This is a genomic window from Streptosporangium sp. LJ11 (assembly GCF_051918945.1).
Classification (GTDB): Bacteria; Actinomycetota; Actinomycetes; order Streptosporangiales; family Streptosporangiaceae; genus Streptosporangium.
Map to the genome: position 1 here is coordinate 277,743 of NZ_JBPXMB010000008.1, position 45,169 is coordinate 322,911.

The 45,169-nt window shown below is 71.5% G+C and carries 42 protein-coding genes (1 of these 42 running past the window's edge); 29 read left to right on the forward strand and 13 right to left on the reverse strand.

All coding sequences use genetic code 11. From position 1 onward, the window contains the following. From ACTOQ3_RS14800 to ACTOQ3_RS14825, 6 genes are all read right to left on the reverse strand, one after another. Nucleotides 1-323 carry the 5' end (the start) of an RNA polymerase sigma factor gene (locus tag ACTOQ3_RS14800; protein WP_440083940.1) on the reverse strand. It extends 760 nt beyond the left edge of the window, so the window shows 323 of its 1,083 coding nt (coding positions 1-323); its start codon is at nucleotides 321-323; its stop codon lies beyond the left edge, outside the window. A 175-nt stretch (nucleotides 324-498) separates the two neighbouring features. Further along, nucleotides 499-1,485: an NAD(P)-dependent alcohol dehydrogenase gene (locus tag ACTOQ3_RS14805; protein WP_440083941.1), complete on the reverse strand. Its 987-nt coding sequence runs from the start codon at nucleotides 1,483-1,485 to the stop codon at nucleotides 499-501. A 256-nt stretch (nucleotides 1,486-1,741) separates the two neighbouring features. Further along, nucleotides 1,742-2,398 (reverse strand): response regulator, encoded by a 657-nt coding sequence (locus tag ACTOQ3_RS14810; protein WP_440083942.1) that lies wholly within the window; start codon nucleotides 2,396-2,398, stop codon nucleotides 1,742-1,744. Then, complete coding sequence (locus ACTOQ3_RS14815; protein WP_440083943.1) at nucleotides 2,395-3,531, reverse strand: sensor histidine kinase; 1,137 nt, start codon at nucleotides 3,529-3,531, stop codon at nucleotides 2,395-2,397. The genes ACTOQ3_RS14810 and ACTOQ3_RS14815 overlap by 4 nt, the downstream gene beginning before the upstream one ends. A gap of 320 nt (nucleotides 3,532-3,851) precedes the next feature. Then, nucleotides 3,852-5,246: an MFS transporter gene (locus ACTOQ3_RS14820; RefSeq protein ID WP_440083944.1), complete on the reverse strand. Its 1,395-nt coding sequence runs from the start codon at nucleotides 5,244-5,246 to the stop codon at nucleotides 3,852-3,854. A gap of 193 nt (nucleotides 5,247-5,439) precedes the next feature. Then, nucleotides 5,440-6,384, reverse strand: a complete 945-nt coding sequence (locus ACTOQ3_RS14825) for an SDR family NAD(P)-dependent oxidoreductase (protein ID WP_440083945.1) — start codon at nucleotides 6,382-6,384, stop codon at nucleotides 5,440-5,442. A gap of 197 nt (nucleotides 6,385-6,581) precedes the next feature. Between ACTOQ3_RS14825 and ACTOQ3_RS14830 the strand changes: the two genes are divergently transcribed. Continuing rightward, complete coding sequence (locus tag ACTOQ3_RS14830; protein WP_440083946.1) at nucleotides 6,582-7,163, forward strand: TetR/AcrR family transcriptional regulator; 582 nt, start codon at nucleotides 6,582-6,584, stop codon at nucleotides 7,161-7,163. A gap of 111 nt (nucleotides 7,164-7,274) precedes the next feature. Here the strand turns inward: ACTOQ3_RS14830 and ACTOQ3_RS14835 are convergent, their stop codons facing one another. Then, entirely contained in the window at nucleotides 7,275-9,830 is a 2,556-nt protein-coding gene (locus tag ACTOQ3_RS14835) for a discoidin domain-containing protein (RefSeq protein ID WP_440083947.1), read from the reverse strand. 245 nt (nucleotides 9,831-10,075) lie between these two features. Then, entirely contained in the window at nucleotides 10,076-10,639 is a 564-nt protein-coding gene (locus tag ACTOQ3_RS14840) for an ArsR/SmtB family transcription factor (RefSeq protein WP_440068031.1), read from the reverse strand. A 78-nt stretch (nucleotides 10,640-10,717) separates the two neighbouring features. Here ACTOQ3_RS14840 and ACTOQ3_RS14845 point away from each other — a divergent pair, with 78 nt between their 5' ends. Further along, nucleotides 10,718-12,235: an alpha/beta hydrolase family protein gene (locus ACTOQ3_RS14845; protein ID WP_440083948.1), complete on the forward strand. Its 1,518-nt coding sequence runs from the start codon at nucleotides 10,718-10,720 to the stop codon at nucleotides 12,233-12,235. A 233-nt stretch (nucleotides 12,236-12,468) separates the two neighbouring features. Continuing rightward, entirely contained in the window at nucleotides 12,469-13,428 is a 960-nt protein-coding gene (locus tag ACTOQ3_RS14850; protein ID WP_440083949.1) for a hypothetical protein, read from the forward strand. Nucleotides 13,429-13,689: 261 nt separating this feature from the next. On the opposite strand, the gene ACTOQ3_RS14855 is transcribed toward ACTOQ3_RS14850, so the two are convergent. Continuing rightward, nucleotides 13,690-14,007: a hypothetical protein gene (locus tag ACTOQ3_RS14855; protein WP_362690354.1), complete on the reverse strand. Its 318-nt coding sequence runs from the start codon at nucleotides 14,005-14,007 to the stop codon at nucleotides 13,690-13,692. A 228-nt stretch (nucleotides 14,008-14,235) separates the two neighbouring features. Between ACTOQ3_RS14855 and ACTOQ3_RS14860 the strand changes: the two genes are divergently transcribed. From ACTOQ3_RS14860 to ACTOQ3_RS14870, 3 genes are all read left to right on the forward strand, one after another. Further along, entirely contained in the window at nucleotides 14,236-14,658 is a 423-nt protein-coding gene (locus ACTOQ3_RS14860) for an STAS domain-containing protein (protein WP_440083950.1), read from the forward strand. Between the two features lie 213 nt (nucleotides 14,659-14,871). Next, nucleotides 14,872-15,525 (forward strand): NUDIX domain-containing protein, encoded by a 654-nt coding sequence (locus tag ACTOQ3_RS14865; protein ID WP_440083951.1) that lies wholly within the window; start codon nucleotides 14,872-14,874, stop codon nucleotides 15,523-15,525. A gap of 55 nt (nucleotides 15,526-15,580) precedes the next feature. Continuing rightward, entirely contained in the window at nucleotides 15,581-16,072 is a 492-nt protein-coding gene (locus ACTOQ3_RS14870; RefSeq protein WP_440083952.1) for a GNAT family N-acetyltransferase, read from the forward strand. Nucleotides 16,073-16,083: 11 nt separating this feature from the next. On the opposite strand, the gene ACTOQ3_RS14875 is transcribed toward ACTOQ3_RS14870, so the two are convergent. Together ACTOQ3_RS14875 and ACTOQ3_RS14880 are read right to left on the reverse strand one after the other, a co-directional pair. Next, nucleotides 16,084-16,461: a DUF742 domain-containing protein gene (locus ACTOQ3_RS14875; RefSeq protein ID WP_440083953.1), complete on the reverse strand. Its 378-nt coding sequence runs from the start codon at nucleotides 16,459-16,461 to the stop codon at nucleotides 16,084-16,086. Beyond that, nucleotides 16,458-18,458, reverse strand: a complete 2,001-nt coding sequence (locus ACTOQ3_RS14880) for a sensor histidine kinase (RefSeq protein WP_440083954.1) — start codon at nucleotides 18,456-18,458, stop codon at nucleotides 16,458-16,460. The genes ACTOQ3_RS14875 and ACTOQ3_RS14880 overlap by 4 nt, the downstream gene beginning before the upstream one ends. A 241-nt stretch (nucleotides 18,459-18,699) precedes the next feature. Between ACTOQ3_RS14880 and ACTOQ3_RS14885 the strand changes: the two genes are divergently transcribed. Continuing rightward, nucleotides 18,700-19,041 carry an SWIM zinc finger family protein gene (locus ACTOQ3_RS14885; protein ID WP_440083955.1) on the forward strand — a complete coding sequence of 114 codons (342 nt, stop codon included), beginning with the start codon at nucleotides 18,700-18,702 and terminating at the stop codon, nucleotides 19,039-19,041. On the opposite strand, the gene ACTOQ3_RS14890 is transcribed toward ACTOQ3_RS14885, so the two are convergent. Further along, nucleotides 18,951-19,319, reverse strand: coding sequence for a barstar family protein (locus ACTOQ3_RS14890; RefSeq protein ID WP_440083956.1), 369 nt, complete (start codon nucleotides 19,317-19,319; stop codon nucleotides 18,951-18,953). The genes ACTOQ3_RS14885 and ACTOQ3_RS14890 overlap by 91 nt on opposite strands. 256 nt (nucleotides 19,320-19,575) lie before the next feature. On the opposite strand from ACTOQ3_RS14890, the gene ACTOQ3_RS14895 reads away from it, so the two are divergent. The 19 genes from ACTOQ3_RS14895 to ACTOQ3_RS14985 all read left to right on the forward strand — a co-directional run bounded on the left by ACTOQ3_RS14895 (nucleotide 19,576) and on the right by ACTOQ3_RS14985 (nucleotide 39,609). After that, on the forward strand, nucleotides 19,576-20,565 hold the full coding sequence (locus ACTOQ3_RS14895; protein ID WP_440083957.1) for a DMT family transporter: 990 nt from the start codon (nucleotides 19,576-19,578) through the stop codon (nucleotides 20,563-20,565). After that, a complete protein-coding gene (locus tag ACTOQ3_RS14900) occupies nucleotides 20,562-21,185 on the forward strand; it encodes a GntR family transcriptional regulator (protein WP_440083958.1) in 624 nt (207 codons plus the stop codon). The genes ACTOQ3_RS14895 and ACTOQ3_RS14900 overlap by 4 nt, the downstream gene beginning before the upstream one ends. A 58-nt stretch (nucleotides 21,186-21,243) precedes the next feature. After that, entirely contained in the window at nucleotides 21,244-21,594 is a 351-nt protein-coding gene (locus ACTOQ3_RS14905) for a hypothetical protein (protein ID WP_440083959.1), read from the forward strand. Between the two features lie 244 nt (nucleotides 21,595-21,838). Continuing rightward, nucleotides 21,839-23,293, forward strand: coding sequence for a sugar transferase (locus tag ACTOQ3_RS14910; protein WP_440083960.1), 1,455 nt, complete (start codon nucleotides 21,839-21,841; stop codon nucleotides 23,291-23,293). Then, nucleotides 23,293-24,360 (forward strand): glucose-1-phosphate thymidylyltransferase, encoded by a 1,068-nt coding sequence (locus tag ACTOQ3_RS14915; protein WP_440083961.1) that lies wholly within the window; start codon nucleotides 23,293-23,295, stop codon nucleotides 24,358-24,360. Before ACTOQ3_RS14910 ends, ACTOQ3_RS14915 begins: the two co-directional genes overlap by 1 nt. Next, nucleotides 24,357-25,442, forward strand: coding sequence for a dTDP-glucose 4,6-dehydratase (rfbB, locus tag ACTOQ3_RS14920; RefSeq protein ID WP_440083962.1), 1,086 nt, complete (start codon nucleotides 24,357-24,359; stop codon nucleotides 25,440-25,442). Before ACTOQ3_RS14915 ends, rfbB begins: the two co-directional genes overlap by 4 nt. Continuing rightward, entirely contained in the window at nucleotides 25,439-26,296 is an 858-nt protein-coding gene (rfbD, locus tag ACTOQ3_RS14925) for a dTDP-4-dehydrorhamnose reductase (RefSeq protein ID WP_440083963.1), read from the forward strand. The genes rfbB and rfbD overlap by 4 nt, the downstream gene beginning before the upstream one ends. A gap of 63 nt (nucleotides 26,297-26,359) precedes the next feature. After that, nucleotides 26,360-27,604 carry a class I SAM-dependent methyltransferase gene (locus ACTOQ3_RS14930; RefSeq protein WP_440083964.1) on the forward strand — a complete coding sequence of 415 codons (1,245 nt, stop codon included), beginning with the start codon at nucleotides 26,360-26,362 and terminating at the stop codon, nucleotides 27,602-27,604. After that, complete coding sequence (locus ACTOQ3_RS14935) at nucleotides 27,601-28,488, forward strand: sugar phosphate nucleotidyltransferase (protein ID WP_440083965.1); 888 nt, start codon at nucleotides 27,601-27,603, stop codon at nucleotides 28,486-28,488. Before ACTOQ3_RS14930 ends, ACTOQ3_RS14935 begins: the two co-directional genes overlap by 4 nt. Further along, nucleotides 28,485-29,135 carry a PIG-L deacetylase family protein gene (locus ACTOQ3_RS14940; RefSeq protein ID WP_440083966.1) on the forward strand — a complete coding sequence of 217 codons (651 nt, stop codon included), beginning with the start codon at nucleotides 28,485-28,487 and terminating at the stop codon, nucleotides 29,133-29,135. Before ACTOQ3_RS14935 ends, ACTOQ3_RS14940 begins: the two co-directional genes overlap by 4 nt. 5 nt (nucleotides 29,136-29,140) lie before the next feature. Continuing rightward, complete coding sequence (locus ACTOQ3_RS14945; RefSeq protein WP_440083967.1) at nucleotides 29,141-30,181, forward strand: NAD-dependent epimerase/dehydratase family protein; 1,041 nt, start codon at nucleotides 29,141-29,143, stop codon at nucleotides 30,179-30,181. Continuing rightward, nucleotides 30,171-31,574, forward strand: coding sequence for a DUF4910 domain-containing protein (locus ACTOQ3_RS14950; RefSeq protein ID WP_440083968.1), 1,404 nt, complete (start codon nucleotides 30,171-30,173; stop codon nucleotides 31,572-31,574). Before ACTOQ3_RS14945 ends, ACTOQ3_RS14950 begins: the two co-directional genes overlap by 11 nt. Continuing rightward, nucleotides 31,571-32,614, forward strand: a complete 1,044-nt coding sequence (locus ACTOQ3_RS14955) for a hypothetical protein (protein WP_440083969.1) — start codon at nucleotides 31,571-31,573, stop codon at nucleotides 32,612-32,614. Before ACTOQ3_RS14950 ends, ACTOQ3_RS14955 begins: the two co-directional genes overlap by 4 nt. Continuing rightward, a complete protein-coding gene (locus ACTOQ3_RS14960) occupies nucleotides 32,611-34,185 on the forward strand; it encodes a lipopolysaccharide biosynthesis protein (protein WP_440083970.1) in 1,575 nt (524 codons plus the stop codon). The genes ACTOQ3_RS14955 and ACTOQ3_RS14960 overlap by 4 nt, the downstream gene beginning before the upstream one ends. Before the next feature lie 95 nt (nucleotides 34,186-34,280). After that, nucleotides 34,281-35,225, forward strand: coding sequence for a glycosyltransferase family 2 protein (locus ACTOQ3_RS14965; RefSeq protein WP_440083971.1), 945 nt, complete (start codon nucleotides 34,281-34,283; stop codon nucleotides 35,223-35,225). Beyond that, complete coding sequence (locus ACTOQ3_RS14970) at nucleotides 35,222-36,118, forward strand: hypothetical protein (protein ID WP_440083972.1); 897 nt, start codon at nucleotides 35,222-35,224, stop codon at nucleotides 36,116-36,118. Before ACTOQ3_RS14965 ends, ACTOQ3_RS14970 begins: the two co-directional genes overlap by 4 nt. 171 nt (nucleotides 36,119-36,289) lie before the next feature. Then, the gene (locus ACTOQ3_RS14975) at nucleotides 36,290-37,297 is read left to right on the forward strand and encodes a hypothetical protein (protein WP_440083973.1); all 1,008 of its coding nucleotides are present in this window, start codon (nucleotides 36,290-36,292) and stop codon (nucleotides 37,295-37,297) included. Nucleotides 37,298-37,369: 72 nt separating this feature from the next. After that, nucleotides 37,370-38,053, forward strand: a complete 684-nt coding sequence (locus ACTOQ3_RS14980; RefSeq protein WP_440083974.1) for a hypothetical protein — start codon at nucleotides 37,370-37,372, stop codon at nucleotides 38,051-38,053. Next, a complete protein-coding gene (locus ACTOQ3_RS14985; protein WP_440083975.1) occupies nucleotides 38,050-39,609 on the forward strand; it encodes an O-antigen ligase family protein in 1,560 nt (519 codons plus the stop codon). The genes ACTOQ3_RS14980 and ACTOQ3_RS14985 overlap by 4 nt, the downstream gene beginning before the upstream one ends. Here the strand turns inward: ACTOQ3_RS14985 and ACTOQ3_RS14990 are convergent. Beyond that, nucleotides 39,548-40,096, reverse strand: a complete 549-nt coding sequence (locus ACTOQ3_RS14990) for a dTDP-4-dehydrorhamnose 3,5-epimerase family protein (protein ID WP_440083976.1) — start codon at nucleotides 40,094-40,096, stop codon at nucleotides 39,548-39,550. The two genes, ACTOQ3_RS14985 and ACTOQ3_RS14990, sit on opposite strands and share 62 nt — an antisense overlap. A 168-nt stretch (nucleotides 40,097-40,264) precedes the next feature. Here ACTOQ3_RS14990 and ACTOQ3_RS14995 point away from each other — a divergent pair, with 168 nt between their 5' ends. The 3 genes from ACTOQ3_RS14995 to ACTOQ3_RS15005 are packed head-to-tail and all read left to right on the forward strand — an operon-like array spanning nucleotide 40,265 to nucleotide 44,818. After that, nucleotides 40,265-41,062 (forward strand): WecB/TagA/CpsF family glycosyltransferase, encoded by a 798-nt coding sequence (locus ACTOQ3_RS14995; RefSeq protein WP_440083977.1) that lies wholly within the window; start codon nucleotides 40,265-40,267, stop codon nucleotides 41,060-41,062. After that, nucleotides 41,059-43,419, forward strand: coding sequence for a glycosyltransferase (locus ACTOQ3_RS15000; RefSeq protein ID WP_440083978.1), 2,361 nt, complete (start codon nucleotides 41,059-41,061; stop codon nucleotides 43,417-43,419). Before ACTOQ3_RS14995 ends, ACTOQ3_RS15000 begins: the two co-directional genes overlap by 4 nt. A gap of 13 nt (nucleotides 43,420-43,432) precedes the next feature. Next, on the forward strand, nucleotides 43,433-44,818 hold the full coding sequence (locus ACTOQ3_RS15005; RefSeq protein WP_440083979.1) for a hypothetical protein: 1,386 nt from the start codon (nucleotides 43,433-43,435) through the stop codon (nucleotides 44,816-44,818). The last annotated feature ends 351 nt before the right edge of the window (nucleotides 44,819-45,169 follow it).

A 45,169-nucleotide genomic window follows, 5' to 3' on the forward strand; every position in this document is an offset into this window, starting at 1 on the left:
TCCCGGACGTCGCCGATCCGCCGGAGCGCGACCAGCGCCGCGTCCTGTACGGCGTCGTCCGCGTCCGGCCCGTGCCCCAGCAGGCTCAGCGCCACCGCGCGCATGCCCGCCCGGTGGCGCTCCAGCAGCAGCCCCAGCGCCGCGACGTCCCCGGACTGGGCGCCGAGGGTGAGTTCCGGGTCCGAGATCCCGCTGGCCGTCATGCCGGTCCACCTCTTGCTCCGGCCGTCTCCACGGTCCGGCCGATTCGCTCCGGCCGTCCTCATGGTCCGGCCGATGCCGCTCGCGACCGTGGTCCCGCAGGTGGTGACGGTCGCATCCATGATCGTTGATCGTCCGTGCTCGGTTCCGCACGGGCGCCCAGCATACTTCGGGGTGCCGGATGCGCCGGCGGCGGCGAGCTCCGCCGGGTGGGCCGCCACCCCGCGAACCGCGGAGGCGGGCCGCCTGCGGGCCGCGCCTCAAGGTGGTCGTCGTACGCGCGGCGGGTCCGTCGTCTCAGAGTTTGATGACGACCTTTCCCGGCACGTGCCCCTTCTCCTGGTATTCGACGGCCGTCCGGATCTCCTCGAACGGGTAGAGCCGATCGATGACCGGGGTGACCTTCCCGGCCTCGATGAGCTCGGTCAGCGTCACCAGGTTCCTCTTGTTCTCCGTGTAATGGACCACGTCCGTCCTGGCCGTCCGCTGGGACACGAACGGCGCGGTCGCGAGGGCCGAGAACATGTGACCGACGGGTCGCAGCCATCGGCCGCCCGGCCCGCCGACGATGACGTAGGCCCCTTTGGGAGTCAACGTCCGGCGGCAGGCCGACACCGGGCGGCCCCCCGCGACGTCCAGCAGGAGGTCGTAGCGCCGCTCGTCCCGGGTGAAGTCCTCCTTGGTGTAGTCGATGACCTTGTCGGCGCCGATCGACCGGACCATGCCCACGTTCCCCGTGCCGCAGACGCCGGTGACCTCCGCGCCGAACGCGCGGGCGATCTGCACGGCGAACGTCCCCACCCCTCCCGAGGCGCCGTTGACGAGGACCCGGTGCCCCGGCTGGATCCGTCCGTCGTCGCGCAGGCCCAGCAGGGCGGTGCACGCCGCCATCGGTACCGCCGCCGCCTGCTCGTACGACAGGTTCTTCGGTTTCGGCGCCAGCCTGTCCTCCCTGACGCACACGTACTCGGCGAAGCCGCCCTCCTCGAGCAGCGCGAACACCTCGTCGCCGGGGCGGAACGCCGTCACGTTCGCGCCGACCGCCTCGACCTGCCCGGCCACGTCGGCGCCCAGGATGGCGAGCTTCGGGGCGCGAAACCCCAGGGCGCCGGGCATCAGGCGCGCGACGTACGGCTCGCCTCTCATGTTGTGCCAGTCGTAGGGGTTGACGGAGGTGGCGCGCACCCGGACGAGCACCTCGCCGTCGCCGGGAACGGGCGTGTCGATCTCCGTCAGATCGAGGACGTCGGGGGAGCCGTACGAGCGCAGGACGAACGCTTTCAACGCATTCTCCTCATCCATCGCGGGTGGGTACGGGTCTGTCGGGGCGCCACGCCCACGGATCGGTGCCGGTGGATCGGTGGCGTCGCCGACCAGGTGGCGCCGAGGGTGTCTCGGGCCATGAGAATCACGGTAGAAGGCCCCCGCGAGGGACTCATCAGCCGAAAGTACGCCCGATCGATGGACGATCGGCGGGCTCCGGGCGGGCCGTTCCACCGGCGGGCCGCCACCGTCCGAGCCGTTCCCCTCGCCGCCCGGATCAGCTCCGAAGGCGCCTGGTCTCGTAGGCCCACATGGCGATCTCGACGCGGTTGCGGGCACCGAGCTTGGCCATCAGGCTCGCGATGTGGGACTTGACGGTGCTGAGGGAGATGTGGAACTCGTCGGCGATCTCGACGTTGGTCCGCCCCCGTGCCACGGTGACGAGGATCTGTTCCTCCCGGTCCGTGAGCGCCTCGACGGGGTGCAGCGAGGGTGAGGTGGGCCCGGCGTCGGCGAAGGCGCCGAGCAGCCGCGCGGTGACGCTCGGGGCGATGAGCGCGTCACCGCCGGCGGCGGCGTGGACGGCCTGGGAGAGCATGACGGTGCCGGCGTCCTTGAGCAGGAAACCCCTGGCACCGGCCCGCAGCGCGGCGTAGACGTATTCGTCGAGGTCGAACGTGGTGATGACGACGACGGCGAGGGGATCGTCGACGTCCGGCCCGGCGAGGAGGCGGGTGGCCTGGATGCCGTCGAGGCCGGGCATGCGGATGTCGAACAGGCACACGTCGGGGCGCAGGCGCCGCGCGAGCTCGACGGCTCGCCGCCCGTCGGCGGCCTCGCCGACGACCTCGATGTCCGGCTGGGCGTCGAGGATCATCGCGAGCCCGGTACGGACGATTTCCTGGTCGTCGGCGACGAGCACCCGGATGCTCACGCCGTCGCCCCTGCCCGGGGCAGTACGGCGGTGACGGTCCAGCCCCGCTCGGGGTTCGGGCCGGCCTCGCAGGTGCCGCCGAGCAGCTCGGCGCGTTCGATCATGCCGATGAGCCCGTATCCCGGCGCGGGCGGGCGTACGGAACCGGTGTCGCCGTCGTCGCTCACGCGCAGGCGCACCGACGTGTCGTCGGCGGTGACGCGGACCTCGACGCGAGTGGCGTGGCGGGCGTGCCGCCGGGCGTTGGTGACCGACTCCTGGGCGAGGCGGTAGATCGCGGCCTCGACCGACGGGGGGAGGTCGCCGAGGTCGTCCGGGATCTCCACGTCGACGGACGGACCGGAGCCGCCCCGGCCCGCGAACTGCCGGAGGTCGGTGACGCGCCGGCCGGGTGCCAGCTCCGCAGGTTGGGTCCGGCGCAGGACGCGGACCATGGCGCGCATCTCGGCGAGGGCGCGCGACGCCTCGGCCTCGATCACGTGGAGCGCCTCGGTCGCGGCGTTCGGTCGCGACGCCGAGGTGGCGATGCCGGCCTGGGCGCGGATCGCCATCGCCGAGACGTGGTGGGCGACGATGTCGTGCAGGTCGCGCGCCAGCTGCTCGCGTTCGAGCATCTTGACCTGGTCGAGCTCGCGCATCCTCGCCCGCGCCCGGTACCGGAGCGCTCCGCCCAGGGCGACGGCGGAGAACATGACGGCGAACGCGGCGACCACGTCGGCGGGGGCGAGGCGGTCGAAGACGATCGAGAGGTGAACCGCGACGAGCATGATCGTCAGCCCGATCACCGCCTCGCGTCCGGACCCCCACCGGAACAGCGAGTACACCACGAGCAGCAGATAGGCCATCGTGTACGTCTCCGCGGAGTCGCCGCCCGTCAGCAGCGGGACCAGGCTCGTGACGCCGAAGACGATCATGACCACCGGCAGCGGTCTGGTCCGGCGCCACAACAACGTGGGGACCAGCCCGACGGTGACCGCCACCGAGACGGCCCGCCACGGAAGGTCGGGCCGCAGCACCCCTTCGAGCAGCGCGATCGGCACGAGCACCCCTACGAGCACCCAGTCCCGCCACGCTCGCGGCGGCGGGTCGGGAGGGCGGGGCTCGTCCCACACGGAGCGAACAAGGGGGAGCACCTCCTCATGGTACGAGAGTACGCACCACTTCGGATCGGCCCAAAGTACGAGAGGCGCGTTCCACCGGCGGTTCGTGGCGGCCCCACCGCGTCACCGGTCGCCGGGTGACGCCAGGCGGGCGGTCTGGGTCTTGAGGACCGCGATGGTGTTGGTGACGTCGATCCTCGTCTCCGCCAAGAACCCGACGGTGATCGCCTTCACGTTCGCCTGGATGGCCGGGGTGGCCCGCCGGATGATCCTTTCCGGCGGGCCGAGAGAGGCCGCCGGTTCTCCCGCGGGCCCCGGCGCCGGCGGTTGACGGCGGGCGGACGTCCGGCCCGTCACCTCATGACGTCCTGGTGGGCCCGCCGCTGGGGCGGGATGGTGCCGAGCGCGTCGCCTTCCACCGGCGTCTCCCCGACCGGCGTCTCCCCGACGGCCGGCGCCCGCCGGTGGCGGGTGACGCGCGGGACCGCGGCGACGAACAGCGCGCCCAGCAGGGCGGGCAGGACGAACCCGTAGAAGTTCCATGCGAATCCGAGTCCGGAGCCCAGCAGCCAGCCGCCCAGGAGCGGGCCGGCGATCGCGCCGGCCCTGCCCACGCCGAGCGTCCAGCCGAGGGCGGAGCCCCTGCCGGAGGCCGGGTAGAAGATCGCCACGTAGCCGTTGACCAGGATCTGGGTTCCCACGCTGCCCAGCCCCGCGACGGCGACGCAGAGCATCAGCAGGCCGGTGCCCAGGTCGAGGCTCATCAGGTAGATGGACACGGTGGCGGCCAGGAAGGCGCAGACCGTGATGGCCTTGGCCCCGATCCTGTCGGCGAGGGCCGACATCACGATGGTGCCGGCGATCGCCCCGACGTTCAGGACGAGCAGGAACCGCAGCGAGGGCCCGAGGGGATAGCCGGCCTCGCGCATGATCTGCGGCAGCCAGGTGTTGAGTCCGTAGACCAGCAGCAGGCCGCAGAAACTGGCCGCTCCGAAGAGAAGGGTGGCGGCGAGGTAGCCCCGCCGGAACGGCAGCGTGAAACCCTTCCCCGCGCGCGGCCCGGCGGGCTCGTCGCGACCGTCGCCGAGGTCCAGCCCGTAGCGGGCGGCCACGGCCTCGGCCTCGGCCCGGCGTCCCCGCGCCAGCAGATGGCTCGCCGACTCGGGAAGCAGCCAGATCGCGAGCGGCAGGATCAGCACGATGGGCGCGGCTCCGACCAGGAACATCACCCGCCAGCCGTGCTCGGCGAGAAGCGCCATGGCCACCAGCGCGGTCAGGCAGCCGCCCACCGGATAACCGCAGAACATGAGCGCGTTGTAGAGGTTGCGCCGGTTCCTCGGGGCGTATTCGACGGTCAGTGCGATCGTCGTCGGTACGACACCTCCGAGGCCGAGACCCGCGACGAAGCGGAACAGGCCGAGGGTCTCGGGTGACGACGCCGTGGCGCACAGCACCATGGCCACGGAGAACCACGCGATGCTGACAAGGATGATCTTTCGTCGCCCGACGACATCGGTGATCATGCCCGCCACGACCGCGCCGATCAGCATCCCGATCAGGGCGTAGCTCCCGATGGCCCCCGCCTGCGCCGGGGTGAGACCCCACTCCTGGTCGTCGAGCAGGCTGGGAACCACCGACCCGTAGACGATCAGGTCGTAGCCGTCGAAGACGATCGTGAAGAAGCAGATGGCGACGACGGCGAGCCCGCTCCTGGGGCGCGCGGGCGACGAACGGTCGGTCGTGTGCATTGTTCACTCCGAAACGTGAGGCTCGGATATAAGCGTTGTGGCGAAATTACAACGCGTGCACGACGACGGTCCAATAAAACATCATGCTGAAAACGATAAGTGAATTCTAATGGCTGCTTTTCTTATTCCCCGGTACGGGAAACCGCGCCGGCTGCCATTGGTACATGGATATGTTGTGACGGTCAAGCGCGGATCACGGGGTGAGCGTCTCGACGGACACCTGCCAGAGACGGGCGGCCGCCTCGGGGTCGAGGGCGTACGCGGCGACCCCGGTGCGGGTGCCCGGCAGGTTCGGGCCGGCCTCGTTGCAGTCCTCGAAGTAGCGCCCGCCGACGCCTTCGAGCAGCGGCGACGTCGCGACCAGCACGGACGTGGCGGCACCCTGCTCGGGCGTCTTCCACGTGATGCCCGAGCCGGCGGCCGCCGCGATCGCCCGGTCGAGCTCCTCCTGGGAGACGTGCCGCTGCAGGTTGGTCCGGATGCCGCCGGGCATGAGCGCGTTGACGGTGATGCCGTCGCTCTCCCAGCGCCTCGTCGCCTCGACCCCGAACAGCACGTTGGCCGTCTTGGACTGCCCGTACGCGGACCACGGCTCGTACGCGCGCTCCCTGAAGTGGATGTCCTCGAAGACGACCGGCGAGCGCAGGTGCGCGCTCGAACTGACCGACACGACGCGGGCGCCGCCGGCCGCCGCGAGTGCCCGGTGCAGCCCGGTGGCGAGCGCGAAGTGGCCGAGGTGGTTGGTGGCGAACTGCAGCTCCCAGCCCTCCGGGGTGCGCGTCTCGGGCGACGCCATGACGCCGGCGTTGTTGACGAGGATGTGCAGCGGGCCGTCCCACGCGGCCGTGAACGCCGCCACGGACGCCTGGTCGGCGAGGTCCAGCGGTGCGACGAGGACCTGCTTGCCGCCGGTGGTCGCGATGATGTCGTTCGCGGTGCGCTCTCCGGCGTCGAGGTCGCGTACCGCCAGCGTCACCTCCGCGCCCGCCCCGGCGAGCGCCCGCGCCGTCTCGATGCCGATGCCGGACGCTCCGCCGGTCACGACGGCGCGGCGGCCGGTGAGGTCGATGCCGTCCACGACCTCGGCGGCGGTGGACGCGGCGGTGAACGGGGTGCTGATACGTGCGGTCTCAGTCATGATCGTGCCTGTCCTGTCGGCGATGTGCTCGGCGATGTGCTCGGTTGTGCGAAGGGGAGGCCCGGCCGGTACGATGTGAAAACGGAGGACCCTCCACTACGAACCACTGTAAGTGGAGTTTCCTCCGCTTAGCAAGTCGCCCCCCCGGCGTCCAGCGCGCCGGCTACCACGTCCGCAGGGACTGACGAGGAGAAACCGTGTCGGCCACCGGCCCCCGACCGTTGCGCGCCGACGCGCGGCGCAACCGCGAACGGCTGCTGGAGGTCGCCGTGCGCGCGTTCTCCCACGACGGGCCGGACGTGACGCTCGACGCGATCGCGAAGGCCGCGGGCGTCGGCATCGGCACGCTCTACCGCCATTTCCCCACCCGCGAGGCGCTCATCGAGGAGGCGTACCGCAGCGAGCTGAACAGGCTGTGCGACGTCGTGCCGGACCTGCTGGGGGCGATGCCGCCGGACGAGGCGACGCGCACCTGGATGGATCGCTTCGTCGACTACATGACGACCAAGCGCGGCATGGCCGACGCGTTGCACGCGGTCATCGCGTCCGGCGGGAATCCGTACGCGCAGAGTCGCGACCGGCTGGTCGAGGCGATGACGACGCTGCTCCGGGCGGGTGCCGCCGCCGGGACCGTGCGCTCGGACGTCGATCCGGTCGACGTGCTCACGGGCATGGGCGGTGTGTCCCTCGCCGCGGGAGAGCCCGCGCAGCGCGACCAGGCCCGCCGCCTGCTCGACCTGCTGATGGACGGCCTGCGCTACCGCGCCACCGCCCCCTGAGAACGGCGAGGCCGTGGGCCTCCGCGGCGGCGGAGACCCACGGCGTGGGGTGGAACGCCTGATCAGCGAGGAGAGCGCTATGACCACCGCTGATCAGGCGGGCTCAGGACCTCAGGGGTAGGAGACGAGCTTGGACGGGATCGTCGCGGTGCCGAAGGCGGGACCGCCCACACCGTTGATCACGTGGTTGATCCGGCCGTTGCCGCCGAGGGAGACGGTGAGCAGGCTGTGGAACTTCACGCCCGGCTTCACCGGAGTCTCGAACGCGTTCTCCACCTCGATCGTCGGGTCGACGTTGAAGTAGACGTAGCTGCCGAGTCCCCAGCCCTCGTGGGTGTTGACCGCGGGGCCGACCTTGTAGGCCGCCCACCCCTTGGTGGTGCCGTTCATGTAGGCCGCCTGGTTCGGCGGGTCGTACGCCTTCTCGTTCTGGAAGAAGATCGTCCGGCCGCGCTCGCCGTACCACTCGACGTCGTACTTGCGGTAGTGCTCGACGAACAGGCCGGTGGCCAGGACGTCGTCGCCGTTGACGATGAGGCCGGTCTCGGCGGTGTTGACGTTCCAGCCGATGCCCTCGCCGTGGTCACCGCGCCACAGCCACGTGTGGTCAATGATCACGTCGTCGCTGTTGACGACGACGCTGGTGGTGGCGTTGCCGGCGAAGGCGCCGCCGATGCGGACGAAGACGTCCTGCAGCGTGGTCGGGTTGGCGGCGTGGTCCGCGCTCGACCCCGGCGGGCCGACCTCGATGAGCACGTCGGACTTCTGCGGGCCCGCGTCGACGAGGAAGCCGGCGAGCTTCACGCCGTCCACGTCGGCCACCTTGACAGCGGTGGAGCCGCCGCCCGGGATGATCGTCGCGAGACCGAGGCCGAGGACGACGGTGTTCGCGCGGGTCACGTTGATCGGCTGGTCCAGGTTGTAGATGCCGGGGGTGAGCAGCAGGTGCAGGCCCTGGCCGAGCGCGGCGTTGATGGTCGCGGCCGAGTCGCCGGGCTTGGCGACGAAGAACTGGCCGAGCGGGAGCGAGGTGCCGGGGGTGGAACCGTTCGCCCAGCTCACGCCGCGCGCGTTGGTCCGCTTGGCCGGGACGAACACCCGGTAGGCACCGCCGCCGTCGACGTAGAGGTACGGCTTCTCGCGGCTGATCGGGGTGTTCTCCAGCGTGGTGTAGGACTGGTCGAGGAAGTTGGTCGCGGGGGCGCCCTGCACCCCGGAGAAGACCATGTTCCACACGCCGTTGACCCAGCCGCCGACGGAGCTGTCACGGGTGTACCACTGCTGCTGCGAGTACGGGCCGACGGCACCGTCGATCTTGCTGTCGGCGATGTAGCCGCCGCTGGCCCAGCCGTAGCCGGTGGGGGCCAGGTTCAGCGCGCCCTTGATGTGCATGCGGCGGAACGGCGCGGCCTGGGAGACGGCCCACTGGTTGGTGCCGCCGGGCGGCTGGACCGACAGGTTCTCCGTCGAGCGCCAGAAGTTCTGGGTCGCGTTGCCGTTGAACCAGCCCGCGTCGACGGTCACGCCGTTGAGGGTGACGTCGTCGGGGTTCTGGCCCAGACCGATGATCGAGGTGTAGAAGCCGACCTTGGCGTTCACGTTGTAGGTGCCCGGCTTGAACAGGAAGGCGTGGCGCCCGGTGCCGAACTGGGCCGACTCCTGCTGGGTGAAGACCGCGTCGAGCTGGCTCTGGATGGTGGCGCTGGACATCGACGGATCGAAGACGTGGACGTTCGGGCCCAGTTCCCCGCCGCCGGGGATCTCAGGACCGCTCGACGTGGTGTACACGGCGAACTCCCACAGTGAGTAGCCGTAGGCGGTGCCTCGCGCACTGCCCAGCATCCGGACGTACCGGACGGAGCCGGTCACGTCATGCGACTGAACGCCGCCGGTGGAGCCGGTGACGGTCTTCAGGTCGGTCCAGGTCGTGCCGTTGGTCGACCCCTGGAGCTTGAAGGCGCTCGCGTACGCGGCCTCCCACCTCAGGTCGATCTTGCAGAGGGTCTGCGCCGAGCCGAGGTCCACCTGGACCCACTGCGGGTCGCTGGCCGCGCTGGCCCAGCGGGTCCCGTTGTTGCCGTCGAAGGCGGCGCTCGCGGGGGTTCCGGCGTTCTCGGTCGAGGAGGCGCTGTAGGTCTTGCTCAGCGCGGCGTTGGTGGTCCCGCAGGGCCCGCCGGGGTCGGGGCCGCCGTCGGGGCCGAAGACCTGGAACTCCCAGAGGGAGTAGCCGTAGCCGGTGGCCCGGGTGACCCCCTGCATCCGGACGTACCGGCCGGTGCCGGTGACGTCCCAGGTGTCGATCCCGCCGTCACCGCCGGTGACGGTCTTCAGGTCCGTCCACGTGGTTCCGTTCGTGGAGAGCTGGATCTTGTATCCGCTGGCGTACGCGGCCTCCCAGTTCAGCACGACCTTGTTGACGCTGGTCGAGGCGCCGAGGTCCACCTGGAGCCATTGGGCGTCGGTGGCGGCACTGGACCAGCGGGTGCCGGCGTTGCCGTCGACCGCGGCGGCCGGGGCGGTGCCGGCGTTCTCGGACGACGAGGCCGTCGCGGTCTTGCCCTGCGACAGCAACGTGTCGGCGAAGGCGGGGGTCGACGGTACTGCGAGCAGAGCTGCCGCGACTGCCGTGGCAGTCCATAAGGCGGCAGGACGGAACAGACCTCTCATGCATGTCTCCACTGCGGATCCGGGGGGTGGAAGGGCTAACTGCAGGTGAAGGGCGACTTACGGGGAACGGTAAATCAACGCCTTATTTCTACACTTAATTTAACTTGTCAGAAACATGGCGTCAATGGGTCGAAAGTCATGGACGGCCGATTTGCGGGAGGGTCCGCGATCCCGCCGGCCGCGGGCCCGCGCGCGGGCCGGGGGCCGGCCCGGGACCCTGTGCGGCAGGGCCCGGGCGGACGCCGTCAGTCCTCGTCGGCGGGCATGGCGAAGAGCCGGATGTGCATGGGGCGCGCACCGGGGGACGCGTCCTCGGGCAGGGGGCTGTACTTCATCAGCAGCGCGACGTAGGCCTCGAAGAACTCCTTGAACTCGGCCTTGGTCATCCGGCCCAGGCCGCGCGATCCGGTGGCCCACTCGGGATCGCGCAGGTAGGCCTCGGGGAACCGCTCGATCAGCTCGCGGTCCTCTTCCATGCCGACCCGGTGGAACTCGGCGAGCGCGGGACGGTCTTCGGGGGCGAGCTGTTCGGGCCTGGGAAGCCGCAGGTCACGCGGCCCCCTGGCCTTGCGCCACCAGCGCTCCCTGCCGGTCGAGCGCTCAGGGACCTCCTCGATGAAGCCGTACTTCTCCAGCTGGCGCAGGTGGTAGCTCGTCGTGCCGGTCTTCGCGCCGAGCAGCTCACCGAGCGTGGTGGAGGTCGCGGGACCGTGCACGTTGAGATGGCGCAGCATGAGCCGCCGCATGGGGTGGGCGAGGGCCTTGAGCTTCCCGGGGTCGTCGAGCAGGAACGGCTCGTCATCCTTCATGAGGAGCAGCCTAGTCCTGCAGAACGATATCTGCAGACAAAGCTTTGCCGAGAAGTCTCTGCAGAGTAGGTTCGGTACATGAGAAGAATCCCCCCGGTCTCCTTGGGACTCCGGGCCGTGGTCGCCACCACCGCCCTCTGCCTGCTCGCGGTTCCGGCGGCCGCCGCCGCCACACCCGCGGCTCCCGCCACCGCCCCGGCCCTCGTCACCGCGGCCGCGGCTTTCGCCACCCCGGCCCCGACGAGCGCCGCACCCCCCGTCGTCCCGCCCGACCTCGCGGCGACGGAAGTGGGTTTCCGCGGTGGCGGGAACCTCCCCATGCGCGGCACGGTCGTCTCGCCCACCGGCGCGGGATCCGCGCGTCCCGGCATGGTCCTGGTGCACGGCGCGGGCACCGGCACGCCCCGCGAGAAGCTGATGGGCGAGGCCGTCGCGTTCGCCCGTCAGGGAATGTCCGTGCTGATCTACGACAAGCGGTCGGAGGGCTACTCGCTCTTCGAACGGTCCTACTCGTTGCTCGCCGACGACGCGCTCGCCGCCCTGGCCGTGCTCCGCTCCCAGCCGGGCGTCGACCCGGCGAAGGTCGGCATGTGGGGACTCAGCGAGGGCGGCTGGGTGGTCCCCATCGCGGCGGCGCGGTCGGGCGACATCGCCTTCGTCGTGCTCGTGGGCGCCAACGGGCTGCCGCCGCTGCGGCAGCAGACCTGGGCCGTGGCGGCCGGGCTGCGCAAGGCGGGGGTCTCGGGATCGCTGATCGACCGGGCCGAGTTCAACCTGTACCGGACGATCGCCGACGGCGGCATGTTCCCCGAGCCGTACTACGACCCCGAGCCGACGATCGCCGCGGTACGCCAGCCGGTGCTCGGCATCTGGGGCACCCACGACCTGCTGACCCCGCCCGAGGAGAGCCCGCCGATCTTCGCCAGGGCGCTGGAGAAGGGGGGCAACGAGCACTACACGTTCCGCTTCCTCCCCGGTGCGGACCATGCCGCCCACCAGAGTCCCGACGGCGGCGTCACCCGGTCGCCCGAACTCGCCCCCGGCTACGCGGACCTCGTCGGCTCCTGGGTCGGCGACGTCACGGCGGGCAGGCCGCCGGCGGCGGGAACGTCCGGGCCCGCTCCCGTGCAGGCCTCGCGGACCGTGCCGGTGGATCCTCCCGCCCCGTGGGAGTCGGCGCCGGTCCAGCTCGCGGTCCTGCTGCTGATCCTGGTCGCCTTCACCGCCTACCCGGTGATCGCGCTGGTGCGGCGCCTTCGCGGCCGGTCGCGACCTCCGGTGACCGGGGCCGCGCGGCTGCTCGGCGCCTCGGGGCTCGCGGCGGTCCTCGGATCGTTCCTCTACCTGTTCTACCTGGTGATGACCGGCGGCAAGCTGGCCGCTCCCGGGCCCGTGCTGGCGGGGCGCCCGGTGCTCTGGCTGGTGCTGCAGGCCTGCGCGGTGGTCTGCGTGGTCGCGGCGGTCCTCACCGGGCTGGCCTGGCGTCGCGCCCGAGCCTCGGTGCCGCGGGAGGAGGGGGTACGGCTCGGCCTCCTGCTCGCCGGTGGGGCGATGTTCGTTCCGTGGGCCCTCTACTGGGGGTTGTTGCTTCCTTGACGCGAGGCCCGTCGTGGCGTCCGGCAGGTCACACCCGCGAAGGTGACCGTACGCCGGGCGCCGTTCGCGGGTGTCCGGCCGGCGCCTTCCCACGATGAAAGGCGTGCCGTCGGGACGATCTCGTTCGCCTGAAATCAACGGAGGGAAGTGATATAAGTGCTGATAAATTATTTATCTGCAGTAATTCTGACATACGGGACATTTGTGGTGGTATGAGAGTTTTTATATTGTCCGTGGCGGCCGTTGGCACCCTGATCGCCGTCATCGGCTGGCTGGGGGCCATCGACGTCCGGGACACCTTCTCCGCCTCGGCCGTGAGCTCCGCCACAGGTCCCACCGCGAGTGCGGGCAGGGAGGCGATCAGAGGCTTCCTGGAGGCGGGCAAGGGGGCGAGCGGCGCTTCCACGTTGGTGAACGGCGGGGTGAACGCCGCTCCCGCGACGCCGGCCAAGCAGGTGGTCAGGACCTCCGTGACGAGGGCCGGCGGCAAGTCCTACCTCAGGGTGCAGGTGACGAACGGATACGGGACCGCCAAGCGGTTCTCCGTGAAACAACGTGTCTGCGTGAAGAAGAAGTGCCGGACGGTGATCACCGGCCTGTCGGTGAGTGCCGGGCGGACGGCCTGGCACGAAACGTATCTCGGTACCGGCATCTACAAGAAGAGCGGCAGCTCCTCCGTTTCCGTGACGACAGTGCCGGCGCGGACGACCCCCGCACCCCGGGTGACCGTCACCGTGCGGCCCACCACCCCGGCCGTGACCACCACGATCACGGTGACCGAGACCGTGACCACCACCGTGACCACCACCGCGACCGTGACGGCCACCGCGACGGCGACCGTCACCGCGACCGCCACAGTCACCGCCACGCCCACGCCCACGCCGACACTTACGCGGGTTCCCCCGTCGCCTCCCCCGCCGTCCCTTTCGCCGTCACCCTCCGTGATCCCGACCGGCCCGCTCTGCGACGCGCCTTCCAACGCCTACGGATTCACGTTCTGTCCCGCGGGGAGCAGGGTGTACCCGCCCGCGGACGGCGCCTGCCAGGTTTTCACCTGCATCGAGAACTTCCCCAACGGGAGGGGCCACCTGGTCATGTGCTTCGACGGCAAGGTGAGCATGTCGGGCGGGCTCCAGGGCGTCTGCTCCTCCCACGGCGGGTGGCTGCGGGACGTGAACCGGAACGCCGCGTAGCCAGGACGGCCGATCTTCGCGGCCCCGGCCCCGGTGCCGGTGGCCCACCCGGCACTTCGCCCCACCGTGCCTTCCCGCGAGCCTCTCCCCGGTCCTTCCCGCGAGCGTCTCCCGGACGTTCCCGCGAACGTCTCCCGGACGTTCCCCGCGACTGTTCCCACGCGGGCGGAAGGCGCGGTCACCCTCACCGTGACCGCGCCTCCCGCCGATACGGGGTGCGGGGGTACGCCCCGTCCCCGTTTCCCGATGTGCTCGCCGGGTTCAGTCGTGCTTGTTCCGTCTGGCGGGGGTTCGCTGGTCCGCCTCGTCGGCCAGCTGATCCTCGACGATGGCGCACCAGCGGTGCCATCGCGCCAGATCCAGATGCTCGTCCACATCGCCCACACCCGCCTCGGCCATGAGCTGGTGGCTGCTCGCCGCCGCCTCGTGGGCGTTGACCAGCGCGTGGTGGCCGTGATTGGCGAGTGATTCGCTGACCGCCAGATTCACGGCTATCTCTCCCATTGTCTTGGGCCGTCCCGAAAGTTCGTCTCCGAACCCCTTCACGGTGAAGTCGCGGCTCTCCGAATCGTCGCTCATAGCTGCTGAGTGCCCCGCAGGTTCTAGATCTATCTGTGACTTCCGATCCGATGTGGACGATTTCCCGACGTGAGAGCCTTCCCATCGGGGAGCCGCGAGCCGGATCCAGGGCGGTTCCCATGTCCAGGGCGCGATTCGCTTACGGGCGTGTTGCGGTTGGTCGGAGAGCGCCTTCTCACCAAGATCTTTAAAATAGCCTCGGTGCAACCGGCGTAAGGATTGTGGAGGATGACGACGCGGCTTGATCTCTCGGTCCGCAGGCACGAAGGCGTCTCGGTGATCGCGCTCGCCGGTGAGTTGGACAGGCTGTCCAGCCCTCGGCTGCGTGACGTCATGGTCACGCAGCTGGACGACGGGGCGCTTCACCTCGTCCTCGATGTCGCCCGCCTGAGATTCTGCGATTCCACCGGCCTGTGGACCATGCTGGAACTCCAGCGGCGCGCGGGCGCGGCGGGGGGCTGCCTGCGACTGGCCGGTGTCCACGGGGTCCTGGAACGGATCCTGACGATCACCGGCCTCGCGGGCGCGTTCTCCCTCGACCCCGATGTCCCCGCGTCGCTGCGGGCCGTGGCCGCCTCCGTTCCGGACGCGAAGCCTCCGGCGGTGTCTCCGTCCGCCCCGGACGCGTCGCCTCCCGCCGACCCGGGGTGAGGCGAGGCCTTTCCTCTCCGTCCGCCGTCGCGTCCGTCGCACCTCCCGCTCCACCTTCCGTACGCGTGACGGTTCGCGGTCCTTCTCACCCACTGGTGCAGACTTGTCCCTCGGGTGACCGCCGCCCTCCGGGGCGGCGGCCCGGCCGCGCGGGCCGTACCGGCGCGGTGTCGAGAGAAGGGTGGGGAGCCGGTGTCGGGTGGGGTGCCTGGGGTGGATGTCCCGGATGGGCGGGGTCGTACGGGACTGGACAGGGAGGGGCTGGATCTGACCGGCAACCCCCGGGTCCGGGTGCGGGAGGTGCGGCTGCTCTCGTCCAGCTGGTACGTGCTGCGCAAAACGACGTTCGACTACCGGCGCAGGGACGGCGGCTGGAGCACCGAGCAGCGGGAGACCTACGACCGCGGCAACGGCGCGACGGTGCTCCTCTACGACGCCGAGCGGGCGACCGTGCTGCTGACCAGGCAGTTCCGCTACCCGGTCTACGTGAACGGCCACCCCGACGGGCTCCTGCTGGAGACGGCGGCGGGTCTGCTCGACGACGACGACCCGGAGACCGCGATCCGCAGGGAGGCCGCGGAGGAGACCGGCTACGACATCGGGGAGGTGGAGCACGTCTTCGACGTCTACATGAGCCCCGGCTCGGTGACCGAGCGCGTCCACTTCTTCGCCGCCCCGTACAGCGCGGACCGGCGGACCTCCGACGGCGGGGGGCTGGCCGACGACGGTGAGGACATCGAGGTGGTGGAACTGCCCTTCGCGAAGGCCCTGGGCATGATCGCCTCGGGGGAGATCGCCGACGCGAAGACCATCATGCTGCTGCAGTGGGCGGCGCTGTCCGGTCCGTTCTCCGGCCGGGGAAGGTGAGCGGTCCGGCGTCGGCGCACTTCACGGGCCGGTCGCCGGGCGTTACCCTGCACGGATGACGGAAGTGGAGTTGCGCGGATGGCGGCCCGACGACACGTCGGTCGTGCTCGACGCGTTCAGCTCCCCGGACATGGCGGAGCAGGCGGCCCGGCCCATCGACACCGCCCAGGCGGCGCTGGAGTGGATGGGGGTCTGGGGGTTCCGCGACGACGCGCGGGCGTTCGCCGTGGTGTCCAACGGCGAGGTCGTGGGCAACGTCGCGGTGAGCAACATCGACGCGCACGGCACCGGCTGGGTCTCCTACTGGACGCTCCCGCGCGCCAGGGGACGGGGCGTGGCCGTGGCCGCCGTCAGGATGATGGCCGGGTGGGCGTTCGGGGAACGAGGGCTGTTCCGCCTGGAGCTGGGGCATCGGGTCGGCAACGAGGCCTCCTGCGCGGTGGCCACCAGGGCCGGATTCCTGTCCGAGGGAATCGAGCGGGCCAAGCTGAGCCACCAGGGCGTCCGCTACGACGTGGAGCGGCACGCCCGCCTGGCCACCGACTGAGCGGTAGGGGATCAGAGGGTTCTGAGCCCGGCGAGCAGGTCGCGGAGCAGGCTCTCGCGGGGAACCGCCGACGGGGGCGCGGGGGGCCGTACGGTGATCAGGCCGCTGCCGCGCAGGTCGCCGAGGAGCACCCGGAGCACCCCGACCGCCAGGCCGGTCCGCGCGGCCAGCTCGACGACCGGGATCGGCGCGCGGCAGGCGTCCAGGATCGACAGGTGCTCGGGCTGCAGCTCCCGGCGGGGGGCCCTGACCGCCACCACCACGGCCATCAGGTCGAAATGGTCTCCCGTGGGCCTGGTCCGGCCGCGGGTCACCGTGTAGGGGCGGACGATCGGGCCGGCCTCCTGATCGAACCGGTCGGACCGGTCGGGCGAACGCTCCGCTGTCACGGTCCACCCTCCTGCCCGGCGCGCCGCCGTCCGTCGCGGGGCGTCCTGGACGCGCCGCTCGGGACGGCGCCCTCGCGGGTCTCCCGGGTCCCCGCGCCCGGGACTCCGGCGGCGGTCCGCTCGGCGGGTACGGTCTGGCGCACCCGCTTGGGCAGGTCGCCGTCCGGGGGCAACCGTTCGACCTCGACCGAGTAGGTGAACCGGGGATCGACCGGTTCGACCACCAGTTCGCCCGGGAGCATCACGATCGCCGTGGTGCCGCCGAAGGGGGAGGGCCGCAGGGAGACGCGGATGCCGTGCCGGGCGGCGAGCTGCGCGACGACGAACAGGCCGAGCCGGTCGCTGTCGGCCAGGTCGAACTCCGGCGGGTCGGCCAGCAGCGCGTTGAGCCGCGCCGTCTCCTCGGCGGGGATGCCGAGCCCCCTGTCCTCGACCTCGATGGCGTAGCCCTTGGCGACCAGGTCGCCGTGGACGCGTACGGAGGTGTGGGGGGGAGAGAACATGGCGGCGTTCTCGACCAGTTCGGCGACCAGGTGGATCACGTCGGTGGCGACCGCGCCGATCACGGACGGGCCGTGCGGGACGCCGATCGTCACGCGCGGGTAGTCCTCGACCTCCTCGACCGCGGCGCGGACCACGTCGTAGATCGTGACCGGGTTCCGCCACCCCCGGCCGGGAGCGGCGCCGGACAGGATGATCAGGCCCTCGGAGTGCCGGCGCATCCGGGTGGTCAGGTGGTCCAGGCCGAAGAGGTCCTCAAGGGTCGCCGGGTCGCTGGCCCGCCTCTGCATGGCCTCCAGCATGGCCAGTTGCCGGTACAGCAGGGACTGGCTGCGCCTGGCCAGGTTCACGAAGACCTTGTTGACGCCCTTGCGCATCCGGGCCTGGCCGACGGCCGCCTCGACCGCGGTCCGCTGCACGGAGGAGAACGCCTCGGCGACCCCGGCGACCTCGACGGTGCTGCCGACCTTGATCTCGGGGGCCTCCGAGCAGACGTCCTCGCCCCGGCGGAGCCGCCGGACCACGTCCGGCAGCCGCCTGCCCGCGAGGTCGAGGGCCGCCTGCTGGAGGCCGACCAGCTCGCCGGCGAGCCTGCGGCCGAACCGTACCGAGACGAAGACGGACAGCCCGATCGCGACCAGGCCGAGCCCCGCGGCCAGGCCGATCCGGACCATGATGTCGCCGGCGAGGGACATGGACCGCTCGCTGATGCGCCTGCTGACGTCCCCGGCGCGTCTGTCGAAGTCGTCGGAGAGCCGCGTGGCGATCCCGGCCCAGGAGGGCTCGGGCACGGCCGAGGCGGAGACGGCGTCCTCGATCCTCTCGAACGAGGAGTAGCCGGAGGAGTCGCGCAGGGGGGTGTAAAGGGACTGGAACTCGGTGTCGAGCTGGTCGAAGCCCAGGGAGTACAGGAGCCTGCGGCCGGTGACCAGCTGGCCGAACCTCGCGCGCTCCGCGGGGCTCATCGCCCCCTCGACGACGGCTCCGGATATCAGCGCGGCCTGCTGGCTGAGCATCTCGCGGCTCCGCCCGACCATGACGACGGCTCGCGTCTGATCGCTCAGCTCGACGTCGGCGGATATCCGGATCTTCTCGTAGGCGTCGAAGGCGGCCGCGATGATCCCGCTGTAGGCGTCGAGGGTCCGCAGCCGGGTCTCGGTACGGGTGTCGACCCCGCTGCGGATCTCGGTGAGCCGGTCCAGCGAGGCGAGGAGCCGGCTCAGGCGTCCCCAGGTGGCGGGGGCGATGTCGGGGCGGGCCTCGGTGGCCAGCCGTTCCAGCTCGGCTCTGGCGCCGTTCGTCCGCAGGCGCTGGGCGTCCAGCTCCCTCCGTGAGACGCCGACGTCTCCCAGGACGGACAGCGACAGCATCCGCTCGTGCTGGAGCGCCGTGGTCACCTTTCTGGCGGGCACGACCACCTGCTCGTAACCGCCACGGATCTTGAGTAGCTCCTGCCCATCTTGGACCGTGATGTTGGCCGCAAATACCCAAATCACTACAAGGGATATAATAGGTACCAGGAGTAAGGTAAAAATCTTTACCCTGATTGAGTATTTTCGGCTGGCCATAATACCTCGCACACCTTGAGATGCGTGGTTAACAATGGCCAAACATAGCAATGTGGGTCACGTGGGACCAGACGTGCACGTGATACACATTGAGACTATTTATCGCGATCTGTCCGTTCGGAACCGTCGGCTCCTCGCGTGCGTCTCTTAGAGAGAAGGGGGGTCGACGATGCAGAAGATCGCGGACCTGATCGGAACCGAGGCTGAGCGCGCCGACCAGGCGGCGCTGGTTCGCGGTGGCGAACTGGCGAGGGCGGGGGCGGTGCAGCTGGTCCGGTTCGGCCCGCCGCGGGTGACCGCCGAGGTCGACGACGGCGCCGCGTGTGTCGAGTTCCGGCTCGTCGACGGGACCCTCCACTGGCACTGCAGCTGCCCCGAGGGCAGGAACGGCGTCTTCTGCGCCCACTGCGTGGCGACGGCTCAGTCGGTCAGGATCAGGACGGACAAAAAGGACCCTCCGGTCGCGCCGTCGGCGACCGCCTCGGCGAGAACGGTCCGGATCGCGTCGTAGGCCGGCCGGTCCCCGGCCCGGAGCGCCGACGGCTCCGACCAGATCAGCAGGTGCTCGCCCGGCGGCAACCACGACAGGTCGGTCAGCACGTCGTAGAGCGCGTCGAGGTTGTGCCCGAAACGGTCGGGCAGGTCGAGGGCCTCGGCGATCGCGTCCATCGCCTCGGCCGAAGTGGTGATCTTCACACCGTCCAGCCGGTGCGGCGTGGCGGACCCGATCATGGACTCGACCTCGCGGGCCGCCTCCTCGCGGAACGTTCCCCTGGAGACCGTGGTCATCCTCGCCTCCGGCCGCCGCCGGTGGGCACGCCGCGGGCGCCCGTGCGGTCGTTCTCGCGGGCGACATCCTGGATCACCATCGGCCGTGCCCCCTGAACTGCTGGTTCGCGCTGCCACTCGGACATCTCACCTCGCCGAACTACCCGCGCGCCAACCCGTGAAAACGGGGTGCCGGGCGTGTCTTCGTCGCTCTCCCCTGGCCGGACACTCCTTACCTAATTGTCTAGTTGTCATACAATCCGCCTACAATCGACCCATGAAAATCGCTGTGATCGGAGCCGCCGTGCTCTGGGGGACCGCGGGAACCGCGGGCCTGCTCGTCAGCGGGGTCGATCCCGTATCCCTGGCCTCCGCCCGCCTGGTGATCGGCGGACTGGTCCTCGCGGCCGTCACCGCTCCCGCGGCGCGGCTCCTGCTCCTGCCCGGAGGCTCCCTCACGGGCTCCCCCGGGAGCTCTTCCGCAGGCTCCCCCGAGGGCTCTCTCGCGGGCTCTCCCGGAGGGCGGGAACGGGAACGGGGGCGCGGTCTCGGGACGCGTCTGGGCCCGCTCGCGGCGGCGGCGATGGCCGTGGCCGCGTACCAGCTGTGCTACTTCGCCGCGGTCGGCAGGACCGGGGTGGCCGTCGGCACCGTGGTCGCCATCGGCAGCGGTCCCGTCTTCACCGGGCTGCTGTCCTGGCTGCTCGACCGCGCGTGGCCCGGCCGCCGCTGGGCGGGGGCGACCGCGGTGGCGATCGCCGGCTGTGCCGTGCTCACCGGCGGGGGAGGCGAGGTGCGGGCCGACGGTGTCCTGCTCGCGCTGCTCGGCGGCCTGCTGTACGCGTTCTACGCGGTCACCGCGGCGCGGGCGATCGGCGCGGGAGCGCCCTCCGACGCGGTGATGGGGCTGATGTTCGGCGGGGCCGCCGTCGTCATGGCGCCCGTCCTGCTGTGGACGGGCACCGGCTGGCTGGCCGAGCCGCGCGGCCTGCTCACCGCCCTCTACCTGGGCTGTGCCACCACCGCGCTGGCCTACTTCCTGTACGGCAGGGGGCTGCGCACGACCCCGGTCGCGACCGCCGCCACCCTCGCCCTGGCCGAGCCCGCGGTGGCGGCCCTGCTCGGCGTCGTCGTGCTCGGCGAGCGGCTCGCGCCCGCCTCGGTCGCCGGGCTCGTCCTGCTCGGTGCCAGCCTGGTCGCGGTCTCCCTGCCCGAGCGCGTCCATCGGGGAGGCCGGGACCGGAGGGCAATAGGGTCGTCGGCGTGACCCTCCCGCTTCATCCCGTCTCCGCCGTCGGCGCGCTCGCCGACGCCCTGCGCCGGCGGGTGTTGTCCGGCGAGATCCCGCCGGGCACCACGCTGCCGGAGCAGGAGCTCTCGGCCCTGTACGGGGTGGCCCGCCCGACCGTCCGCGAGGCGCTCGCCGTGCTCGTGCACGAGGGCCTGCTCAGGCGCGAGCGCCACCGCAGCGCCCAGGTGGCCGAGGTGAGCGTGGCCGACCTGGACGACCTGATGTTCGTCCGGCGCCCGCTGGAGGAACTGACGGCCACCTCGCTGGCGGGGCGGCGGGTCGGGGAGGCCGACGCGGCGCTGGCGCGGATGGCCGCGCTGCCCGCCGACGCCCCCTGGTCGGAGATGGTGGCCGAGCACATGGCCCTGCACCAGGCGCTGGTCGTCGCGGTGGGCAGCCCCCGCCTGGAGCGGCTCTACGGCATGCTGGCCGCCGAGACCAGGCTCGGCCTGGTCAGGCTGCGCGCGGTCTACTCCGACCGGCACGTGCTGGTCGCCGAGCACCGGGACCTGCTCGACGCGATCGGCCGGGGTCCCGGGGAGGCCGCCAGGGAGGCGGTCGCCGCGCACCTCGATCACAGCTGGGGCGATCATTAGGCACCGACTTGCATGGCTCTATTGCACGCGGAGCCCTGAAGTCGTCACAATCGCGCCCATGCACGGCAACTCAGTGCCGGACTCCTACGTATATGTCACCGAAGAAGGCGTGACCCGTCACTACGCGGACGGCAGCGTTGACGCCCTCGCGTGGGAGGACGTCGTCGAGGTGCGGGTAGTGGGCGACACGGACTCGGACATCCTGTACATCCTTCTCGATCGGCAGGGCCAGGGGTGCGTGGTGCCCCACTCGGCGACCGACGCGACCTTCCTCGCCCGTCTCCGGTATCTCCCGGATTTCGATCTCGACCGGCTCGGTGCGGCGGTGGAGTCCGCGCGCGACGATTACGTCGTCGTGTGGCGCAGCCCCGAACCGCCGTCGGCCCTGCCGGATTTCGAATACGACTAATTTCTAATTATTTCCAAATGCAGCGGTCAAACTTACACGTTTGGATCGTTCCGTCAAGATGCCGTCTCTGCCGTACTTCGGCCAATAGTGGACAGTAACCGGTATTCCCCTACTCATTGGTGATCACTAGGATTTCCCTGGGTATCCACGCTCCTGATGCATAAGGGAATTCTGTCAACCATTGAATGAGACGCGCGGCCCCTTAGCCGGTCGCGTTCGGGCATCTTGGGTGGGACGGGGTGGTATGAGAGTGGAAACCGAGGAGCTCGTCCTCGGGCTTCTCAAAGGTCCTGCACGCACTGCTCCAAGCATTTGGACGCGCTCTTATGTCCGTATTCTGCTTGCCGGAGACGTCGCGTGTTCCGTGGTCGCCTGCGAGACCGTTCTGGGGATCCGGCTGTGGTTCGGCGCTTTCATCCCCACGACGGAGGCCCTGCTCGGGCTGGGCCTCGCCCTGATCTGGCCGCTGGCCCTGGCGTCGGGTGGTGCCTATCGCAAGCGCACGCACGGTGAGGGAACGGATGAATTCAGAGCGGTTTTCAATGGCGCCGCCGGCCTGACGGCGGCGGTCGCGATCGGTGCGTACATCACGCAAACTCCGATCGCCCGCAGCTTTGTCATGGCGATGTTCCCGCTCGCTTTCGCCCTCACCCTCTTCTTCCGTTACCGGATGCGCAAGCGGCTGCACCGCAGGCGCTCGCGCGGCGACTACATGCGCCACATGGTCGCCGTCGGCCACCGGGAGTCGGTGCTCGACCTGGTGATGCAGCTGCGCAGGCAGCCGCACCACGGCATGACCGTCGTCGCCGCGTGCCTGCCCGCGGGCCCCGACCTGGTGGAGGTCGACGGGGTTCCGGTCCTCGGCGGCTTCTCCGACGTCCCCGCGGTGGTGGCCGAGGTCAACGCCGACGCCGTCGCCGTTCTGGCCTGCCCGGAACTGGACGGCGCGGCGCTGCGCAGGCTCGCCTGGGGCCTGGAGGACGCCCGCACCGACCTGTTCGTGGCGCCCGCCCTCATGGACGTGGCCGGCCCGCGCATCAGCATCAGCCCGGTCGCCGGCATGCCGCTCCTGCACGTCGAGCACCCCGACTTCCGCGGCGCCCGGCGGCTGGCCAAGAGCCTGTTCGACCGGACGGGGGCGGGCCTGGCCCTCCTGGCACTGGGCGCGCCGATGCTGGTGATCGCCGCGCTGATCCGCGCGACGAGCCCGGGACCCGCCCTCTTCCGCCAGGTCAGGGTAGGTAAGGGGGGAGTGGAGTTCCACGTCGTGAAATTTCGCACGATGGTGGTCGGCGCGGAGCACCTCAAGATCGACCTGGAGCGGGAGAACGAGTTCGACGGCGTCCTGTTCAAGATTAGGAACGATCCAAGAATCACCCGAGTGGGCGCCTTCCTGCGCCGATACTCCGTCGACGAGCTGCCCCAGCTGCTCAACGTGCTGCGCGGAGAGATGTCCCTCGTCGGCCCGCGACCGCCCCTCCCCGACGAGGTCAGGCAGTACGGCGCGGACGTGCGCCGCCGCCTGGTCGTGAAACCCGGCATGACCGGCCTGTGGCAGGTCAGCGGGCGCTCGGACCTGACCTGGGAGGAGTCGGTCCGCCTGGATCTCCGATACGTCGAGAACTGGTCGCTCTTCCTGGACCTGCAGATCCTCTGGAAGACCTGGAGCGCCGTGACCGGCGGAGAAGGGGCCTACTAGTGAAAGCACTCGTGCTCGCCGGAGGGCTGGGCACCCGGCTGCGGCCGATCACCCACACCTCCGCCAAGCAACTCGTACCCGTCGCCAACAAGCCCATCCTCTTCTACGGGCTGGAGGACATCGCCGCCGCGGGCGTCCGAGAGATCGGGATCGTCGTGGGCGACACGCACGCCGAGATCGAGGCGGCCGTCGGCGACGGCCGCGCGTTCGGCCTGGAGGTCACCTACATCCGCCAGCGGGCGCCGCTGGGCCTGGCCCACGCGGTGCTCGTCGCCCGCGACTACCTCGGCGACGACGACTTCGTCATGTATCTCGGCGACAACTTCATCGTCGGCGGCATCGACGACGTCGTCGAACGCTTCACCCGCGAGCGGCCCGCCGCCCACATCATGCTCACCAGGGTCGGGGACCCCCGGCAGTTCGGAGTCGCCGAACTCGACGCCGCCGGCCGGGTGATCGGGCTGGAGGAGAAGCCGCCCGTCCCCAAGAGCGACCTCGCCCTGGTCGGTGTCTACCTGTTCACCGCCGCGATCCACGAGGCGGTGGCCGAGCTCAAGCCCTCGTGGCGCGGAGAGCTGGAGATCACCGACGCCGTCCACTGGCTGATCGCCGACGGGCGGCGGGTCGAGTCCTCCGTCATCTCCGGCTACTGGAAGGACACCGGCAACGTCACCGACATGCTGGAGGTCAACCGGCTGGTGCTGGAGTCCCTGGAGCCCCGGGTGGACGGCCTGGTCGACGACGCCAGCCAGCTGATCGGCCGGGTGGTCGTCGAGAAGGGCGCCACGATCGAGCGGTCCCGCGTCGTCGGGCCCGCGATCATCGGCTCCGGCGCCCGGATCCGGGACAGCTACATCGGCCCCTTCACCTCGATCGCGGCAGGCTGCGCGATCAGCGGCAGCGAGATCGAGTACTCGATCGTCCTGCCCAGATCATCGATCGCCGGAGTCTCGCGGATCGAGGCGTCCCTCATCGGCCACGACGTCGAGGTCACCCCCGCCCCCACCACCCCCAGAGCCCACCGTCTCGTGCTGGGCGATCACAGCAAGGTCCAGATCAGCTCATGACAGCAGCCGACCGGGGGACGACCCCCACCCCATCGAAGGTCCTGGTCACCGGGGGTGCCGGGTTCATCGGCTCCCACTTCGCCCGTGTGCTCGCCGCGAGCGGGACCGCCGTGACGGTCCTCGACAAGCTCACCTACGCGGGAAACCCGGCCAACCTGGAGGGGACACCCCACGACTTCGTGTACGGCGACGTCTGCGACGGCGAGCTCCTGGCCGGCCTGGTCCCCGGGCACGACCTCGTCGTCAACTTCGCCGCCGAGTCCCACGTCGACCGGTCGATCGACGGTGCCGCCGACTTCGTACGGACCAACGTCCTCGGCACGCAGGCACTGATGCAGGCCTGCCTGGACGCGGGCACCCCGCGGGTGGTGCAGGTCTCGACCGACGAGGTGTACGGGTCGATCGAGAGTGGTTCCTGGGACGAGAGCTCGCCGCTCAGCCCGCGCTCGCCCTACTCCGCGGCCAAGGCGAGCGGCGACATGGTCGCCCAGGCGTACGCGGTCACCCACGGACTGCCGGTCTCCATCACGCGCTGCGGCAACAACTACGGTCCTCGCCAGCATCCGGAGAAGCTGATCCCGCGCTTCGTCACCCACCTTCTGCGAGGTCGCAGGGTCCCGCTCTACGGCGACGGCGGCAACGTCCGCGACTGGGTCCACGTCGACGACCACTGCGCGGGCATCCGCCTCGTCGCCGAGCGCGGCGAGTGCGGGGAGGTCTACCACATCGGCGGTACGGCGGAGCTGAGCAACCTCGAGCTCACCGCCCGGCTCCTCGAGGCCTGCGGCGCCGGGTGGGACATGGTCGAGCGCGTCCCCGACCGCAAGGGGCACGACCGCCGTTACTCCCTGGACGACTCCCGGCTCCGCGCGCTCGGCTACCGGCCGTCCGTGTCGTTCGAGCAGGGCCTGGCGGAGACGGTCCGCTGGTACGAGGACAACCCCGGCTGGTGGGAGGCCGCCGTGGAGGAGACGGATGACGGCCCGCCCGGTGCGGCCGGCCCGTCCGGTCCGGCGGGCGCGGTGAACGCGGGGGGCCCGGCCGGTGCGGCGGGCGGGCGGCGGGGAGGGAAGAACGGATGACCCGCTGGATGATCATCGGTGCCTCCGGCATGCTCGGGACCGAACTGACGGCCCGCCTGCGCGCCGAGGGGCGGCCCGTCCTCGCGTTCGGCAGGCAGGAGCTGGACCTTCGCGACACGTCCGCCGTGCGCCGCCTGGTCACCTCCCACGGCCCCGACGTCGTGGTGAACTGCGCCGCGTGGAACGCCGTCGACGAGGCGGAGACGCGGGAGGACGAGGCGCTCGCGGTCAACGGCACCGGGGTGCGCGCGCTCGCCGAGGCGTGCGGGCGCGCCGGCGCGCGGATGATCCAGCCCTCCAGCGACTACGTCTTCGACGGCACCGCGCCGGACCCCTACCCCGAGGACGCGCGGCCCTGCCCGGTCAACGCGTACGGCAGGACCAAGCTGGCGGGCGAGCGCGCCGTGCTGGAGGTGCTGCCGCGCGGCGGCTACGTGGTGCGCACCGCCTGGCTGTACGCGGCGACCGGCCACAACTTCGTCCGCACGATGGCCCGCCTGGAGAGGGAGGGGGCGGCCCCCGACGTCGTCGGCGACCAGTTCGGCCAGCCCACCTGGGCCGGGGACCTGGCCGCCAGGATCGTCGGCCTGGCCGGGAGCGGGGCGCCACCCGGCGTCTACCACGCCACCAACTCGGGCCACACGAGCTGGTACGGCCTGGCCAGGGAGGTCTTCGCGCTGCTCGGCGCCGATCCCGCCCGGGTGACCGAGGTCTCCTCCAAGGACTTCCCACGCCCCGCGTCCCGGCCCGCGTACAGCGTGCTCGGGGACGACGGCCGGCGCGCGGCCGGGCTGCCGCCGATGCGGCACTGGCGAGAGGCGCTGAGGGAGTCCCGTGTGCTCGTGGCGGGTTAGCGGCACGAGAACGACCCAGTCGGAGAACCGTCGGACCGCGTCACGCGGCGAGGGAGCGCATTCATGACAACCTGCAGGCTGTGCGGCTCGACGAGCCTCGCCAGCGTCGTCGACCTCGGGGCGACACCGCCCTGCGAGCGGTTCCTCACCGAGCGGCAGCTGGAGGAGCCCGAGGTCACCTACCCGCTGCACCTGCGGGTCTGCACCGGCTGCTGGCTGGCGCAGATCCCACCGATGATCACGCCGGAGGAGACCTTCACCGAGTACGCCTACTTCTCCTCGTACTCCACCTCGTGGGTGGAGCACGCGCGGGAGTTCGTGCGCGGGGCGGCCGACCGGCTCGGGCTGGGGGCCGGGTCGTTCGTGGTCGAGGTGGCCAGCAACGACGGGTACCTGCTGCGGCACGTCGTCGAGCGGGGCATCCGGTGCCTGGGGATCGAGCCGTCGGAGAACGTCGGCCGGGCGGCCAGGGACGCCGGGGTGGCGACCCTCACCGCGTTCCTCGGCCCGGAGACCGGCGCCTCGGTGCGCGCGGAGCACGGGCCCGCCGACCTGGTGGTGGCCAACAACGTCTACGCCCACATCCCGGACGTCATCGGGTTCACCCGGGGGCTGCGCGCCCTGGTGGCCGACGACGGCTGGGTCTCCATCGAGGTCCAGCACCTGCTCACCCTGATGGAGCACAACCAGTACGACACGATCTACCACGAGCACTTCCAGTACTACACGGTCGCCTCCGCCCGGCGCGCCCTGGCCACCGGCGGGCTCGCCCTCGTGGACGTCGAGTCGCTGCCCACGCACGGGGGCTCGATCCGGCTGTGGGCCAGGCCGCTGGAGATCGTCGGCGAGCTCGGCGAGCCGGGCGAGCGGGTGGCCGCGCTGCTCGCCGCGGAGAAGGCCGCCGGCCTGCACGAGCTGTCCGGGTACGCCGAGTTCGGCGAGCGGGTGGCGCGGGTGCGGCGGGACCTGCTGGGCTTCCTGCTCGACGCCGCCCGCGAGGGCAGGACCGTCGCGGGCTACGGGGCGCCGGGCAAGGGCAACACCCTGCTCAACCACTGCGGCATCCGGCCCGACCTGCTCCCCTTCACCGTCGACCGCAACCCGTACAAGCACGGCAGGTTCACCCCGGGCACGCGCGTGCCGATCCTGCCGCCCGAGCGGCTCGCCGAGGAGCGGCCCGACTACGTGCTGGTCCTGCCGTGGAACCTCCGCGAGGAACTCGTCGGCCAGCTGTCCTTCGTGCACGCCTGGGGAGGCCGGCTGGTCTTCCCCATCCCCGACCTGGAGATCGTCGAGGTGAACCCGTGAAGGTCGTCCTCTTCTGCGGCGGATACGGCACCAGGATGCGCACCGGCACCCCCGGTGACGTGCCCAAGCCCATGCAACTCGTGGGGCCCCGGCCGCTCATCTGGCATGTGATGCGCTACTACGCGCACTTCGGGCACACCGAGTTCGTCCTCTGCCTGGGGTACGGCGCGCACCACATCAAGGACTTCTTCCTGAACTACCAGGAGACGACGTCCAACGACTTCGTCCTGCGCGGGGGCAGGATCGAGCTGTTGTCCACCGACATCTCCGAGTGGTCGATCTCGTTCGTGCAGACCGGGATCGCGTCGCCGATCGGCGAGCGGCTGCGCCGGGTCCGCGACCACCTGGACGGCGAGGAGATCTTCCTGGCCAACTACGCCGACGTGCTCACCGACGCGCCGCTGCCGGAGATCGTCGACCGCTTCACCCGGTCGGGCGCGGGCGCGTCGATGATGGTGGTGCCGCCCGCCGACACCTTCCACTGCATCGAGCTGGGGGAGCGCGGCACGGTCGGCGGGATCACGCCGGTCAGCGAGATGCCGCTCTGGGTCAACGGCGGATACTTCGTGCTCCGCCAGGAGATCTTCGACCACATCCCGGAGGGCGGCGACCTGGTCGCGGACGGCTGCGCCGAGCTGGCCAAGCGCGGCAGGCTGCTCGCCTACCCGCACCGCGGCTACTGGCGGCCGACCGACACGGTCAAGGAACGGGTGGCCCTCGACGAGGCCTACTCGCGCGGCGACCGCCCCTGGGCGCTGTGGGAGCGCGAGCGGGCGCCGGTGCCCGTACCCGGATCCGTGACGGTCCCGGAGCGCGAGGCGGCGCCCGGGTACGGGCCCGCGGCGGTGCTCGGAGGAGGGCACGCGGCGGTGACGGTCACGTGATCCGGTTCCGGCCGGCCGGAACGGGCCGGATCGCGCTGCTCGCCGCGCACTGCGACGACCTCGCCATCGGGGCGGGCGGCAGCCTGCTCACCCTCTGCTCCGCGCGCCCCGGCGTCCAGGTGGACGCCCTGGTGCTCTCCGGCGGCGGGACCGAGCGGGAGGACGAGGAACGTGCCGCGCTGGCCGCGTTCTGTCCCGGCGCCGACCTGCGGCTCACCGTGCTCAAACTGCCCGACGGGCGGCTGCCCGCGCGCTGGGAGGAGGCGAAGGAGGCGGTGGAGGAGCTGCGGGCGCGCACCGACCCCGACCTGCTGCTCGCGCCGAACCCCGCCGACGCCCACCAGGACCACCGGGGCCTGGCCAGGCTGGTGCCCACGGCCTTCCGCGACCACCAGGTGCTCGGCTACGAGATCGCCAAGTGGGACGGCGACCTCGGGCGGCCCTCGGCCTACCAGCCGCTCACGCCCGAGGTGGCCGAGGCGAAGGCGGGCCTGCTGCACCGCCACTACCCCTCCCAGCGTCACCGCTCCTGGTTCGACCGCGAGGCGTTCCTGGGGCTGGCCCGCATCCGCGGGATCGAGTGCCACGCCCGCTACGCCGAGGCGTTCCACGTCAACAAGCTGATCTTCGACCTGGCTGGAGGCTGAACCGGATGCGCGTGCTGCTGACCGGGCACCAGGGCTACCTGGGGAGTGTGATGGTCCCGGTGCTCGCCGCCGCGGGCCACGAGGTGACCGGGCTCGACTCCGGGCTCTTCGCCGGATGCGTCCTGGGCCCCGCGCCCGACGACCCGCCCGGACACGCCGTCGACCTGCGGGACGTCACGCCCGAGGTCCTGGCGGGGGTGGACGCGGTGGTGCACCTCGCCGCCCTGTCCAACGACCCGCTGGGCGCGCTGGCGCCCGAGCTGACCTACGACATCAACCACCGCGCCTCGGTGCGGCTGGCCCGGCTGGCCCGCGACGCGGGCGTGCGCCGGTTCCTGTACGCCTCCACCTGCTCGGTCTACGGCGCCTCCGGCTCGGACCTGGTCGACGAGGACGCGCCGCTGCGCCCGGTCACCCCGTACGCCGACTCCAAGGTCCGGGTGGAGAACGACCTGCTCAAGCTGGCCGACGACGACTTCAGCCCGGTGTTCCTGCGCAACGCCACCGCGTTCGGGTTCTCGCCCAGGCTGCGCGCGGACATCGTGCTGAACAACCTCGTCGGCCACGCGCTCCTGTCCGGCGAGGTCAGGGTGCTGTCCGACGGCACCCCGTGGCGCCCGCTGGTGCACGCCGCCGACATCGCGAACGCCTTCGCCATGGCGCTGGCCGCCCCGCGCGACGCCGTCCACGCCAGGGCCTTCAACGTCGGCACCGAGGAGAACAACGTGACGGTGGCGGAGATCGCCGCCGAGGTCGCCGAGGCGGTGCCCGGCTCCCGGGTCGTGATCACCGGGGAGACCGGGGCCGACCCGCGCTCCTACCGGGTCGACTTCTCCCGGATCCGGGACGCGCTCCCCGGCTACCGGGCGCTGTGGACGGTGAAGGCGGGCGCGGTCGAGCTGGCCGAGGCGTACGGGCGGTTCGGCCTGACCGAGGACGGCTTCCGGCGCCGCTTCACCAGGCTGGCGTGGCTGTCGGCCCGTCGCGAGGCCGGAACCGTCGACGGGGCGCTGCGGCCACGCGGGGCGGTGCGCGGTGACGGGTGACACCGGCGGCGAGGCGCGGGAAGCGGGAAACGGTGACGAGGCGCCGGGCACGGTGAACGGCGGTGAGGCACCGGGAGCGGGAGACGGCGGCGAGGCGCCGGGGGCGGGGAGCGGTGACGAGGCGCGCGAGATGCGGGACCTCGTGGAGCGGCTCTACCCGCTCTGCAGGAGCATCACCGGAGACGGCGTGCGCCGCACCCTGGAGATCGTCGGAGAGTCCCTCCGCCTGCAGGTCCGCGAGGTGCCGACGGGCACCCAGGTCCTCGACTGGACGGTCCCCAGGGAGTGGAACATCCGCGACGCGTACGTCAAGGACGCCTCGGGGGCCAGGGTCGTCGACTTCGCCGCGTCGAACCTGCACGTGGTCGGCTACAGCGTCCCGGTGTCGGCCACCATGACCCTGGACGAGCTGCGCGGGCACCTGCACACGCTTCCCGAGCAGCCCGCCCTGGTCCCGTACCGCACGAGCTACTACGCGGAGACGTGGGGCTTCTGCCTGGCCCACGACACCCTGGAGGGTCTCCCCGACGGGCCGTACGAGGTCATGATCGACTCGACGCTCGCCGACGGGCACCTGACCTACGGTGAGCACGTGGTGCCCGGCAGGGTCGCCGAGGAGGTGCTCGTCTCCTGCCACGTGTGCCACCCCTCGCTGGCCAACGACAACCTGGCCGGCGTCGCGGTGGCGGTCCGGCTCGCCCGGCGGCTGGCCGGGGCCGACCCGTGGTACACCTACCGCTTCCTGTTCGCGCCGGGCACCATCGGCGCGATCACCTGGCTGGCGCGCAACCGGGAGCGCGCCGGGCGGATCAGGCACGGCCTGGTGCTGGCCTGCGCGGGAGACCGCGGCCCGTTGACGTACAAGCGCAGCAGGCGGGGCGACGCCGAGATCGACAGGGCGGTGCGGCACGTCCTGCGCAGCTCGGGGCGCCCCCACACGGTCGTGGACTTCTCCCCGTACGGCTACGACGAGCGGCAGTTCTGCTCGCCCGGCTTCGACCTGCCCGTCGGCTCGCTCACCAGGACCCCGTACGCGGGCTACCCGGAGTATCACACCTCCGCCGACGACCCGGACTTCGTCTCCCCCGAGGCGATGGCCGACACCCTGGAGACCTGCTGGGAGGTCACCCGGGTGCTGGAGGACAACCGCGCCTACCTCAACCTCAGCCCGTACGGGGAACCGCAGCTGGGCAGGCGGGGCCTGTACGGGTCGCTGGGCGGGCGCAGCGACGCGAGGGAGGCCCAGATGGCGATGTTGTGGGTGCTGAACCTCTCCGACGGGAGGCACAGCCTCCTGGACATCGCGGAACGGTCCGATCTTCCCTTCGGTGCCGTGGCGGAGGCGGCACGGGCCCTTCGCGGTTCGGGACTTCTCAAGGAGTGTTCGCTGTGACGCGGTTCCAGGTCGTGACGGGCTCCCGGGCGGGCTCCAGGGCGGGCGGGGCGCTCAACCTCCGGGTCGGCGAGACGGTGGAGGTGCTCGGCGAGGCCGAGATCATGGCCACGCTGGACGAGAGGGGGGAGCTGGACGAGCTGCCCTTCATGCCGGAGATGCTGGCCTTCTGCGGGCGGCGGCTCACGGTGCACAAGGTGGCGCACAAGCTCTGCGACACGATCAGCAGCAGCGGCATGCGGCGGATGGAGCGCGCCGTCCACCTGACCGGGGCCCGCTGCGACGGGCAGGCGCACGGCGGCTGCCAGACGGCCTGCCAGTTCTACTGGAAGGAGTCCTGGCTCAAGCGGGTGGACCCGGCCTCTCCCGCCGCTCCCCCCGCGGAGAACGGTCTCGCCGCGGGCAGGCCCCTGCTGCCGATCCTGCAGGCCGCCACCAGGAAGGAGCCGGGCCCCGACGGGGAGGAACGCTTCTCCTGCCAGGCGACCGAGCTGCTGCGCGCCGCGCCGACCTGCCTGCCGTTCAAGGACGTCGGGCAGTACGTCGCCGACGTGCGCACCGGGAACGTGGGCGTGACCTGGATGCTGCGCTCGTTCCTCGTCGGGCTGTTCAACCGCTTCCAGCAGGCGAGCAGGCGCGTCCTGCCCAGGTGGCTGTGGGTCAGGGGCGGGCTGCGCTGGGGGTTCGTCAGGGGCGAGGCCGGGCCCACCACCCCGACGCTCACCCTGGACCTGCGGCCGGGAGAGCTCGTCAGGGTCAAGTCCAAGGAGGAGATCCTCAAGACGCTCAACGACGGCCTGCTCAACCGCGGCATGGGGTTCGAGGAGGAGATGTCGCGCTACTGCGGCCACGTCGCGCGGGTGAGCGCCCGCGTCGAGAGGTGCCTGGACGAGAAGACCGGCCGGATGCTGCGGATGAAGAACCCCTGCATCGTCCTGGAGGGCGTCGTCTGCGCGGGCGCGTACAACGTCAGCTGCCCGCGCGAGTTCGTCCCGTTCTGGCGGGAGATCTGGCTCGAACGCGTCGAGGAGCCCTGTTGAGCGGGCCGCCCCACGAGACGGGCGACGGAACCGGTTCGGCCGGTGCGACCGGTGCGACCGGCACGGCCGGTGAGCAGGTCGGGACGATCGGCAGGAAAGCCGGTCGCGGGCTGCGCTGGAGTCTTCTGGGCAACCTGGGGACGAAGGCGACCACCTTCGTCATGGGACTGGTGCTCGCCCGGCTGCTCGTGCCCGAGGACTTCGGCCTCTACGCCATCGCGCTCGCCGCGACCACCTTCGTCATGCACGTCAACGACGTCGGCATCATCGCCGCCACCGTGCAGTGGCGGGGCAGGGTCGAGGACATGGCGCCGACGGCGACGGTCATGGCCGTGGCGTTCAGCACCGGGATGTACGGGATCTTCTGGGTGGTGGCCCCGTACTTCGCGGAGCTGGCGGGCAGCGCGGAGGCCACCCCGGTGGTCCGGCTGCTCACCGCGGTCATCCTCATCGACGGCGTCACCGCCGTGCGGGCGGGCTCGCTGATGCGCGGGTTCGGGCACGACAGGCTGACCAAGGCCAACATCGCGGGTTCGCTGGTCAACGCGGGGGTGGCCGTCACGCTCGCCGCGAACGGCGCGGGCGCCTACAGCTTCGCCGTCGGGCAGGTGGCGGCCAACACGGTCACCGGCGCGCTGGTGTTCGCCTGGGCCGGGCTGCCGTTCCGCCTCGGCTTCGACCGGGAGGTGGCGGTCAGGCTCCTGCGGTTCGGGGCGCCGCTGGCCCTGGGGCTCGGCATCGAGGCGGTGCTGATGAACGCCGACTACGTCATCGTCGGCGCCGTGCTCGGCCCCGTCGCCCTCGGCTTCTACCTGCTGGCGTTCAACGTCTCCAGCTGGGTGCCCAGCGTGATCGGCACCGCCCTGCGGTACGTCACCGTGCCCAGTTTCTCGCGGCTGGCCGAGCAGCGGCCCCAGGCGCTGTCGCTGGGGGTGCAGCGCTCGGTGCCGTTGCTGGTCGCGTTCGTCCTGCCGGTCGCCGTGGTGACCGCCACGCTGGCCCCGGCGATCGTGGCGTTCCTCTACGGCGAGAAGTGGGCCCCGGCCGCCGGGGTCCTGGCGCTGCTGGCGGTCCTGATGGTCGTGCGGATGCTCACCTCCCTCGCCTTCGACATCCTCACCTCGGCGGGCGCCACCAGGGCCACCGTGTGGATGAACCTCGGCTGGGCCGTGGCGCTGGTGCCCGCGCTGTGGGCGGGCACGCACTGGTACGGCATCCGCGGCGCGGCGATCGGGCACGCGCTGGCCGGTGTCCTGGTCGCCCTGCCGGTGGCGGTCCTGGTGCTGAGCCGCGCGGGGGTGCGCCTGGCACCCGTCCTGCCCGCCCTCGTCCGCCCGCTGCTGGGGGCCGCGGTCGCGACGGTCGTCACGGTGACGCTCGCCGGCCTGACGAGCGGCCTGACGGGCGGGGCGATCGTCGGTGGCGCGCCGGGCGGGGTGACCGCGGGCTCCGCGCTCGTCCAGCTCTGCGTGGCCGGTGGCGGGGGACTGCTCGCGTACCTCCTGATCGCCGTACCCGCGGCGCGGCTCAGACAGCTCGGCGCGCGGGTGGTCCCGGCCCGCGCCCGCTGACCGTCCACAGAACCCGCAAGACCCGTCAGACCCACGAGATTCAAGAGATTCAAGAGATTCAAGAGATCTACGAGATCTGCGAGAGGAGAGACCGGATGGAGAACTCCGACACGCTGGTGTCCATCGTGCTTCCCGTACGCAACGGGGCCGGGCGGATCGAGGGCGCGATCCGCTCGGTGCTCGGCCAGGATCACGAGCGCCTCCAGCTGGTGATCTCCGACAACGCGTCCACGGACGGCACCGAGGAGATCTGCCGCGACCTGGCCGCGACCGACCACCGGATCGTCTACCGCAGGCACCCGGAGAACGTGGGCCTGTTCGACAACTTCGTCCGTAGCACCGAACTGGTCGCGGGCACGTTCTTCCGCTGGGTCGGCGACGACGACCGGCTGGAGCCCGCGTGCGTCTCCCGGTCCCTCCAGGCGTTCGCGGAGGACGACCGGCTCGTCCTGGTCACCACGCAGGTCGCCTACACCGAACCCGACGGGACCGTCACCACCGCCCCCCTCGACGGCTCCGGGCTGGCCTCGGACGACCCGGTCGAGCGGTTCGCCGAGATGCTGCGGCTGCTCAACGAGAGCCACCTGCTCATCGACCCGCTGTACGGCACGCTGCGGCGCGACCCCCTGGCGAGGATCCCGCGGCGCAACATGCTGCGCGAGGACGAGGTGTTCGCGGCGAAGCTCGCGCTGGCCGGGCCGTGGGGACACGTCCCCGAGGTCCTCGCCCACCGCAACTGGAAGCACGACACCCTGCCGGCGATCGCCCGCCGCCTCGACGTGCCGCCCTGGCGGGCCCGCTGCGCCGGCGTTCTGCAGTGCGGGGAGCTGTTCCGCTGGCTGCGGGAGGCCGACCTCACCGCCGACCAGCGCCGCCGTGCCCGCGCGGCCGTCCTCGGCATGTACGCGCGCCGCCAGCGGCTCACCGCGGCCCGCCGGGGCCGCAGGCTCGCGCTCATCGCCTCGGGGCTCGTCCCCGGTGGGCGGGGAGAGATGTCCGTCGACCCAAGACCAGTGATTTCAGAAAGGAGAACCCCGTGACCACCGTCTTCTCCAACAGCGTGGTGGACGACGACACGCGCAGGGAGCAGCTCTACCAGGGGCAGGTCTTCGTCTACTCGGCGACGCCCGCCTCCGCCCAGCTGGCCGCCTTCGCCAGGGAACTGATCGCCGAGGCGTTCGGCGAGCGCGACCCGGAGACCGCCCAGTTCGACATGCCGGTCGAGGAGTTCGCCGACCTGCTCGCCCGGCTCAAGCCCCGGTTCATCCATCATCCCCGGTGCAAGGAGCTGCTGCCCGCGGTGCTCGCGGAACTGGGCTGCGACCTGGACCGCACCTACTTCGACGTGCCCCGGCTGCGCACCTCCACCTCCCACGACTACCTCACCTCCGGCATCTCCTACGCCTTCCACCCGCATCGCGACTGCTGGTACTCGGCCCCGTTCAACCAGCTCAACTGGTGGATCCCCGTCTACGAGGTGGTCCCGGAGAACGTGATGGCCTTCCATCCCCAGTACTTCGGCAGCCCGGTGCGCAACGGCAGCGCCCGCTACGACTACGCGGAGTGGAACAGGACCAGCCGGCTCACCGCGGCCCAGCACGTGCGCGGCGACACCAGGGACCAGCCCCGCCCCGAGGAGGCCGTCGTGCTCGACCCGCAGGTGCGGGTGGTGCCGGAGCCGGGGGGCGTCATGGTGTTCTCCGGCGCCCAGCTGCACTCCACGGTGCCCAACACCTCGGGCAGGACCCGCTTCAGCATCGACTTCCGCACGGTGCACATCGACGACGTGCGCACCCGCCGCGGCGCCCGCAACGTGGACGCGGAGTGCACCGGCACCACCCTGCGCGACTTCGTCCGCTCCTCCGACCTCGACCCGATGCCGGAGGAGCTGGCGCTGGAGTACGAGGCGGAGGCCCTGACCGGGGCCGGGTGAGCGGCGGGCACCCGGCCACCGCCACACCGGGTGACGCCGTGACGCCGTGACGCCGTGACGTCCGTGGTGACGCCTGCGGTGACGTCCGTAGTGACAAGGAGTTCGTGTGCTGCGACCAATACGCATCGTGTCCTGGGCGTCTGGCGCGCTCGGGGGAGCGGGGACGACGTAGTGGAGTTCTGGAAGACCATCCTCGACCTCGCCAGAAGGAAGCGGGTCGGGTTTCCGCTGTTCGGCCTGGCGCTCCTCGCCGCCGTGGTCGTCTTCTCCCTGGTGCCCCCGCGCTACGTGTCGAGCGCCTCCATGGTGCTGACCACGCCCCCCGCGGGAGGAACGACGGACCCGGCCAAGAAGCCGGGGCGGACCAACCCGCTGCTGCAGTTCAGCGACGGCCTCAGGACCACGGCCGGCATCCTCATCCTGTCCATGAACACCGAGGCGGTCGCGACGGAACTGGGCATCGTGAAGGACGGCCCCGTCGAGGTCACGATCAACGACGGGCGCACCAACCCCAGCATGCTGGGCATCCTCATGAACGGCCCGTTCGTGTACCTGGAGGTGGAGAGCGACTCCGCCGAGGTCACCCGTGCCGTCATGGCCAGGACCCAGTTCCGCCTCAGGACCGAGCTGGTCCGCAGGCAGGAGGTGCTCGGCGCCCCCCGCTCCACCTTCATCGGGTTCGTCGAGGTGGTGCCCGCCGGCTACCCCGCGATGGACCGGAGCGGCACGTGGCAGGCCGCGGGCGGGGCGGCGTTCGCCGTCGTCCTGCTCGGCCTCGGCGCGGTGTACGCCGTGGAGCGCCGGAGGGTGTTCCGGCGGAGGTCCGGTGGCGGGCGACCCGTCGAGCCCCGGCCGGCCACGGAAGCGGCCACGGACACGGCCACGGACACGGCCACGCCCTCGGCAGGCCGTTCCGACGAGGCGCATCCCGATGCCCTTCCGGAAAAGGGCCGGGGACACGAGGACGGCGAGGACGGCGAGGAAGGCGGGGAGCCCGTGACCGGCAAGGACGGTAAGGGCGGCGGGGGCGGTAAGAGCCGCGCGGGTGGCAGGGGGCGTGGAGGCCGTGACGGCAGGGACGCCACCGAGCCGCCGATCACCGTGTACCCGGTGGAGGCGATGTCCCCGGCGCCCTCGGCGACACCTGGACGAGGACGACAAGTGGACGACGACAAGTAGACGGCGACGAGCAGGCGACCGCGACAGGCAGACGAGAGGAAACGCGTGGACTTCTGGGGGACCGTACTCATCGTGTTACGGCGCTGGTACGTCGCCCTGCCGGCGTTCCTGCTGTCCATCGGCGCCGCGCTGGGCGTCTACTCGTCGATCCCCACGCTCTACGTCTCGAACGCGGTGCTCGTGCTGACCATCCCGCCGACCGGGGGGAGCCTGCCGAGCGACCCCGAGCGTCCCAACGGGCTGACCAACCCCCTGCTGAACTTCGACTGGGGCCTGAGCATGTCCGCCTCGATCCTCATTCAGGTGATCAGCGCGCCGGAGACGGCGGAGTCGCTCGGCGTGCGGCCCGAGGGTGACACCACCTTCACGGCCACCAACGGCAGCACCAATCCGGAGGCGCTGGACGGCGGGCCGTTCGTGTACATCGAGGGCACGAGCAGGTCGCCGGCCGGGGCGCGGGACATCGTGACGCGGGTCAGGGACCGCGCGAGGATCGAGCTGGCCGGTCGCCAGAGGCAGCTCAACGCGCCCCTGGCCACCTACATCACGATGGACGAGATGGTGCCGCCGACGGAGCCGCAACCCCAGCGCGGGGGGAAGACGCGCGGGGCCGCCGCCGCACTGCTTCTCGGGATACTCGCCAGCCTCGCCGCGGTGTTCTCCCTGGAGAGCTTCCTGGACGCCCGGAAGCGGAGACGCGGGAGGCCCGTGCCGGCGCCCGGGCTGCCCGCCGAACCCTCCCTCCTGCGGCGGTGAGAATCCTCGTGACCCGTACGGCACCCACGGTCTCCGGCACGGTCCGCGCCGAGGTCCCCACCGGGGATCCGGCCCCCGTGTCCGTCGCCTCCCTGGACCGCCCCGGTCTCCGCAGTGCCGACGGGGCCACCCTCGCCGCCGCGTTCGCGGTGGTCCTGATGCTGTCTCCGGCGCGGCTGGTCTTCCGCGGCCTGCCCTTCTCGCTCACGCCCGCCGACGCGGTCGGCCTCTTCGCCGCGCTGTGGTGGTTCTGCGCGCAGCTCACGACCACGCTCGGCGCGGCCAAGGGCCCCAATCCCGTACGCACCGCGCTGTTCGTGTACACCGCGGCGATGCTGGCCACCTACGGGTACGCCAGCGCCGCCTACCTCCCGCCCGACGAGCTCGACATGGCCGACCACAGCATCGTCCTCGTCGTGGCGACGGTGGGCGTCGGTCTCGGGGCGTGCGACGGCATCCGGGGCCGGGAGCGGCTGGACTTCGTCCTGAGGTGTCTCGTGATCTCCGGCGCGGCCGTCGGGGTCATCGCGGCGCTCCAGTTCGTGCTCGAATTCGACCTGACGAAGTATCTGGCCTTTCCCGGTTTCCGGTTCACCTCGGATCTGCCGGCGATCCTCGAACGGAACACCCTGCGCCGGGTCGCGGCCACCACGGGACATCCCATCGAGCTCGGCGTCGTCTGCGCGATGATCACTCCTCTCGCGCTGCACTACGCGTTCGGCGCCCGCGACCGGGGGGAGCCCTCCCTGCGGTGGTGGGTGTGCTGCGCGCTGATCGGCACCGGGCTGATGTTCTCCGTGTCGCGGTCGGCGGTCCTCGGGCTCGCCGTCGTCGGCGTGGTGCTGGTCGCCGGGTGGCCTGCGCGCAGGAGACTGTGGGCGGCGCTTGGCGGCGTGGGTTTCCTGGTGGCGATGAAGGTGGCCGTACCCGGCCTGATCAGCGTCTTCCTCGGGCTGTTCACCAGCCTGTCCAGCGATTCGAGCATCCAGTACAGGACCCACGACTACGCGGTGGCGGCCACCGAGATCGGGAACCACTTCTGGGTCGGCAGGGGGCTGGGCACCTGGTACGCGCCCAAGCATCTGATCTTCGACAACCAGTACATCCTGTCGCTGGTGGAGACCGGGGTCATCGGCCTGGCCGCCTTCTCCGGGATCTTCCTGACCGGTATCTGGGCGGCGTTGCGCGTCCGCCGCCTCAGCTCCGACCCCGCCGTACGGGACCTGGGGCTGACCCTGGCCGCGTGCCTGGTCGTCCCCCTGGTCGGGGCGGCCACGTTCGACCTGCGCTCGTTCGCGACCGTGACGGGCCTGTCATTCCTGATCATCGGAGCCGCCGGCTCGCTGCTGCGCGCCACCCGGCAGCCGAGGGCTCAGGCCATCCGGCCGCCGGTGAGGTCCGGCGGGGATCCCGGGGCTCCCAGGGAGCCCGGGGAGTTCGGGAAGGAGACCGATGAGGAGGCCGTCGAGAAGGCCGTCGAGGCCGTTGGGAAGGTCACCCGGCCGGCCGGGCGCGCAGATCCGCCCAGGAGCCCGCGGCCAGATCCCGCTCGCTGATCGCGGTGACCGGCAGCGGCCACCGGATGCCGAGATCGGGGTCGTCGTAGCGGACGGCGAGGTCCTCGGCGGGATCGTGCTCCCGGTCGATCCGGTAGCAGACGTCGGCCTGATCGGTCAGTGCCTGATAGCCGTGCAACAAGCCAGGAGGAACGTAGAGGTGAACGAACGTCTCATCGTCCAGAATCACCGACATCTGGCGGCCGAAGGTCGGCGAGTCCGGCCGGGCGTCGACGAGCACGTCGTGCACGGCCCCGCGGGCGCACCGGACGAGCTTGGCCTCCCCCCGTCCGCCCCGGCCGTGCAGGGCCCTGACCGTCCCCAGCCGGGACCGCGACTGGCTGTCCTGGACGAACGCCTCGGGCCGCAGCCCGTGGGCGGCGGCGAGCGCCGCGTCGAAGGTGCGGGTGAACAGCCCGCGGTCGTCCCTGTGCAAGGTGGGGACGAAGAGCAGGACATCGTCGATCTCGGCGCGTTCGACTCTCATGAGCCCATCTTTACGACTCCCGCACCTCCCGGCCATGGGGAAACGGGAAACGGCGCCGGCCGGCGTACGGAGCCTCCCTGCCGTGGAGAAGCGGGAAACGGTGCCGGTCCGCGTACCCCGGAGGACGTCCCTCCCGCGGACCGGCCGTCCCCGCCGGTGGTGCGTACGGTGCCGCCGGAGAGGTCCGGGGCGAGGTTCGCGCGCGTCCGGGTCGGGGCCGTCGAGGTCATGGCGGTCAGCGAGGCGGAGCTTCTCGACCACGTGGCGGCCGAGTGGCGAAGGGGGCGCGGCGGCGCGATCGTCACCGCGAACGTCGACATCGTCCGCGCCGCCACGCGCGATCCCGCCCTGGCGGACCTCGTCACCCGCTCCGAGATCGTGGTCGCCGACGGCATGCCGGTGGTCTGGGCGTCGAGGCTCGCCGGGCCGGCGGTCCCCTGCAGGATCACCGGTGCCGCGCTCGTGCACTCCCTGACCGGACGGGCCGCGCGCGAGAACCGCTCGATCTACCTGCTCGGAGGGGAGCCCGGCGTGCCGGAGGACGCGGCGCGGGTCCTCGCCGGACGCTGCCCGGGGCTGCGCGTGGCGGGCACCTGCTCGCCTCCCTTCGGGTTCGAGAGCACGCCGGACGGGGTCCGCGAGGTGGTCGAGGGGGTGGCCGCCGCCGCACCCGACCTCGTCCTCGTCGGGCTGGGCTTCCCCAAGCAGGAAAGGGTCATCGAGGCTCTCAGGGAGAAACTGCCCGACGCCTGGTACCTCGGCTGCGGAGCCGGGATCCCCATGGCGGCCGGGCGGTTCAGCCGCGCCCCGGGGCCGGTCCAGCGGGTGGGCGCCGAGTGGCTGTACCGGCTCGCCCTGGAACCGCGCCGCCTGGCCCGCCGCTACCTGCGCGACGACGCGCCGTTCGCGGTCGCCCTCCTCGCGGGCGCCCTGCGCACCCGCCTGACATCGAGGCGCCGCACGTGACCGCCGACCCCGAATCCGAGCCACCGGGCGTGGCCGCCGATCCCGCGTCCGAGTCCGACGCGCTCCACCTGACCGCCGACCCCGAGTCCGGGATCGAGGCGCTCCGGGTGGCCGCCGATCCCCCGTCCTCCGGCGTGACCACCTTCCCGCCACGGTCCTCTCTCACGAGAAACGGCTCCGACATGGCTGTTCCAGACCGGCCCCCGCTGGCCGTAGTGATCGTCACGTATTCGAGCGGCAAGGTCGTCGAGGGCTGCCTGCGCTCGCTCGACGCGGCACTGGCCGGTGCCGGTCCGGCACGGGTCGTCGTGGTGGACAACGCCTCGGCCGACGACACCGTCGAGCGGGTGCGCGAGGTCGCGCCCGAGGCCGAGGTGATCCAGAACGGGCGCAACGCCGGCTTCGCCGCCGGGGTGAACGCGGGCATCGCCGCCGCGGACGGCTGCGACGTGCTGGTGCTGAACCCCGACATCCGGCTCGCACCCGGCTCCGTGCTCCTGCTCCGGCAGGCGCTCGCCCTGCCGGGAACCGGGATCGCCGCACCCCGCCTCACCGGCGAGACGGGGACGCTCCACCTCTCCCTGCGCAGGCGCCCCACCGTGCCGAGGGCGCTCGGGGAGGCGCTGCTGGGCGGGCACAGAGCCGGACGGATCCCGGCGCTCGGCGAGCTGGTCGTGGACCCGGCCGCCTACGACAGGCCGCAGACGGTCGACTGGGTGGCCGGCGCGGCCTGGTTGATCTCCCGCGCGTGCCTGGACGCCCTGGACCCCCTCGACGAGCGCTACTTCCTGTACTCGGAGGAGACCGAGTACATGCTCAGGGCGGGGGCGGCGGGCTTCGCCGTCCGGTACGAGCCCCGTGCCGTGGCCGTTCACCTCGGTGGCGAGCAGTCCACGTCGAGCCGGCTGTGGGCGCTGTCGTCGGCCAACCGGGTCCGGATGCACCGGGAACGGTACGGCCGCCCGCGCGGGCAGCTGATGCGGCTGGCCGTCGGGCTCAACGAGCTGGTCCGCGCGGTCGCCAGGGGCGGGGCGGGCGGGAGGCGGCACCGGGCTGCCCTGCGCCAGCTGGTCCCCCTGCGCGAGTGGCCGCTCCTGCCCGGCGAGGAGGGAACGTCCCCGGCCCGGACCACGGAGGCCTCCGCCTCCCGGACCACGGAGGACTCCCGGGCCCGGGAGACGGCGGCCTCTCCCGGTTACGTCTGCTTCTCGGCGCAGGACTGGTGGTACCACAACCGGGCGCACTCGGACTTCCAGCTCATGCGCTCGGTCGCCGCGCACAGGAAGGTCCTCGTGGTCAACAGCATCGGGATGCGCATGCCGATGCCGGGAAGGTCCACGCAGGTGCTTCGGCGCGTCGGGCGCAAGCTGCGCAGCGTCGCGATGCTCGTCAGGAGGCCGCTGCGGGAGCTGCCCGGCTTCTACGTGATGTCCCCGCTGCCGCTGCCCTTCTACGGGTCGCCGCTGGCCAGGCGGGTGAACGCGCTGCTGGTCCGGGCCCAGGTGCTGGCCGTCTCGCGGGCACTGGGACTGCGCCATCCCGTGATCATGGTGACCATCCCCACGGCGTGGGACGTGGTGCGGCCGATGCGCAGGCGGGCGCTGGTGTTCAACCGCTCCGACCGGCACTCGTCGTTCCCCGAGTCCGACCGGCCGACCATCGAGGCACTGGAACGCGGCCTGCTCGAACGTTCCGACCACGTGGTCTACGTCAGCACCGCACTGATGGGCGAGGAGAGCGGCGTGACCGGGGACCGGGCGCACTTCCTCGACCACGGTGTGGACACCGACCACTTCCGGCGCCGTCCGGAGAGCGAGCAGCCCGCCGACCTCCGCGCGATCCCCGGCCCGAGGGTGGGTTTCTTCGGCGCGCTGGACGACTATCTCGTCGACTTCGACCTTCTCGAACGGATCGCCGTCGAGCTGCCCGGCGTCTCGCTGGTCCTGATCGGCGACGCGACCGTCCCGATGGAGCGGCTCACCCGCCATCCGAACGTGCACTGGCTCGGATTCAGGCCGTACGAGGACATCCCCGCGTACGGATCGGGATTCGATGTCGCGATCATGCCGTGGCTGGACAATCCGTGGATCAGGCATTCGAATCCGATCAAGCTCAAGGAGTATCTCGCGCTGGGCCTGCCGGTGGTCAGCACCGATTTCCAGGAACTCGCGAACTATGCCGATCGCGTGCGGATCGCCGCCGGCGGCGACCTTTTCCTGGACGCTGTTCGTGAGACGTTGCGCGACGGAGGTCTGCAGCCCGCCGAGACCATTCGGGGATCCGTGCTCGGTGCCTCCTGGTCGTCGCGTGCCGCGCAGCTGATGGCGCTCGCCGAGCTGTCACCGGGCCCGCGATGAGGAGGACGTGATCATGAGATCCGAGGACCAGGGGCAGACGACAGGACGCCGGACCAGGCGGCCGTTGCCGATGCTGGTCGGGGGCGGAGCCGTCTCGGTGGCGGTGGCGGTGCTCGGGCTCTCCTGGATCGACGCGCCCGAGAGCCGGGACCGGGCGTCGGCGGGCGCCCTCCCGGGGGCGGCCGGCGCGTGGCCGGCCGCGGGTCCTCCCGCGACGGCCGCGCGGGTGCCGTGGGAGGGCGGCCCCGCCTACTACGGGCGGTTCGCCGCGCCGGCGGCGGCGGGCTGGACGAACCCGTCGTTCTTCCCGGTGGGCGTCTGGTTCGAGTCGGTGATCACCCAGTCCGACGCGGACAAGGACCGGGCCGCCGGGATCAACACCTACGTGGAGCTGACCGAGACCAGCGACATGGCGCTGGTGCGGAAGAACGGCATGTCGGCGCTGACGAGCGTCCCGCTGCCCGGCCACGGCGGGGAGACGGTGGGCTGGCTGCTCAACGACGAGGCCGACATGTGGGCGAAGGCCGGAGACGCCGGATGGACCGGAAACCACCCCGGCGAGGGCCCCCTGTGCGTCCCCGAGGACAAGGGGTGCGGTTTCACCGTGATGCGCACCCGAAAGGAAAGGGTCCCGAAGGGCGACGGCAGGCTGCACTACGCCAACTACGGCAAGGGCGTGATGATGTGGGAGCGGGACGCGGACGCCGCCACGTTCGTCAACCGCTTCACCGACGTCGTCTCGTCCGACGTCTACTGGTACACCAGCGCGAGCGTCTGCCTGGACGGGAAGAACTTCCTGTCCCTGCCGGCCTCCCGGTGCCGCAGGGCCGCCAACTACGGCGCCGTCCTCGACCGCCAGCGCGAGCTGGACGCGCTGGACGGCCGTCGCCAGCCGATCTACGGTTTCGTCGAGGTCGGCTGGCCGGCCGAGAACGACACTCGGGCCATCCAGCCGCAGCAGGTGACGGGCGCGGTCATGAGCTCGCTGATCCACGAGGCCCGGGGCATCATCTACTTCAACCACAACTTCGGCGGGCCGTGCCACTCCCAGCACGTCCTGCGCGAGGAGTGCGGGAAGAAGGTCAGACCCGCGGTGGCCGAGGTCAACCGGCGCATCGGGCAACTGGCGCCTGTGCTGAACACCCAGTCGTACGCGCACCGCTTCGGCCCCGGCCTCGACACCATGCTGAAACACCATCAGGGCTCGTACTACGTCTTCGCGATGCCCGCCGCGGGCGCGGCCCCCGGCAGGCGCACGTTCGCCCTGCCGCGCGGGATGCGGGCCGTACGCGCCGAGGTCCTCTTCGAGAACCGGACGGTCCCCGTCGACGCCCAGGGCAGGTTCACCGACTCCTTCGCCGCCGAGTACTCCCATCACATCTACCGGATCACTCCCTGACGTCTCGCCACGGGAGCCGGGTCGCCGGGAGGCATCCCTTCGGTGGATGACGCGTCCCACTCGGCGACGTACCGCGTCGCGATCGCCGAGGCGACCCCTCTCGCTCGGGCGACGGGACGATCTGGGCTCTCCACGTGACACGGGCGGGCTCGGCCGTGCGCCGAGCCCGCCCGCTCCAACTCCATCTGTTGCCGATCGCACGCTCACCCGGTTCGGCACACGCCTTCGCGGTGGACGTCAGGAACGTCTGAGCCGGATCGGTGTCACACCGGTCAGCGCTGCAGTGTCAGCAGGCCCGGCCGGTAGGGCAGGAGGCCGTATTCGACACCGTCGGAGTTGGGGTTGCGGCCC

What these genes read in the sequence shown, in the direction of transcription:
- ACTOQ3_RS14820 (WP_440083944.1), bottom strand. Translation starts at nt 5,246, where the DNA reads ATGCACACGACCGACCGTTCGTCGCCCGCGCGCCCCAGGAGCGGGCTC.
- ACTOQ3_RS14825 (WP_440083945.1), bottom strand. Translation starts at nt 6,384, where the DNA reads ATGACTGAGACCGCACGTATCAGCACCCCGTTCACCGCCGCGTCCACC.
- ACTOQ3_RS14835 (WP_440083947.1), bottom strand. Translation starts at nt 9,830, where the DNA reads ATGAGAGGTCTGTTCCGTCCTGCCGCCTTATGGACTGCCACGGCAGTC.
- ACTOQ3_RS14840 (WP_440068031.1), bottom strand. Translation starts at nt 10,639, where the DNA reads ATGAAGGATGACGAGCCGTTCCTGCTCGACGACCCCGGGAAGCTCAAG.
- ACTOQ3_RS14845 (WP_440083948.1), top strand. Translation starts at nt 10,718, where the DNA reads ATGAGAAGAATCCCCCCGGTCTCCTTGGGACTCCGGGCCGTGGTCGCC.
- ACTOQ3_RS14855 (WP_362690354.1), bottom strand. Translation starts at nt 14,007, where the DNA reads ATGAGCGACGATTCGGAGAGCCGCGACTTCACCGTGAAGGGGTTCGGA.
- ACTOQ3_RS14860 (WP_440083950.1), top strand. Translation starts at nt 14,236, where the DNA reads ATGACGACGCGGCTTGATCTCTCGGTCCGCAGGCACGAAGGCGTCTCG.
- ACTOQ3_RS14870 (WP_440083952.1), top strand. Translation starts at nt 15,581, where the DNA reads ATGACGGAAGTGGAGTTGCGCGGATGGCGGCCCGACGACACGTCGGTC.
- ACTOQ3_RS14885 (WP_440083955.1), top strand. Translation starts at nt 18,700, where the DNA reads ATGCAGAAGATCGCGGACCTGATCGGAACCGAGGCTGAGCGCGCCGAC.
- ACTOQ3_RS14890 (WP_440083956.1), bottom strand. Translation starts at nt 19,319, where the DNA reads ATGACCACGGTCTCCAGGGGAACGTTCCGCGAGGAGGCGGCCCGCGAG.
- ACTOQ3_RS14895 (WP_440083957.1), top strand. Translation starts at nt 19,576, where the DNA reads ATGAAAATCGCTGTGATCGGAGCCGCCGTGCTCTGGGGGACCGCGGGA.
- ACTOQ3_RS14905 (WP_440083959.1), top strand. Translation starts at nt 21,244, where the DNA reads ATGCACGGCAACTCAGTGCCGGACTCCTACGTATATGTCACCGAAGAA.
- ACTOQ3_RS14910 (WP_440083960.1), top strand. Translation starts at nt 21,839, where the DNA reads ATGAGAGTGGAAACCGAGGAGCTCGTCCTCGGGCTTCTCAAAGGTCCT.
- rfbB (WP_440083962.1), top strand. Translation starts at nt 24,357, where the DNA reads ATGACAGCAGCCGACCGGGGGACGACCCCCACCCCATCGAAGGTCCTG.
- rfbD (WP_440083963.1), top strand. Translation starts at nt 25,439, where the DNA reads ATGACCCGCTGGATGATCATCGGTGCCTCCGGCATGCTCGGGACCGAA.
- ACTOQ3_RS14930 (WP_440083964.1), top strand. Translation starts at nt 26,360, where the DNA reads ATGACAACCTGCAGGCTGTGCGGCTCGACGAGCCTCGCCAGCGTCGTC.
- ACTOQ3_RS14945 (WP_440083967.1), top strand. Translation starts at nt 29,141, where the DNA reads ATGCGCGTGCTGCTGACCGGGCACCAGGGCTACCTGGGGAGTGTGATG.
- ACTOQ3_RS14965 (WP_440083971.1), top strand. Translation starts at nt 34,281, where the DNA reads ATGGAGAACTCCGACACGCTGGTGTCCATCGTGCTTCCCGTACGCAAC.
- ACTOQ3_RS14990 (WP_440083976.1), bottom strand. Translation starts at nt 40,096, where the DNA reads ATGAGAGTCGAACGCGCCGAGATCGACGATGTCCTGCTCTTCGTCCCC.
- ACTOQ3_RS15005 (WP_440083979.1), top strand. Translation starts at nt 43,433, where the DNA reads ATGAGATCCGAGGACCAGGGGCAGACGACAGGACGCCGGACCAGGCGG.